Origin of the sequence: Micromonospora sp. NPDC005171 (genome assembly GCF_040608575.1) — a bacterium.
Taxonomy (GTDB): Bacteria; Actinomycetota; Actinomycetes; order Mycobacteriales; family Micromonosporaceae; genus Micromonospora.
In genome coordinates this window covers 276,491-327,626 of sequence record NZ_JBEXIM010000005.1, presented here as the reverse complement: position 1 = coordinate 327,626, position 51,136 = coordinate 276,491, and the positions used below count along the sequence as shown (strand labels likewise).

General features: G+C 71.3%; 50 protein-coding genes (1 of these 50 only partly in view). 23 read left to right on the top strand and 27 right to left on the bottom strand.

Annotation, left to right across the window (positions count from 1 at the left end; all coding sequences use genetic code 11):
- Both ABZU74_RS11505 and ABZU74_RS11500 read right to left on the bottom strand, forming a co-directional pair.
- Positions 1–245: endo-1,4-beta-xylanase (locus tag ABZU74_RS11505; RefSeq protein WP_355421374.1), on the bottom strand; the 245-nt coding region annotated here is incomplete at its 3' end.
- 342 nt (positions 246–587) lie between these two features.
- Entirely contained in the window at positions 588–2,363 is a 1,776-nt protein-coding gene (locus ABZU74_RS11500) for a family 43 glycosylhydrolase (protein ID WP_355421414.1), read from the bottom strand.
- Positions 2,364–3,056: 693 nt separating this feature from the next.
- Between ABZU74_RS11500 and ABZU74_RS11495 the strand changes: the two genes are divergently transcribed.
- The 3 genes from ABZU74_RS11495 to ABZU74_RS11485 all read left to right on the top strand — a co-directional run bounded on the left by ABZU74_RS11495 (position 3,057) and on the right by ABZU74_RS11485 (position 7,510).
- Complete coding sequence (locus ABZU74_RS11495; protein ID WP_355421371.1) at positions 3,057–5,390, top strand: beta-L-arabinofuranosidase domain-containing protein; 2,334 nt, start codon at positions 3,057–3,059, stop codon at positions 5,388–5,390.
- A gap of 161 nt (positions 5,391–5,551) precedes the next feature.
- The gene (locus ABZU74_RS11490) at positions 5,552–6,496 is read left to right on the top strand and encodes a superoxide dismutase (protein ID WP_355421368.1); all 945 of its coding nucleotides are present in this window, start codon (positions 5,552–5,554) and stop codon (positions 6,494–6,496) included.
- Positions 6,497–6,610: 114 nt separating this feature from the next.
- Entirely contained in the window at positions 6,611–7,510 is a 900-nt protein-coding gene (locus tag ABZU74_RS11485; RefSeq protein ID WP_355421365.1) for an endonuclease/exonuclease/phosphatase family protein, read from the top strand.
- A 44-nt stretch (positions 7,511–7,554) separates the two neighbouring features.
- On the opposite strand, the gene ABZU74_RS11480 is transcribed toward ABZU74_RS11485, so the two are convergent.
- Both ABZU74_RS11480 and ABZU74_RS11475 read right to left on the bottom strand, forming a co-directional pair.
- Positions 7,555–8,439: an MHYT domain-containing protein gene (locus tag ABZU74_RS11480; RefSeq protein ID WP_355421362.1), complete on the bottom strand. Its 885-nt coding sequence runs from the start codon at positions 8,437–8,439 to the stop codon at positions 7,555–7,557.
- Positions 8,440–8,604: 165 nt separating this feature from the next.
- On the bottom strand, positions 8,605–11,406 hold the full coding sequence (locus ABZU74_RS11475; RefSeq protein WP_355421359.1) for a DEAD/DEAH box helicase: 2,802 nt from the start codon (positions 11,404–11,406) through the stop codon (positions 8,605–8,607).
- Between the two features lie 86 nt (positions 11,407–11,492).
- On the opposite strand from ABZU74_RS11475, the gene ABZU74_RS11470 reads away from it, so the two are divergent.
- Together ABZU74_RS11470 and ABZU74_RS11465 are read left to right on the top strand one after the other, a co-directional pair.
- Complete coding sequence (locus tag ABZU74_RS11470) at positions 11,493–12,263, top strand: HAD-IA family hydrolase (protein ID WP_355421356.1); 771 nt, start codon at positions 11,493–11,495, stop codon at positions 12,261–12,263.
- Positions 12,264–12,357: 94 nt separating this feature from the next.
- Entirely contained in the window at positions 12,358–13,269 is a 912-nt protein-coding gene (locus ABZU74_RS11465) for an EamA family transporter (RefSeq protein WP_355421354.1), read from the top strand.
- On the opposite strand, the gene ABZU74_RS11460 is transcribed toward ABZU74_RS11465, so the two are convergent.
- The 6 genes from ABZU74_RS11460 to ABZU74_RS11435 form a co-directional block, all read right to left on the bottom strand.
- Positions 13,232–14,155: a diacylglycerol kinase gene (locus ABZU74_RS11460; protein ID WP_355421351.1), complete on the bottom strand. Its 924-nt coding sequence runs from the start codon at positions 14,153–14,155 to the stop codon at positions 13,232–13,234. The two genes, ABZU74_RS11465 and ABZU74_RS11460, sit on opposite strands and share 38 nt — an antisense overlap.
- Before the next feature lie 145 nt (positions 14,156–14,300).
- The gene (tatC, locus tag ABZU74_RS11455) at positions 14,301–15,251 is read right to left on the bottom strand and encodes a twin-arginine translocase subunit TatC (RefSeq protein ID WP_355421348.1); all 951 of its coding nucleotides are present in this window, start codon (positions 15,249–15,251) and stop codon (positions 14,301–14,303) included.
- Between the two features lie 19 nt (positions 15,252–15,270).
- Positions 15,271–15,585, bottom strand: coding sequence for a Sec-independent protein translocase subunit TatA (tatA, locus tag ABZU74_RS11450; protein WP_124855346.1), 315 nt, complete (start codon positions 15,583–15,585; stop codon positions 15,271–15,273).
- A 159-nt stretch (positions 15,586–15,744) separates the two neighbouring features.
- Positions 15,745–15,990: a hypothetical protein gene (locus tag ABZU74_RS11445; protein ID WP_355421345.1), complete on the bottom strand. Its 246-nt coding sequence runs from the start codon at positions 15,988–15,990 to the stop codon at positions 15,745–15,747.
- 10 nt (positions 15,991–16,000) lie between these two features.
- Entirely contained in the window at positions 16,001–17,056 is a 1,056-nt protein-coding gene (locus ABZU74_RS11440; RefSeq protein WP_355421342.1) for a YafY family protein, read from the bottom strand.
- Complete coding sequence (locus ABZU74_RS11435) at positions 17,053–18,051, bottom strand: WYL domain-containing protein (RefSeq protein ID WP_355421340.1); 999 nt, start codon at positions 18,049–18,051, stop codon at positions 17,053–17,055. Before ABZU74_RS11435 ends, ABZU74_RS11440 begins: the two co-directional genes overlap by 4 nt.
- A 117-nt stretch (positions 18,052–18,168) precedes the next feature.
- Between ABZU74_RS11435 and ABZU74_RS11430 the strand changes: the two genes are divergently transcribed.
- Positions 18,169–19,173, top strand: coding sequence for a cation diffusion facilitator family transporter (locus ABZU74_RS11430; RefSeq protein ID WP_355421337.1), 1,005 nt, complete (start codon positions 18,169–18,171; stop codon positions 19,171–19,173).
- 49 nt (positions 19,174–19,222) lie between these two features.
- A complete protein-coding gene (locus ABZU74_RS11425) occupies positions 19,223–20,308 on the top strand; it encodes a DUF3866 family protein (protein WP_355421334.1) in 1,086 nt (361 codons plus the stop codon).
- A gap of 129 nt (positions 20,309–20,437) precedes the next feature.
- Here the strand turns inward: ABZU74_RS11425 and ABZU74_RS11420 are convergent, their stop codons facing one another.
- From ABZU74_RS11420 to rfbA, 4 genes are all read right to left on the bottom strand, one after another.
- A complete protein-coding gene (locus tag ABZU74_RS11420) occupies positions 20,438–20,632 on the bottom strand; it encodes a hypothetical protein (RefSeq protein WP_355421331.1) in 195 nt (64 codons plus the stop codon).
- 79 nt (positions 20,633–20,711) lie between these two features.
- Positions 20,712–22,070: a Pup--protein ligase gene (gene pafA / locus ABZU74_RS11415; protein WP_210781723.1), complete on the bottom strand. Its 1,359-nt coding sequence runs from the start codon at positions 22,068–22,070 to the stop codon at positions 20,712–20,714.
- A 68-nt stretch (positions 22,071–22,138) separates the two neighbouring features.
- On the bottom strand, positions 22,139–22,762 hold the full coding sequence (rfbC, locus tag ABZU74_RS11410) for a dTDP-4-dehydrorhamnose 3,5-epimerase (RefSeq protein WP_196922922.1): 624 nt from the start codon (positions 22,760–22,762) through the stop codon (positions 22,139–22,141).
- On the bottom strand, positions 22,759–23,646 hold the full coding sequence (gene rfbA, locus ABZU74_RS11405; RefSeq protein WP_355421328.1) for a glucose-1-phosphate thymidylyltransferase RfbA: 888 nt from the start codon (positions 23,644–23,646) through the stop codon (positions 22,759–22,761). The genes rfbC and rfbA overlap by 4 nt, the downstream gene beginning before the upstream one ends.
- Positions 23,647–23,731: 85 nt before the next feature.
- On the opposite strand from rfbA, the gene rfbB reads away from it, so the two are divergent.
- From rfbB to ABZU74_RS11375, 6 genes are read left to right on the top strand one after another with little or no spacing between them, the layout of a single operon-like run.
- On the top strand, positions 23,732–24,733 hold the full coding sequence (rfbB, locus tag ABZU74_RS11400; protein ID WP_355421325.1) for a dTDP-glucose 4,6-dehydratase: 1,002 nt from the start codon (positions 23,732–23,734) through the stop codon (positions 24,731–24,733).
- Positions 24,730–25,617 (top strand): dTDP-4-dehydrorhamnose reductase, encoded by an 888-nt coding sequence (rfbD, locus tag ABZU74_RS11395; protein ID WP_355421322.1) that lies wholly within the window; start codon positions 24,730–24,732, stop codon positions 25,615–25,617. The genes rfbB and rfbD overlap by 4 nt, the downstream gene beginning before the upstream one ends.
- Positions 25,614–25,985 carry a DUF2304 domain-containing protein gene (locus ABZU74_RS11390; protein ID WP_355421319.1) on the top strand — a complete coding sequence of 124 codons (372 nt, stop codon included), beginning with the start codon at positions 25,614–25,616 and terminating at the stop codon, positions 25,983–25,985. Before rfbD ends, ABZU74_RS11390 begins: the two co-directional genes overlap by 4 nt.
- On the top strand, positions 25,978–26,679 hold the full coding sequence (locus ABZU74_RS11385) for a glycosyltransferase family 2 protein (RefSeq protein ID WP_355421316.1): 702 nt from the start codon (positions 25,978–25,980) through the stop codon (positions 26,677–26,679). The genes ABZU74_RS11390 and ABZU74_RS11385 overlap by 8 nt, the downstream gene beginning before the upstream one ends.
- Positions 26,676–27,989: a polysaccharide biosynthesis protein gene (locus ABZU74_RS11380; protein WP_355421313.1), complete on the top strand. Its 1,314-nt coding sequence runs from the start codon at positions 26,676–26,678 to the stop codon at positions 27,987–27,989. Before ABZU74_RS11385 ends, ABZU74_RS11380 begins: the two co-directional genes overlap by 4 nt.
- Positions 27,986–29,014 carry a glycosyltransferase family 2 protein gene (locus ABZU74_RS11375; protein ID WP_355421311.1) on the top strand — a complete coding sequence of 343 codons (1,029 nt, stop codon included), beginning with the start codon at positions 27,986–27,988 and terminating at the stop codon, positions 29,012–29,014. Before ABZU74_RS11380 ends, ABZU74_RS11375 begins: the two co-directional genes overlap by 4 nt.
- A gap of 104 nt (positions 29,015–29,118) precedes the next feature.
- Here ABZU74_RS11375 and prcA read toward each other — a convergent pair whose 3' ends face one another.
- The 6 genes from prcA to arc all read right to left on the bottom strand — a co-directional run bounded on the left by prcA (position 29,119) and on the right by arc (position 35,281).
- Positions 29,119–29,940, bottom strand: coding sequence for a proteasome subunit alpha (prcA, locus tag ABZU74_RS11370; protein ID WP_355421309.1), 822 nt, complete (start codon positions 29,938–29,940; stop codon positions 29,119–29,121).
- Positions 29,941–30,001: 61 nt separating this feature from the next.
- Positions 30,002–30,841: a proteasome subunit beta gene (gene prcB, locus ABZU74_RS11365; RefSeq protein WP_355421306.1), complete on the bottom strand. Its 840-nt coding sequence runs from the start codon at positions 30,839–30,841 to the stop codon at positions 30,002–30,004.
- A complete protein-coding gene (locus tag ABZU74_RS11360; protein ID WP_355421303.1) occupies positions 30,760–31,458 on the bottom strand; it encodes an endonuclease VII domain-containing protein in 699 nt (232 codons plus the stop codon). Before ABZU74_RS11360 ends, prcB begins: the two co-directional genes overlap by 82 nt.
- Positions 31,436–31,651 (bottom strand): ubiquitin-like protein Pup, encoded by a 216-nt coding sequence (locus tag ABZU74_RS11355; protein WP_030332902.1) that lies wholly within the window; start codon positions 31,649–31,651, stop codon positions 31,436–31,438. The genes ABZU74_RS11360 and ABZU74_RS11355 overlap by 23 nt, the downstream gene beginning before the upstream one ends.
- A 104-nt stretch (positions 31,652–31,755) precedes the next feature.
- Entirely contained in the window at positions 31,756–33,273 is a 1,518-nt protein-coding gene (dop, locus tag ABZU74_RS11350; protein WP_355421300.1) for a depupylase/deamidase Dop, read from the bottom strand.
- A 223-nt stretch (positions 33,274–33,496) separates the two neighbouring features.
- Positions 33,497–35,281 carry a proteasome ATPase gene (gene arc / locus ABZU74_RS11345; protein WP_030332887.1) on the bottom strand — a complete coding sequence of 595 codons (1,785 nt, stop codon included), beginning with the start codon at positions 35,279–35,281 and terminating at the stop codon, positions 33,497–33,499.
- A gap of 178 nt (positions 35,282–35,459) precedes the next feature.
- Here arc and ABZU74_RS11340 point away from each other — a divergent pair, with 178 nt between their 5' ends.
- Positions 35,460–35,750 (top strand): ferredoxin, encoded by a 291-nt coding sequence (locus ABZU74_RS11340; protein WP_355421412.1) that lies wholly within the window; start codon positions 35,460–35,462, stop codon positions 35,748–35,750.
- A 49-nt stretch (positions 35,751–35,799) separates the two neighbouring features.
- On the opposite strand, the gene ABZU74_RS11335 is transcribed toward ABZU74_RS11340, so the two are convergent.
- The 3 genes from ABZU74_RS11335 to ABZU74_RS11325 are packed head-to-tail and all read right to left on the bottom strand — an operon-like array spanning position 35,800 to position 38,571.
- Positions 35,800–36,372, bottom strand: a complete 573-nt coding sequence (locus ABZU74_RS11335) for a hypothetical protein (RefSeq protein WP_091408625.1) — start codon at positions 36,370–36,372, stop codon at positions 35,800–35,802.
- A gap of 46 nt (positions 36,373–36,418) precedes the next feature.
- Positions 36,419–37,372: a tRNA (adenine-N1)-methyltransferase gene (locus ABZU74_RS11330; RefSeq protein ID WP_355421409.1), complete on the bottom strand. Its 954-nt coding sequence runs from the start codon at positions 37,370–37,372 to the stop codon at positions 36,419–36,421.
- A gap of 44 nt (positions 37,373–37,416) precedes the next feature.
- Positions 37,417–38,571, bottom strand: coding sequence for a site-2 protease family protein (locus tag ABZU74_RS11325; protein WP_355421296.1), 1,155 nt, complete (start codon positions 38,569–38,571; stop codon positions 37,417–37,419).
- 77 nt (positions 38,572–38,648) lie between these two features.
- Between ABZU74_RS11325 and ABZU74_RS11320 the strand changes: the two genes are divergently transcribed.
- The 4 genes from ABZU74_RS11320 to ABZU74_RS11305 all read left to right on the top strand — a co-directional run bounded on the left by ABZU74_RS11320 (position 38,649) and on the right by ABZU74_RS11305 (position 44,128).
- Entirely contained in the window at positions 38,649–39,563 is a 915-nt protein-coding gene (locus tag ABZU74_RS11320; protein WP_355421293.1) for a PD-(D/E)XK nuclease family protein, read from the top strand.
- Positions 39,564–39,762: 199 nt separating this feature from the next.
- Positions 39,763–40,449: a response regulator transcription factor gene (locus tag ABZU74_RS11315; RefSeq protein WP_355421290.1), complete on the top strand. Its 687-nt coding sequence runs from the start codon at positions 39,763–39,765 to the stop codon at positions 40,447–40,449.
- A 356-nt stretch (positions 40,450–40,805) separates the two neighbouring features.
- On the top strand, positions 40,806–41,573 hold the full coding sequence (locus ABZU74_RS11310; protein WP_030332873.1) for an ABC transporter ATP-binding protein: 768 nt from the start codon (positions 40,806–40,808) through the stop codon (positions 41,571–41,573).
- Positions 41,573–44,128, top strand: coding sequence for an FtsX-like permease family protein (locus tag ABZU74_RS11305; protein WP_355421287.1), 2,556 nt, complete (start codon positions 41,573–41,575; stop codon positions 44,126–44,128). The genes ABZU74_RS11310 and ABZU74_RS11305 overlap by 1 nt, the downstream gene beginning before the upstream one ends.
- A gap of 93 nt (positions 44,129–44,221) precedes the next feature.
- Here the strand turns inward: ABZU74_RS11305 and ABZU74_RS11300 are convergent, their stop codons facing one another.
- Positions 44,222–44,878 (bottom strand): HAD family phosphatase, encoded by a 657-nt coding sequence (locus ABZU74_RS11300; protein WP_355421406.1) that lies wholly within the window; start codon positions 44,876–44,878, stop codon positions 44,222–44,224.
- A gap of 121 nt (positions 44,879–44,999) precedes the next feature.
- Positions 45,000–45,743, bottom strand: coding sequence for a neutral zinc metallopeptidase (locus ABZU74_RS11295; RefSeq protein ID WP_355421284.1), 744 nt, complete (start codon positions 45,741–45,743; stop codon positions 45,000–45,002).
- 581 nt (positions 45,744–46,324) lie between these two features.
- Here ABZU74_RS11295 and ABZU74_RS11290 point away from each other — a divergent pair.
- Together ABZU74_RS11290 and ABZU74_RS11285 are read left to right on the top strand one after the other, a co-directional pair.
- Positions 46,325–46,717 carry a YciI family protein gene (locus tag ABZU74_RS11290; RefSeq protein ID WP_355421403.1) on the top strand — a complete coding sequence of 131 codons (393 nt, stop codon included), beginning with the start codon at positions 46,325–46,327 and terminating at the stop codon, positions 46,715–46,717.
- Positions 46,695–48,032: a DUF6596 domain-containing protein gene (locus ABZU74_RS11285; protein WP_355421281.1), complete on the top strand. Its 1,338-nt coding sequence runs from the start codon at positions 46,695–46,697 to the stop codon at positions 48,030–48,032. Before ABZU74_RS11290 ends, ABZU74_RS11285 begins: the two co-directional genes overlap by 23 nt.
- Positions 48,033–48,105: 73 nt before the next feature.
- Here ABZU74_RS11285 and ABZU74_RS11280 read toward each other — a convergent pair whose 3' ends face one another.
- Positions 48,106–49,206: an ionic transporter y4hA gene (locus ABZU74_RS11280; RefSeq protein ID WP_355421278.1), complete on the bottom strand. Its 1,101-nt coding sequence runs from the start codon at positions 49,204–49,206 to the stop codon at positions 48,106–48,108.
- A 111-nt stretch (positions 49,207–49,317) separates the two neighbouring features.
- Here ABZU74_RS11280 and ABZU74_RS11275 point away from each other — a divergent pair, with 111 nt between their 5' ends.
- Entirely contained in the window at positions 49,318–49,680 is a 363-nt protein-coding gene (locus ABZU74_RS11275; protein WP_355421275.1) for a metalloregulator ArsR/SmtB family transcription factor, read from the top strand.
- Positions 49,677–50,180, top strand: coding sequence for an SRPBCC family protein (locus tag ABZU74_RS11270; protein ID WP_355421272.1), 504 nt, complete (start codon positions 49,677–49,679; stop codon positions 50,178–50,180). Before ABZU74_RS11275 ends, ABZU74_RS11270 begins: the two co-directional genes overlap by 4 nt.
- Here the strand turns inward: ABZU74_RS11270 and mug are convergent.
- Entirely contained in the window at positions 50,177–50,746 is a 570-nt protein-coding gene (mug, locus tag ABZU74_RS11265) for a G/U mismatch-specific DNA glycosylase (RefSeq protein ID WP_355421269.1), read from the bottom strand. The two genes, ABZU74_RS11270 and mug, sit on opposite strands and share 4 nt — an antisense overlap.
- A 62-nt stretch (positions 50,747–50,808) precedes the next feature.
- On the opposite strand from mug, the gene ABZU74_RS11260 reads away from it, so the two are divergent.
- Positions 50,809–51,136: the start of a methyltransferase domain-containing protein gene (locus ABZU74_RS11260; protein WP_355421266.1), read on the top strand. Its footprint extends 416 nt past the window's final position; only the first 328 of its 744 coding nucleotides appear in the window; the start codon lies at positions 50,809–50,811; its stop codon lies off the right edge, out of view.

Genomic DNA, 51,136 nt, shown 5'->3' with positions numbered 1-51,136 from the left:
TCCCACTTCATCTCGTTCTCAGCCACGACACTGTTGAACTCACGGTTCAGAATGGTCGTGTACGCGCTGGTGGAGAGCTTGCCCGTCGCGACGGCCGCACCGAAGTAACGGCCCTTCTCGGCCGCCGAGGCCCGGAGGGTCGTGCCGGCGCTGGCCGTGGAAGTCAGCGTCACCGTCATAGCGGCGGCGAGAGCGCCGGTGACTGCGATGGTCACCGCCGCTCGCAGGGCTCTTCTGTGATTCATGCGGATTCCTTCTCTGTGGTGGTGCAGCGATGGAGACGCACGCCCGAATCTGCTCCTGCGACATCGGAGACGTCAGCAATGGTCGCCGTCGCGGCAGCGGTGCGGGGAAGTCCTGATCCGACGTCCGGCATGCCCTGGGCGGACGTCGGCATCCGAGGGGCCACAGCAGGTTCGCCCGGTGAACCACAGGTGCGGCCACCCTCAACCATCGACTGTGAGCGATAACATGCCGTTCGTCAAGTCGTAACCAACGGCGCCGAGCACCTGTCGCTCCGTCGCAGTGGCGGGGCGGGTAGCCGTGCTGCCGGAGCCGCGCCGAGCGCGGGCTCCGGCAGCACACGTTCACTGGAACGAGGCGTCGTCGACGAGGAAGCTGTCGGTGCCCTCCGCGGTCTCGACATAGAACGTCGCGCTGGACAGCGTGCCGCTCCACGACACGGTCGTGGTGCCGGTGAGCAGGGTCCAGCCGTTGACGTTCACCCCCACCGCCGGGGTCAGCTGGAGGTAGTTCGTCGTGCCGTTGGCGGTCAACGACAGGGTCGCCTTCGCCGACGGCGTACCGCTCTGCGACCGCACCCAGACGTTCGTGGTGTAGCTCTTGCCGTTGGTGAGCTTCGAGGTCACGTCCTGGCCGGGGCCGTTCCACGCTCCGGTCCGGCCGGTGATCGACAGCGACCCGCTGCCGCCGTGTGCGACGGCGGTGTTCCTGGAGAGCGTTCCGCTGCCGTGCAGACCCCAGCCGGTCGTGCCGTTCTCGACGTCGCCGTTGGTGAGCACTGTGCCACCACCGCCGGTGTTGCCGCTGAACTGCCACCAGTTGAGGTTGAGGAGGTTGCCGCTGCCGCCGGCGAAGCGCAGGTAAAGGTCACGGGTGCCGGTGGCTCCGCTCACCCCGCACGTGGTGGTGGTCCAGGTCTGCCACCCGCCGGTGCCACCCACGGTGCAGGTGCCCACCACCGGGCCGCTGGCGCTGTCGAGGCGTACCTCGATCCGGCCGCCGCTGGTGGCCGACGCGACCCGGGCGTTGAACGAGGTCGCGCCCGCGCCGAACGCGACGCCCTTGACCTTGATGTAGTCGCCGTTCTCGATCCAGCCGACGTTCATCCCGCCCTCGCTGGACACCTCGGTCTCGATCCCGGAGCCCCAGGCGATCGTCTCGGCCTCCTGCCGCACGTACGGGTTCAAGGTGCCCACCTGCGGGGCGCCGGTGTTCGTCATGGTGATCGTCGGAATCGTGCCGTTGCTGTTGTAACTGAACTTCTCCACAGCGACCGACCGGGTGTATCCACTGCCGCCGGGCAGCGCCCCGTTGTGATAGAAGAAATACGAACCACCCTGGAAATCGATCACACCCGCGTGATTGGTGAAACTGGCGCCCTGCCGCGGCATGATCGTTCCCCGATACGTCCACGGTCCCGTCGGCCCGGTCGCGGTGGAATACGCGATGAACTCGGAGCAACACTCGGCCGCGAAGACGTTGTAATACAACCCGTTGCGCTTGAAAACCCACGGCCCCTCCTCGTAGAGGGTCGGCCGACTCGCATTACCGCTGCGGGTACCGAACCCCGCCGTCGTGAGCGGAATGCGCGTCGCGCTGCCGGAGAACGAAATCATGTCCGGGTTCAACTTCACGTACCACAGACCCGGGTTACCCCAGTACAGATACGCCTGCCCGTCGTCGTCGATGAAAACGGTCGGATCGATCTCGTTGTTGCCGACAAGTGGTCGACCGAGCGCGTCGCGGAACGGCCCGGTGGGGCTGTCCGCCACCCCGACGCCGATGACCATCTGCCCGTTCGAGCGCTGGCGTACCGGGACGTACCAGTAGAACTTCCCGTTACGCGCGATGACCTGCCCGGCCCACGCGTTGGCGTCCGCCCAGGCGAAGGTCGCCAGACTCATCGGGGAGCCGTGGTCGGTCCAGTTCACCATGTCCGCGGACGAGTACACCCGCCACTCGCGCATGGTGAAGTAGGTGGATCCGTCCTCGTCATGTCCGGTGTAGAGGTAGACCCGGCCGTTGTGCACCAACGGCGCCGGGTCGGCGGTGTAGATGTTCTGCACGATGGGGTTGTCGGCCCTGGCCGTGGCCGGGATCAGGGCGAGGACACAGGCCATGCTCGCCAGCCAGGCAATGGCGCGCCTGGCCCGGCGGGTGGCCCGGGTTGTGGTTCGATCTTTCACTTTCACGATTACTCCCACAGAGAGTGCGCGGTACGCGATGTCTGACTGGCGAGCCACCGCTGCGCTGGCGGCCGCTCGAACGGGCGTTGCCGTTCGCACGCCAGGCAGCACGACCGGCGGCCGTGTTAGCGCTAACAGCTATTTCCGAGTGTCCCCTCTCTCATCTGACCTGGGTTTTTGTGAGGCGTGGGATGACCGTCGTAACCACATCGCAGCATTGATGTATCGACGTTGACATCGAAGATTTACGATGCACCGTACTGAGCGACCGGGCGGGCGTCAACGGACGGGAAGCCGTCGGCCTCCCTCACACCCGGTCACGCTCCGGTGATCGGGAGTCGAGGGATGTCCGTTTCGGACCATTGCTGCCATCGGGCCGGGCACCCCTGCGGTCGGGCGTCACGGGAATGGGTCGGCGAGGCACCCCGAGGGTTGCGGGCGTGTTAACGACCAACTATGTTAGCGATCACATCGATGTGCCGCGATAAGCGCAGGGGTGGGCACCCGGCGCACACGGCGAACGCGTCCCACCCACCCACACCGCACCCCCCGGCGTCGGCAGTGTTCCGCCGACGACCCACCGCCGTCGATGGCGGCCCCGGAAACCCGGCCCCTTGGAGGTTCCCCATGCCACCCCCGCCCCTCAGCCGCCGCCACCTGCTCCAGGCCGCCGGAGCCACAGTGGTGGTCTCCGCGACCGGCGCCGCCGTCTCCCCCGGAAGCGCGTCCGCCGCCGTCGTGCCCCCGGTCCGTTCCGACATCGGCGTCTCGGCGTACGCCTTCGACCCCGGTCAGGTACGACTCACCGCCGGCCGTCTGATGGACAACCAGACCCGGACGCTCAACTATCTGCGGTTCGTCGACGTCGACCGGATGCTCTACAACTTCCGCGCCAACCACCGGCTGTCCACAAACGGCGCCGCCACCAACGGCGGCTGGGACGCGCCGAACTTCCCGTTCCGGACCCACATGCAGGGGCACTTCCTGACCGCCTGGGCGTACGCGTACGCGGTGCTGGGCGACACCACCTGCCGGGACAAGGCCACCTACATGGTGGCCGAGTTGGCCAAGTGTCAGGCCAACAACTCCGCCGCCGGGTTCGGCGCGGGTTACCTCTCCGGCTTCCCGGAGTCCGACTTCACGGCCCTCGAGGCACGCACGTTGTCCAACGGCAACGTGCCCTACTACTGCATCCACAAGACCCTCGCCGGGCTGCTCGACGTCTGGCGCTACACCGGAAACACCCAGGCCCGCACGGTCCTGCTGGCCCTCGCCGGCTGGGTCGACGCCCGGACGAGCCGGCTGAGCGCCAGCCAGATGCAGTCGATGCTGGGCACCGAGTTCGGTGGCATGAACGACGTGCTCACCGACATCTACCAGCAGACCGGCGACTCCCGCTGGCTCACCACCGCCCAGCGGTTCGACCACGCCGCGGTGTTCAACCCGCTGGCCGCCAACCAGGACCAGCTCAACGGCCTGCACGCCAACACCCAGGTGCCCAAGTGGATCGGCGCGGCCCGGGAGTTCAAGGCGACCGGGACCACCCGTTACCGGGACATCGCCAGCAACGCGTGGAACATCACCGTCGGCGCGCACTCCTACGTCATCGGCGGCAACAGCCAGGCGGAGCACTTCCGGGCGCCGAACGCGATCGCCGGCTACCTCAGCAACGACACCTGCGAGCAGTGCAACACGTACAACATGCTCAAACTGACCCGGGAGCTGTGGCTGCTCGACCCGAACCGGACCGACTACTTCGACTTCTACGAGCGCGCCCTGATCAACCACCTGATCGGCGGGCAGAACCCGGCCGACAGCCACGGCCACATCACCTACTTCACCCCGCTGCGGCCGGGTGGACGTCGTGGCGTGGGCCCGGCGTGGGGCGGCGGCACCTGGAGCACCGACTACAACTCCTTCTGGTGCTGCCAGGGCACCGGCCTGGAGATCAACACCAGGTTGATGGACTCCATCTACTTCTACAACGGCACGACGCTGAGCGTGAACCTGTTCACGCCGTCGGTGCTGAACTGGACGCAGCGCGGCATCACCGTCACCCAGAGCACCAGCTACCCGGTCAGCGACACCAGCACCCTGACCCTGTCCGGGTCGATGAGCGGCTCGTGGAGCATCCGGGTGCGGATCCCGTCCTGGACCACCGGCGCGACGATCGCCGTCAACGGCACGGCGCAGAATGTCGCCACCACACCGGGCAGCTACGCCACTGTCACCCGCACCTGGGCCGCCGGCGACACCATCACCGTGCGGCTGCCGATGCAGGTCGTCATGCGGGCCGCCAACGACAACGCCTCGGTCGCCGCCGTCACGTACGGCCCGACGGTGCTGGCCGGCAACTACGGCAACACCACGCTCAGCGCCCTGCCGTCAGTCACCGTTTCCTCGATCGCGCGAACCAGCACCAGCTCGCTCGCGTTCACCGCCAGCGCCAACGGGTCCACTGTGAACCTCGGCCCCTTCTACGACGCCCACGGCTTCAACTACACGGTCTACTGGAACACCAGCGGAGGCGGCAACCCCAGCGGCAGCTACCGCCTGGTCAACGTCGGCACCGGCCTGGTCCTCGGCGTGCAGAACATGTCCACCGCCGACGGTGGGCTGGCCGTGCAGTGGAGCGACAGCGGCACCGCCGACCACAACTGGGTGGTCGTGACCGACGGCAACGCGGTCCGGTTCCGCAACGTCAACAGCGGCAAGGTGCTGGGTGTGGAGAACATGTCCACCGCCGACAACGCTCGCGTCCTGCAGTGGGCCGACAACGGCACCGCCGATCACCGGTGGATCCTCGTCGACAACGGCGACGGCACCTACAAGATCCGCAACGTCAACAGCAACAAGCTGCTCGGGATCCTGAACGGGTCGACCGCCATGGGGGCGCAGGCCGTGCAGGACTCCGACAACGGCAGCGCCGACAACCGGTGGAGGCTGGTCCGCAACGCCTGACAGCCGCCCCGCTCGACGGGCTCACCGGCGCGGTCACCCGAGGGCCGCGCCGGTGACGCCGGGCGCACGACCGCCAGCGGTCGTACAGTGGGGAGGGTCCTGGCCCCAGTAGACGTGGCGGACGTGTCGGCTCGTGCCGCTTTCCGCCCGGAAGGAGCACAGTGAACCGCCCCCTCCGCACCACGCTCGGCGGCGCGTTGACCGCCGCCCTGCTGGCCACCGCCGTCGTCGCGCCGGCGCAGGCACAGGCGCACCCCGCGAACCGGCCGCCGGCCGTCCTCGCCCTTCCCGACGGCTTCCAGCCCGAGGGCATCGCCACCGCCGGCCGGTACGCGTACTTCGGCTCCCGCGCGACCGGTGCCATCCAGCGCGTCGACCTGGTCACCGGCCGGGGTACGACGATCGGCGCGGCCACCGGCACGCCGTCGCTCGGCCTCAAGGTCGACCCACGCGGCCGGCTGTTTGTCGCCGGTGGCACGGCTGGCGACGCTCGCGTGCTCGACACCCGCACCGGCGATGTTCTGGCCCGCTACCAGTTCGCCACCGCCCCGACGTTCGTCAACGACGTCGTGCTGACCCGCGACGCCGCGTACTTCACAGACTCGAACCGGCCGGTGCTCTACCGGCTGCCGCTCGGTCGCGGTGGGGCGCTGCCGCCCGCCGACGCCTTCACCACGATCACGCTCACCGGCGCGTACGAGCAGGTCGGCACCGGGGTGAACCTCAACGGCATCGCCACCACACCGGACGGCCGGGCGCTTGTCGTCGTCCAGTCGACCACCGGCACGCTGTACCGGGTCGACCCGGCGACCGGCGCGAGCACAGTCGTGGACGTACCGGGCCACACCTTCACCAACGGCGATGGACTGCTGCTGCTCGGCCGCACCCTCTACGTCGTGCAGAACCGCCTCAACCAGATCGCGGTGGTCCGGCTGAACCACGCCGGCACCGCCGGCACGCTCACCAGCACCATCACCGACCCGAACTTCGACGTGCCCACCACCGTCGCCAAGGCGCTGGGCCGGCTCTACCTGCCCAACGCCCGGTTCACCACACCGCCGACCCCCACCACGCCGTACACCGCCGTCGCGGTCCGCGCCCACTGACCGACCCGAGGGGGTACCCGCCGCGCGGGTGCCCCCTCAGCCCACTGCTCTGGATCCCGTTCGCCGGTCGGCCGCCAGTAGGATCACTGGCACCTCGGCGATGACCGTCGCCTCGTGCACCCCGGAGTCAGTGTGGCCGCCCGTTCGTACCGGTTCCTGCGCCGCACCCTGGCGGTGGGCTGCCTCCTCGCCGCTGCCGCACTGCCGGCCACGCGGCCGACAGTGCCACCGACCGTCATCGCCGACGCCGCGCACGCCCCGCAGCCCACGGTTCTGCGGATGCTCCAGCTGAACCTCTGCAACAGTGGCCGCGCCGGCTGCTACACCGGCCGAGCGATGGCCAGGGCCGCCGAGGTGATCACCGCTGAGGCACCCGACCTGGTCACCCTCAACGAGATCTGCGCGGGCGACCTGTCCGCCCTGCACGACGTGTTCCAGACCATCCACCCTGGCCGGACCGTGGTGGCCGCGTTCCAGGCCGCCGGCGACCGCCCGAGTGGCGACGACACCCGCTGTCGCAACGGCCAACGCTTCGGCATCGGGCTGCTGACCCACGTGCGGACGCCAGCCGCCCCGCACACCGTGTACGCCGGGACCCACCCCACCCAGGACCTCGCGGACCCCGAGGAACGAGCCTGGCTCTGCGTCGACGTCGACGGCGCCCTGCTCGCCTGCACCACACACCTGTCGGCCACCGGCTACCGCGTCGCGCTCACCCAGTGCGACCACCTGCTCGACACCATCCTGCCGTCGATCAGCCGCGACGCCGGGTACGAGCCCACAGTGCTGGGCGGCGACCTCAACCTGCGCGCCGGGCACGACCCCGACGTGCGGTCCTGCACGCCGCCGGGCCATCAGCGGATCGACGACGGCCGACTGCAGCACATCACGGCGACCACCGACGTCACGCTCTGCTGCCGCACCGTGGTGCCCATGCACGGCGCGACCGACCACCCCGGGCTGCTGGCCACCCTCACCATCGGCCGCAGCCGCCCCGACCGCCGGCCAGCCTGATCCGCTCCGCGCCGGCGGCGTGAGGCGGGGCCGACCGCACGTCGTCAGCGCGGCGGCGTGTCCCGGCGGGACGGGAACGGGGTTCCCGGCTGGCCGAGGGTGGAGCGGGCGCGCAACCCGACCGGGTCGGGAGCGGCGGTGGGCGTCGGGGGTGCCGGCTCCGAGAGCCGGCGACCATCCAGGTACGCGGCGGCGGCCCGATCGTCGTCGGTCGGGGCGGCGAGCAGCGCGTAGAGCAGTCCGACCACCCCGAAGACCACCGCCAGCACGATCGGCACCAGCAGGGTGCTCACCCCCGCACCGGTCACCTCACCCGTGCCTTCGTGGCGGTGCACCGACAGGGCGCTCATGCCGGTGAAGTGCATCCCGTTGACGGCGATCCCCATGACCAGCGCAGAGGCGAAGATCGCCACCCCACGCCGGACGGTCATCGCGAGCCACAGAGCGACTGTGGACGCCACCACGGCGATGACCACGGAGAGCACGACACGGTCGGTGTCGTAGCCGAGGCTGCCGTTGAGGCGCATGGCGGCCATTCCGGTGTAGTGCATGGAGGCCACCCCGGCACCGGTGAGGATGCCGCCAGCGATCAGTCGTACCGGATTCAGCCGCCCGGTGCCCACGATGGCCAGGCCGATACCGACCGCCACCACGGCGATGGCCGTGCTGGCCGCGGTCAACGGCACGTCGTAGCGGATCCGGGTGTTCTCGACGGCGAAGCCGAGCATGGCCATGAAGTGCATCGCCCAGATGGCGGTGCCGCCCAGCGCCCAAGCCGACAGCAGACCCCACCACGCCCGCTGACCGCTCGTCCGGGCCGCGCGGATGCGCCCGGCGCAGACCAGACCGAGGATCGAACCGAACACGGACAGCGCGTAGCTCAGCGCGGGCGTGATCCACCCGTACTCAAAGTGATTGATCTCCGCCACGGCGGCCTTCTCCCCATTCGTTACCGACGCGTCAACAAGACGCCTCGGCAATGATCAGGGGTGCTGTGACCAGGCGCAACAGCACCCCTCGGCCATTCGCGGGGTGCTGTTGCGGTGACCGTGCGCTGCGTCGATTCAGCCGCCGACAATCACCGAACGTAATGGTCAGGCGGACGTGTGGTACGCGAGAACGCCTCGATTGACGGCCGCTATGGCTTGTCGAGCGGTAGACCGCAGCTCCGCTGCGGCACCACCGGAGTCAGCAATCTGACCGAGCAGGTCGACGACCTGTCGGGCCCACCGGACGAAGTCACCAGCTGGCATCTCACCATCGATCTCGTGCCCGCTGCCGAGCACCTTGGCCAGCGCCTCGCCCCGGGCCCACCGGTAGACGGGCCAGGCGAAACCGAGATCCGGCTCCCGGGTCGCGGTCAGCCCCCGCGCCGCCTCGTCGGCCTCGATCTCCCCCCACAGCTTCAGCGTCTCGTCCACCGCGTCGGCGACCGGCCCGCGTGGCAGCGACGCCCGCTCGTCGACATCACGACGCGCCTCGAACACCACCACGGACACCGCGGCGGCCAGTTCCGCCGGGGACAGCCCGTTCCACACCCCCCGGCGCAGGCACTCGGCGACCAGCAGGTCCGCCTCGGTCCAGATCCGGCCCAGCATCCGACCGGCGTCGGTGACCGCGCCGTCGCGGGCGAGGTAACCACGCTCGGTCAGCAACGCCACGATCCGGTCGAACGTCCGAGCGAGGGAGCCGGTACGCCCGGACACCCGCTCGCGCAGCTCCTCGGTGTCGCGCTCCAGCCGCCGACGCCGCTCCGCCCAGCGGGCGTGTTCCTCCCGCTCGGGGCAGGCGTGGCAGGGGTGGTGGCGCAGCTCGGTGCGGAGCTGGGTGATCCGGTGGTCCTCGCCGCTCACCTGGCGGGAGCGGCCCCCGCGTCGGCCACCGTGCCGGTCCAGGCCGGTGCCGCTGACCTCGGCGGCCAGATCCCGTCGAGCGCCCGGCGACCGGTGGTTGAAGTGCTTGGGCACCCGGATCCGGGCCAGCACCTCGGCCGGGGTGGTGAAGTCGCCGGGGCTCACCCGCCCGGCCCACCGGTCCTGGGTGAGCACCAGTGGCCGGGGCTCACCGAACCCGCCGGTCGCCGGGTCCAGCACCACGGCCAACCCGGCCCGTCGGCCCGACGGCACCCGGATCACGTCGCCGACCCGCAGCCGCTCCAACGAGGCCACCGCGGCGGCCTTGCGCTGGGTCTGCCCCTGCCGGGCGATCGCCTTCTCCCGGTCGGCGATCGCCACCCGCAGCGCGAAGTACTCGTCGAAGTCGCCGTGGTGGCAGGCGGCCTCCGCGCCGTACGCCTCGATGGTCTCGGTGTTGCGCTGCACCTGCCGGGCCAGGCCGACCACCGACCGGTCCGCCTGGAACTGGGCGAACGACGACTCCAGCAGGGCCCGGGCCGGCTCCGCGCCGACCGTGCCGACCAGGTTAACGGCCATGTTGTACGACGGCCGGAAGCTGGAGCGCAGCGGGTAGGTGCGGGTGGACGCGAGCCCCGCCACGTGCCGTGGGTCCGTCTCCGGGGACCACACCACCACGGCGTGCCCCTCCACGTCGATGCCACGGCGGCCGGCGCGGCCGGTGAGCTGCGTGTACTCCCCCGGGGTCAGGTCGACGTGCGCCTCGCCGTTGTACTTGACCAGCCGTTCCAGGACCACGCAGCGGGCCGGCATGTTGATGCCCAACGCCAGGGTCTCGGTGGCGAAGACCGCCTTGACCAGGCCGCGAACGAACAACTCCTCGACGATCTCCTTGAACACCGGCAGCATGCCCGCGTGGTGGGCGGCCAGGCCGCGTTCCAGGCCGTCCAGCCACTCCCAGTAGCCCAGGACCGACAGGTCCTCGCCGGGAATGGCGGTGACCCGGGACTCGACGACCCGGCGGATCTCGGCCCGCTCCTCCGCCGAGGTGAGCCGCAGCCCGGCGGCGAGACACTGCTGCACGGCGGCGGCGCACCCGGCCCGGCTGAAGATGAACAGGATCGCCGGTAGCAGACCCTCCCGGTCCAGTCGGTCGACGATGTCCGGGCGCATCGGGCCACGCCAGCGCGGGCCACGCCGGCCGGCGCCGGGGCCCGCGCTGCGCCCCTCCCCCAACTCCAGGCGACGCACGGTGTCCCGGGTGTAGCGCAGCAACTCCGGGTGCACGTCGTGCTTGCGGGCGGCGTCGGCGTCGTGGAACAGGTCGAACATCCGCTTGCCGACCAGCATGTGCTGCCACAACGGCACCGGCCGGTGCTCGCTGACCACCACGGCGGTCTCGCCGCGCACGGTGACCAGCCAGTCGGCGAACTCCTCGGCGTTGGAGACGGTCGCCGACAACGAGACCAGGGTGACCGAGGCGGGCAGGTGGATGATCACTTCTTCCCACACCCCGCCGCGGAACCGGTCGGCCAGGTAGTGCACCTCGTCCATCACCACGTACGCGAGGCCCTGCAGAGTGCTGGAACCCGCGTAGAGCATGTTGCGCAGCACCTCGGTGGTCATCACCACCACCGGCGCGTCGCCGTTGATCGCGTTGTCGCCGGTCAGCAGGCCGACCTGCTCGGCGCCGTACCGGGCGACCAGGTCGTGGTACTTCTGGTTGGACAACGCCTTGATCGGCGTGGTGTAGAAGCACTTGCGCCGCGCCGGCGGGGTCGTCGCGTCGGCGGCGGGCACCCGGTCGTCGGGCCGACCGCGCAACGCCAGGTGGACGGCGAACTCCCCGACCACCGTCTTGCCCGCGCCGGTCGGAGCGCAGACCAGCACACCGCTGCCCCGCTCCAGCGACTGACACGCCTCCCGCTGGAAGTCGTCGAGGTCGAACCCCAACTCGAGGGCGAACTCGTCCAGCGCCGGAAACTGTGCGGCTTGTGCGGCCTTACGGCGCGCCGCTGCGTACCGCTCGGCGGGGCTCGACATGGCACCAAGATTAGTGCGTGCCGAGTCGCATCACCGCACAAGGCCGTCCGGAGGCACGGTCGGGGGCGGTCGGTAGGGTGCACGGCGTGCCGGACCATGCCGAACCGCCCCAGACCAGTCCGCCGGGCACCGCCGAGGCGCCCGCCGCCCAACGGGCGTCCCGACGCCCTGTCAAGGCGGTGCTCTTCGACTTCCACGGCACCCTGGCCCAGGTGGAGGACCCCCAGCGGTGGGTGCTGGAGGCCGCGGCGGCGTGCGGCGTCACCCTGGACCGGGTCCGCGCCACCTCACTGGCCGACCGGCTGCTGACCGCCGGCCGCGCCGGTGGGCCACTGCCGGCACGGGTGCCGCCCCGGCTGGCCGAACTGTGGGCCGACCGGGACCTCTACCAACACGCCCACCGGGGCGCGTACACCGGGCTGGCCGAAACCGTCGACGCCGGCATCGACGGTTTCGCCGACGCGCTCTACGAGCGGCTGCTGACCGCCGAGGGTTGGCTACCGTACGCCGACACCGCCCCCACCCTGACCGCGCTGCGCGACGCCGGGGTCCCGGTGGCGGTGGTCAGCAACATCGGCTTCGACCTGCGGCCACACTTCGACACCTGGGGGCTGACCGACCTGGTCGACGCGTTCGTGCTCTCGTACGAGGTGGGACGCTGCAAACCCGACCCGGCGATCTTCTGGCGTGCCTGCGGGATGCTGGGCGTCGACCCGGAGCAGACCCTGATGGTCGGTGACACCCCGGCGGACGCGGGCGCGGTCGCCGCCGGCTGCTCGGTGCTGGTGCTCCCGGCGGCCGAGCCCGGCCGGGAGAACGGGCTGGGCGCGGTGCTCGACCTCGCCCTGCCGGCCTGAGCGACACCCGCCCGACCCGTGCCGGGCCCGCCGTCGGTCACACAGGTGGACGCCCCCGGCGGACAGCCGGAGCTGAGCGCCTACCGTCGTGCCCGTGACCGAGATCCTGCTGCCCACGCCACCGCCGGCCGAGACACCAACAGCCCGGCGCGGCGGTGTCGCCGCCGTGGGGCTGGTGCTCGGCGGGGCCCTGTCGGTGCAGTTCGGCTCGGCCGTGGCCGCGTTGCTCTTCCCGCGTACCGGGGTGGCCGGGGCGGTGACCCTGCGGCTGGCCATCTCGGCGGTGCTGCTGCTCGTCGTGTGCCGGCCCCGCCTGCGCGGGCACGACCGGTCGGCCTGGCTCGCGGCCGGCGCGTTCGGGCTGGCGTTGGCCGGCATGAACTCGCTGTTCTACCAGGCCATCGAACGCATCCCGCTCGGCCCGGCGGTGACGCTCGAGGTGCTCGGCCCGCTGGCGCTGTCGGTGTTCTCCGCCCGACGCCTGGCCAGCTGGGGCTGGGCGGGGCTCGCCCTGGCCGGGGTGGCGCTGCTCGGGCAGGGTGGCTTCGACCGGCTGAACCCGGTCGGGGTGGCCTTCGCGTTCGGGGCGGGCGCCATGTGGGCCGCGTACATCGTGCTGAGCGCCCGCGTCGGCAGCCGCTTTCCCGGCGCGGACGGGCTGGCCCTGGCGCTCGCCCTCGCCGCGCTCGTCACCCTGCCACTGGGCATCGTCGACGGCGGCGCGGTGCTGCTCGACCCACAGGTGTTGGCGCTCGGCACCGCCCTCGCGGTGCTCGCCTCCGGGTTGCCCTACACCCTGGAACTGCTGGCGCTACGGCGGATGCCCACCGCCACCTTCGCGGTGCTGATGAGCCTCGGCCCGGCCGTCGCCACGCTCGCCGGGTGGCTGGTGCTGCGGCAGGCGCTGACAGTGCTGGAATGCGCCGCCATCGTGCTGGTCATCGCGGCGAGCATCGGCGCGGTACGGGTCAACGCAGCAGCCGCAGCGCGCCCGGGACCGCGCTGACCGTCACCGGCAGCTCCAGGGAGCGTTCCCCGTCGGCGTACGAGGTGATGCCCTCGGCGGCCAACTCCACGGTGCGGGCCCGGAAGCTGCGCACCAGCGGGTGGCTGACGTGGGTGCCCTGATAGATACGCGGCTTCACCCGGACCAGGGTCCGCCGGTTCACCCGACCCGCCACCACCACGTCGAGCAGCCCGTCGGTCGGGTCCGCGTCGGGGCAGATCCGCATCCCACCGCCGTACGTGGGGCAGTTGCCCACTGCCACGAGCACCGCGTCCAGGTCGTGCGGCACCCCGTCGAGGCGCAGCGTGTACCGGCGTGGGCGCAGCCGGGCCAGCTCGACCAGGATCGCCAGGTCGTACCGGCGCGGGCCGCGTGGCCAACGCATCCGGTTGGCCCGCTCGTTGACGATCGCGTCGAACCCGGCCGCCAGGACCGCCCCGTACCAGCGCTCGGCACCGTCGACGCCGGCCATCCGGGCCAGGTCGACAGGTTGGCTGCGGCCGTCGCGCACCGCCTCGGCGATCACCGCCGCTGCCGCGAGCGGGTCGGCCGGGAAGCCGGTGTCCAGGGCGAAGTCGTTGCCGGTGCCGGCCGGGATCGGACCGAACGGCACATCGGTCCCGGCGACGGCCTGCAACGCCCGGTGCACGGTGCCGTCCCCACCGACCGCGACCAACGCGCCGGCGCCGTCCGCGACGGCGGCCCGGCACGCCGCCTCCGCCTCGGCGGGGCTGGACGCCGGCAGCAGCCGGACCGGCCGCCCGGCGGCGGCCAACCCGTCCAGCAGCCGAGGCAGCAGCGCGCGGTGCCGTCCACGACCGGCGGTCGGGTTGACGAGCACGGCGACCGGGCCGGGCAGGTGATCGTCTGCGGTCACGGGCAGCACCGTACCGGTCGGACACCCGCCGTTCACCAGGGGCAGCCGCCGTCACCATCGGTTCCGCCGCCGGCGCGCCGAGTGAACTCGCCACACGACGACGCCGCCCCCGGGAACCGGGGACGGCGTCGGCAGAACGGGTGGTGCGCGACCGTCAGGTCATGTCGTCGTAACGACGTTCGATCGGCGCCGGTGGGGCGACCGGTTCGGGTACGCCGATCGGTGCTGTCGAGTCGACCCGCTGCCCGGCCACGACCGGGTCCGCGTCGAACTCCAACGGTGACACCTCGTCGTCGTCGATGCCGGCGTAGATCTCCTTGCCCCGCCCACGCCGCTTGTCGTTGATGAAGGCGATACCCACCGCACCGAAGTAGAGCGCGGAGAGGCAGATCGCCAGGGCCGTCATCCCGAACGGGTCCGGGGTGGGGGTGACCACGGCGGAGAACGCGAAGAACACGAAGATCGCCACCCGCCACCAGCTGAGCAGCCGCTTCGCGCTGGCGATGCCCACGAAGTTGAGCATCAGCACGATCAACGGGAACTCGAAGGCCACCCCGAACAACAGGATCAGGTTGGTGACGAAGGAGATGTACTTGGTGATCTCCAGCGTCGTGCTGATCTCGCTGTCCGAGATGCTGAGCAGGAACTCCAGGCCCTTGGCCGTCACGAAGTACGCCAGCACCGCGCCGGCCGCGAACAGCGGCGCGGCCAACGCGGTGAAGAAGTACGCGTAGCGCCGCTCGTGCCGGTGCAGGCCCGGCGCGATGAACGCCCAGAGCTGGTAGAGCCAGACCGGCGCGGCCACGATCAACCCGACCCAGAGCGCGACCTTCAGGTTGAGCAGGAACAGGTCGGCCGGGCCGAGCTGCACGAACTCACACTTGCCGTCGACATATCTCGCCTGTGGCAGCTCACAGTAGGGCTGCTGGAGCAGGTGCAGCACCGGCTCGGCCAACCACACACCGAGGCCGAACCCGATCAGGATCGCCACGGACGCGCGGAAGAGACGATTGCGCAGCTCGCGGACGTGCTCGATGAGCGTCATCGAGCCGTCGGCGGCCCGTTCGAAGCTGCTCGGGCCGCGTTTACGCAGGGCGAAGGCCACGGGAGTGGGGCCCCTTCGGTCAGTTGTCGCGGACGCGGTGCACCGGGTCGACGACCGGCTGCTGCGGCGGGGCCTGCTGGTACGGGGCCTGCTGCGGCTGGCCGGCGTACGGCGCCTGCTGCCCGGCGTGCGGCGGCAGCGGCTGGTAGCCGGCCTGCGCGTCAGCCTTCTCGGCGAGGTCGCGGTCGTCGTCCTGCAGGCTCTTGGTCTCGGCCTTGATGATCCGCAGCGACCGACCCAGCGAACGGGCCGCGTCGGGGAGCCGCTTCGCACCGAAGAGCAGGATCAGCACAACCACGAGAACAGCGATGTGCCACGGCTTGAGGGCACCCATGAGAAGCTCCAGTCGCTCTGTGTCCGGGGGGTGGTACGCAGCCCATCGTACGTGCGGATCGGCTGCCCGCCACCCGCTGGGTGGTGGTGGTTCGGCCGGGAGGGTGAAGTCTTGACCAACCCGCGATGATCCGTCAACCACCGCCGGGTGCGCGCTCGATCAGCCGCGCTTGGCCTTGATCACCGCAAGTCGCCGGGATGTGGTGTCGAGCCGACGTTGAACGTCCTCGGCACGCTGTTGCAGCGCCTCGGCGGTTTCCCGCAGCGCCTCGGCCTCGACGGCCCGCCGCTGCAACGCCACGGCGGCGCGGCGCAGTCGGGGCAGCCGGGCCAACACCGGGCGCACGGCCAACGCGAGCGCCACAAGGGGTAGCAGCACCACCGCGAGCACGATCCAGATCAGCACGGCGGTCAGCCTACTGGGTGCGGCCGGCCACCGCCGGGTCACCCGACGGCGCGTCCTCCGGGTCGGCCTCAGCTGGCCGGGGCACCGCCGTGGGCGTGGGCACGGCGTACGCGTCCAGCGCGGCGGCCGCCGTCGCCCGCACCTGCTCTGCCAACTCGACCGGGGCGACCACCGTCACCTCAGGGCCGAGGCCCAGCACGAACCGGCGGGCCCACCCCAGGTCGGTGACCCGCAGGGAGACCAGCCACTGGTCGCCGTCGCCGGCCTCCACCCGCTCACACGGGTAGTACTCGGTGATCCACCGCTCGCCCCGGCCGATGCGCAGGGTGATCAGCGGCAGGTCGGCCGACGGACGGAAGACGCCCTCGGTGAGGTCGTGCGGCACGGCCTGCGGCGGCACAGTGGCCGGCTCGTCCAACTCGGTGATCGCGTCGATCCGGTCGGCGCGGAACAGCCGGACGGCCTCCGCGCGCCGACACCACGCCTCCACGTACGCCCGGCCGCCGACCATGAGCATCCGCAGCGGGTCGATGACCCGCTCGGTGGTCTCGTCCCGAGCGGCCGTGTAGTAGGTGATCCGCAGGGCCTTACCGCCCTCCACGGCGGCGCGTAGCGCCTCGACCCGCCGGGTGTCCCCGGGCAACCGGACCGCCACCGGGGCGCCCACCAGGTCGCCTGCGGCCTCGATCTTGGCGAGGGCCCGTTCGACTGCCTCCCGGTTGGCCACCCCGGGCGTCTCGGCCAGCATCCGCAGCGCCACCACGAGCGCGAGGGCCTCGTCGGGGGTCAGCCGCAACGGCCGGTCGATGCCGGCGTCGTAGGTGATGGTCACCCGATCACCGTCGAACGCCATGTCGATCAGGTCACCGGGGCCGTACCCGGGGAGCCCGCACACCCAGAGCAGCTCCAGGTCCTCCCGGAGCTGGCGTTCGGTGACGCCCAGGTCACCGGCCGCCTCGGCGATCTCGATGCCGGGCCGGGCCAGCAGGTAGGGCACCAGGTTGAGCAGTCGGGCCAGCCGGTCGGCGGACGCGCGGGAACCGTTGCGGGCGGCCGGGCGAGTCACCGGGCACCCCCGCTGACGGCCAGCTCGTCGTGACGCACGGCGATCTCCTTGAGTCGTTGGATGACCGCCTCGCGGACCTCCGGTGGGTCGAGGACCCGCACGTCCGGGCCGTAGCCGACGAGATGACCGGCCAGCCCGTCCGGGTCCGCGTACGGCAGGACCAGCCGGTCGCCGTCCGGCCCGGCGGTCACCTCCACCGCCCAGCGGCGCAGCCCGGCGGCCCGCCCCGGTGCGGCCAGCACGGTGGCCCGGCCGGTGCGCTCCACCGGGCCCGACCAGCGGGCCACGTGGCTGATCAGGTCGACGTTGGCCGGCGGCTCGTACGCGCCGGGGGCGCCGGTCACCCGGACCGCGCCGACGACCCGGGACAGCCGGAAGCAGCGGGTCGCGTCCCGGTCCTGATCGTGGCCGACCACATACCACCGGCCGCGCCAGCAGACCACGCCCCACGGTTGCAGCCGCCGCCGGGTGGGCGCGTCGCGGTCGGGCACCCGGTAGTCGAACCCCACCTCGCGGCGGTCCCGGGCAGCGGCGGTCAGCGGCGCGAACGCCGGGTCGACGGTGACCATCGGCTCCAGGCCGAGAGTCGCCTGCGGGTCCACGTCCACCCCGGCGGCCCGCAGCTTGGCCAGCCCGGACGACGCGGCGGCGGCCAACCCGGCGTGCTGCCACAGCCGGGCCGCGATGCCGACCGCGGCGGCCTCGTCCGGTTCGAGCAGGATGTCGGGCAGCGCGTATTCGCGGTGGGCGATCCGGTAACCGGGCTCGGCGTCGAAGGCGCTCGCCGTGCCGGTCTCCAGTGGCACACCCAACTCGCGCAGCTCGGCCTTGTCCCGCTCGAACTTGCGCTGGAACGCCTCGTGGTCGCGCGCATCGTCCGGATCGTGCTCGTAACCGGGCACGGTCGCGGCGATCTGCGCGGCGGTCAGGAACCGTCGCGTGGACAGCAGGCAGATCACCAGGTTGACCAGGCGTTCGGTGCGGGTCCGCGACACGCGGTAGACGCTAGCAGCCGACCCGCCCACACCGTGCACCCACGCGGGCGTGCCGCACACTTGTTCGGATCGGGCCTCCCCCGGCGCGTCGCCGTCTCCGGTCATATGGTGATCCTCATGTCGGAAGCGGAGGCCAGGCGCGGAAGCGAGAGCACCGGCACCGTCGTCGTCGCCGGCGCCGCCAACCTCGCCATCGCGGTGGCCAAGCTGATCGCCGGGCTGATCTCCGGATCCGCCGCGATGCTCTCCGAGGCGGCGCACTCGGTCGCCGACACCACCACCGAGGTGCTGCTCTTCCAGGCGCTGCGCCGCGGCGCCCGTCCGGCCGACCAGCGACATCCCTTCGGGTACGGCAAGGAGAGCTACGTCTGGGCGTTCTTCGCGGCGATGTTCACGTTCGTCGCCGGCGCCGGTTTCGCCGTCACCCACGGCGTCACCACGATCCTGGTGCACGAGCACAGCGGCGACTACCTGATCTCGTACATCGTGCTCGCTGTGTCGTTCGTCATCGAGTCGATCTCACTGACCCGTGCCGTGCGGCAGGTCCGCCGCGAGTCGCGGCGCTGGCAGACCACACCCCGGCGGTTCCTGCGGCTGACCGCCGACACCACGGTCAAGGCGGTCTTCCTGGAGGACAGCGCGGCCCTGGTCGGTCTGGTGCTGGCCGGGCTCGGCGTCGGCCTGTCGCACGCCACCGGCGACGAGGTGTGGGACGGCGTCGCGTCGATCCTGATCGGCCTGCTGCTGCTGACGGTCGCCGGGGTCCTCGCCGGCAACAACCTGTCGCTGCTGGTCGGCCGGGCCGTGCCGGAGCGGCTGCGCCACGAGATCGAGCACGAGCTGGCCGGGCTGCCCGAGGTGGAGCGCATCGACACCCTGTTGACCATGCAACTCGGCCCGCAGGACATCCTGGTCGCCGCAAAGGTCGACTTCCGCGACGAGGCCACCGGCGCGCAGATCGAGGCCACCGCCGACGAGGCCGAACGGCGGCTCACCGGCCGGTACCCGGAGATCCGCTTCGTCTTCCTCGACCCCACCCGTTCGATGCCGGGCGCCACCGGCACCGCCCGACACACCCAGGCCCGGCCGAGCCCGGACGCCGGCGGCCCCGAACCGACCTGACCCACACCCGGGCGCGGGCCGCCGGGCCCGCGCGGCTAGCGTGCCCGTCATGGTGCGATGGCGTACGGGGACGGTGGCGACGCTGCGACGGCAGTGGACCGGGGCGGTGGAGCTCGACGTCGACCTTCCCGACGGCACGCGGATGCGGGCCCTCGCGTACCCGGAGCTGGTCGGCACGCCCGAGCCCGGCGACCGGGTGCTGCTCAACGCCGGCGCGCTGCTGATGGGGCTCGGCACCGGCGGGTACGCGCTTGTGGTGGCCCTGCCGGACCGGCTGCCGCCGGACCCGCCGGACGTCGCCGACACCCGCGACGCCGGGCACCTCGTCAAGGCCCGCTACACGCCGTTGCAGCCGATCCTCCTCGGCGTCGACGAGGAGGCGTCCCCGTACCGCGACGTGCTGGCCGACGCGGACGACCTGGGCGGCCTGCCGGTGGTCACCGCCGACCTGCACTCGGCGCTCCCGGCGATCCTGGCCGGCATCCGGGCCGACGCCCCCCAGGCGCGGGTGGCGTACCTGCTCACCGACGGTGGGGCGCTGCCCGCCTGGTTCTCCCGCACCCTCGCCGGGCTGCGGGCCGAACTGGCCGGCACGATCACCGTCGGGCAGGCGTTCGGTGGCGACCTGGAGGCCACCACCCTGCACGGCGGTCTGCTCGCCGCCCGGCACGTGCTCCACGCGGACGTGGCGATCGTGGCTCAGGGCCCCGGCAACCTGGGCACCGGCACCCGCTGGGGTTTCTCCGGCGTCGCCGTCGGTGAGGCGGTCAACGCGGTCGCCACGCTGGGCGGGCGGCCGGTCGGCTCGTTGCGCATCTCCGACGCCGACCCCCGCCCCCGGCACCGCGGCGTCTCACACCACAGCCTCACCGCGTACGGCCGGGTGGCGCTCGCCCCGGCGGACCTGGTGGTGCCCGAGGACCTGGCGCCGTCGCTCGCGGCCGAGGTGGACGCGGCGCTGGCGCCCCTGGCGGCCCGGCACCGGATCGTCCGGGTGCCCATCGACGGTCTCGACGCCGCGCTGCGGGCCAGCACCGTGCCGCTGTCCACCATGGGCCGTGGCCTCGACGCCGACCACGCGTACTTCCTGGCGGCGGCAGCCGCCGGCCGCCACGCCGCAACCCACCTCCCCTAACCCACCCCACCGACCCCCGCCCCACCCCGTTTGATCATGAAGTTATTACCCGCCGCCTCGGCGTGTCATGGCAGTAACTCCATGATCGACGCAGGCGCGGGCGGGGAGGACGCCCGGGGTGGGGATGGGTTAGGCCAGGAAGATCAGGGCTAGCCAGCCGCCGACGATGAGCACCAGGGCGAGGGCCAGCACCCAGGTCGGCACCGTGTATTCACCGCGCCGGTTACGGTCGATCTCGGCGCGGATCTTCTCCCGCCGACGTTCGACCCAGCTCTGCCGCTCGGTGCCGCCCTCGGAGCGGTCGGAAGGTCCAGAAGTCGTCATGGCGCGCTCAGCTTAACCGCTCAGTGCGCCGGGCCGACCGGCCCCGTCGGCGCAGCGCGCCGCCGGGGCCGGCAACCGGTCACATGCTGGCGATCAGCCGCTCCACCCGCTCGTCGTACGCCCGGAACGGGTCCTTGCAGAGCACTGTGCGCTGCGCCTGGTCGTTGAGCTTCAGGTGCACCCAGTCGACGGTGAAGTCCCGGCGCTTCTCCTGGGCGTGCCGGATGAACTCGCCCCGCAGTCGGGCCCTGGTGGTCTGCGGCGGGGTCTCCTTGGCCTCGAAGATCTCCGGGTCGGTGGCCACCCGGTCCACGTCGCCGCGGCGCTCCAGCAGCCCGTAGAGGCCCCGGCCACGGCGCACGTCGTGGTACGCCAGATCCATCTGCGCCACCCGGGGGTGCGACAGCGGCAGGTCGTGCTTGCGCTGGTAACGCTCGATCAGCCGCAGCTTGCTGACCCAGTCGATCTCCCGGGAGACCGGCTCCAGATCGCCGCTCTCCACCGCGTTGAGCACCCGGCCCCACAGCTCGACGACCCGCTTGGCGGCCTGGTCGCCACCGCGTCGCTCGACGAACTCGGTGGCCTTGGCGAGGTATTCCTGCTGGATGTCCAGGGCGCTGACCTCCTTGCCGTTGGCCAGCCGCACCTTGCGCCGGCCGGTGATGTCGTGCGACACCTCCCGGATGGCCCGGATCGGGTTCTCCAGGGACAGGTCGCGCATCACCACCCCGGCCTCGATCATCCGCAGCACGATGTCGGCGGTGCCGACCTTGAGCAGCGTGGTGACCTCGTTCATGTTGGAGTCGCCGACGATCACGTGCAGCCGCCGGTAGCGCTCGGCGTCGGCGTGCGGCTCGTCGCGGGTGTTGATGATCGGGCGGCTGCGGGTGGTCGCCGAGGAGACGCCCTCCCAGATGTGCTCGGCCCGCTGCGAGAGGCAGTAGACAGCGCCGCGTGGGGTTTGCAGGACCTTGCCGGCCCCGCAGATCAACTGCCGGGTGACCAGGAACGGGATGAGTACGTCGGCGAGCCGGCCGAACTCGCCGTGCCGGGAGACCAGGTAGTTCTCGTGGCACCCGTACGAGTTGCCGGCCGAGTCGGTGTTGTTCTTGAACAGGTAGATCTCACCCGCGATGCCCTCGTCGTGCAGCCGCTTCTCCGCGTCGACGAGCAGGCCCTCCAGGATCCGCTCGCCGGCCCGGTCGTGGGCGACGAGATCGGTCACCGAGTCGCACTCCGGTGTCGCGTACTCCGGATGCGACCCGACGTCCAGGTAGAGCCGGGCTCCATTGCGCAGGAAGACATTGCTCGACCGACCCCAGGACACCACGCGACGGAACAGATACCGCGCGACCTCGTCCGGGGACAGCCGCCGCTGCCCGCGATAGGTGCAGGTGACGCCGTACTCGGTCTCGAGGCCGAAGATTCGCCGCTCCATGGTGTGACATTAGCCGCCCGGAGGCCCGGTTCGTCACTGTCAGACCACAGGTCGTGCCCCGAGCGCGGTCACATACCGGTTGAGTGCGACATTCCGTCCGGGCCGAGGCTCGCCACGAACCGCCGGCAGCTGTCGTACTCCGGGAGCAGGCCCCGCTCGCGGGCCTGGGCGAGGGTCGGCGCCGCGTCGTCGCGCGCCGACAGCAGCGGCACCTCGGCGGGCCACTCGATGCCCAACTCCTCGTCGAGCGGGTGCACCGCGTGCTCGCCGGTCGGGTTGTAGGTGGCCGAGCAGAGATAGCTCAACGTCGCGTCGTCGGTCAACGCGCAGAACCCGTGCCCCAAACCCTCGCTGAGGTAGACCGCCCGACGGTCGGTGTCGTCGAGCCGGACGCCCTCCCAACGGCCGAAGGTCGGCGAACCCACCCGCAGGTCCACGATCACGTCGAGGACCGCGCCCCGCACGCAGGTGACGTACTTGGCCTGCCCGGGCGGGACGTCGGCGAAGTGGACGCCGCGCACCACGCCACGCGCGGAGACCGACAGGTTGGCCTGGGCCAGCCGCAGCGGATGGCCCACCGCCTCGGCGAGCTTGTCGAAGCGGTACCACTCCATGAACATGCCGCGCGGGTCACCGTGCTGCTGGGGGGTGATCTCCCAGGCGCCCTCGATGCTCAGCTCCCGGATCTTCACCAGGAACCCCCGTCGCCGGCCTGCTCGGTGAGCAGACGGAGCAGGTAGTCGCCGTAACCGCTCTTGGTCAGCGGCTCGGCGAGGGCGCGCAGCTGCGCGTCGTCGATCAGACCCGCCCGCCAGGCGACCTCCTCGACACAACCGATCTTGAGACCCTGTCGCTCCTCGACCACCCGGACGAACTCGGCGGCCTGCATCATCGAGGTGAACGTGCCAGTGTCCAGCCAGGCGGTGCCGCGATCCAGCACCGTCACCGACAGCTCCCCGGTCTCCCGGTACACCTCGTTGACCGCCGTGATCTCCAGCTCGCCCCGGGCGCTCGGGGTGAGCTTGCGGGCGATGTCCACGACCCGGTTGTCGTAGAAGTAGAGGCCGGGCACCGCGTAACGGGACTTCGGCCGGGCCGGCTTCTCCTCGATCGAGAGCACCCGGCCCTCGGCGTCGAAGTCGACCACGCCGTACTCCTGCGGGTTGGCCACCTGATAGGCGAAGACCCGCCCGCCGACCGGGTCACCGTGGGCGGCGAGCTGCCGACCCAGACCCACGCCGTGGAAGATGTTGTCGCCGAGCACCAGCGCCACCGACTCGGTGCCGATGAAGTCCGCGCCGAGGATGAACGCCTGCGCGATGCCCTCCGGGCGCTCCTGGCTGACGTACTCCAGCCGCAGCCCGAACTGGCTGCCGTCGCCGAGCAGCCGACGGAACTGGTCCTGGTCGTCCGGAGTCGTGATCACCAGGATCTCGCGAACCCCGGACATCACCAGGGTGGAGAGCGGGTAATAGATCATCGGCTTGTCGAAGACCGGCATCAGCTGCTTCGAGACCGCCCGGGTGATCGGCCAGAGCCGTGACCCGGTGCCGCCGGCAAGTAGGATTCCACGCACCGGGGAAGCCTAGCCGCACCCGGACAGGTTGTGCGGGGGTCGCATCCCGGGTGTCGCGCATCCCGTCGCGTATACTTCCGGACCCGTGAGGATCCTCGTCACCGGCGGAGCCGGATTCATCGGGTCGGAGTACGTTCGCCTGCTGCTGGGCAAGCCGCTCGGCAGTGCAGCCGGCGTGCCGCCGCTCGAGCCGGCAGTCGTGACCGTGCTGGACAAACTGACCTACTCAGGCAACCTGGCCAACCTCGAACCCGTCCGCGACGATCCGCGACTGCGGTTCGTGCAGGGCGACATCTGCGACCCGGTCGTTGTCGACGAGGTGGTGGCCGAGCACGACGTGATCGTGCACTTCGCCGCCGAGTCGCACGTCGACCGCTCGATCGCCGGTGCCGCGCCCTTCGTCACCACGAACGTGCTGGGCACCCAGACGCTGCTCGACGCGGCGCTGCGCCACGGCACCGGCCGGTTCGTGCACGTCTCCACCGACGAGGTCTACGGCTCGATCGACGAGGGCTCCTGGACCGAGACCTGGCCGCTGGCCCCCAACTCGCCGTACTCGGCGTCCAAGGCCGGCTCCGACCTGCTCGCGCTGTCGTACCACCGCACCCACGGCATGGACGTGGTCGTCACCCGCTGCTCCAACAACTACGGCCCGTACCAGTTCCCCGAGAAGGTCATCCCGCTGTTCGTCAGCAACCTGCTCGACGGTGACACGGTCCCGCTCTACGGCGACGGCGGCAACATCCGTGACTGGCTGCACGTGCACGACCACTGCCGCGGCATCGCCCTCGTCCAGCAGAAGGGCCGCGCCGGCGAGGTCTACAACATCGGCGGCGGCACCGAGTTGACCAACAAGGAACTCACCGGTCTGCTCCTGGAGGCCTGCGGCGTCGGGTGGGACCGGGTCGTTCCGGTCACCGACCGCAAGGGCCACGACCGCCGGTACTCCCTCGACATCACCAAGATCAGCGACGAGCTCGGCTACCAGCCCAGCATCACACTGGACCAGGGCCTCGCCGACACCGTCCGCTGGTACCGGGACAACCGCGGCTGGTGGGAACCCCTCAAGTCCGCGCCGACCGCATGACCCGAGTACTCGTCACCGGCGCGGGCGGAATGCTCGGCCGGGACCTGGTCACCGTGCTGGGGACACGGCCCGACCTCAAGGTGACCGCCGCCACCCGCGCCGACCTGGACGTCACCGACCGCGCGGCGGTGGACGGCGCCGTCGCCGGGCACGACCTGGTGATCAACGCGGCCGCGTGGACGAACGTCGACGCCGCCGAGGCCGACGAGACCGCGGCGACGGCCGTCAACGGCCACGCCGTGGCCAACCTGGCCGCGGCGTGCGCCACCGACGGAACCCGGCTCATCCAGGTCTCCACCGACTACGTCCTCGCCGGCAACGCGGACACCCCCTACCCGGAGGACGCGCCCACCGCGCCGGTCAACGCCTACGGCCGCGGCAAACTGGTCGGCGAACAGGCCGTCGCGCGGCTGCTACCCGACACCGGGTACGTCGTACGCACCGCCTGGCTCTACGGCGCGCACGGCCCGAACTTCGTGGCCACCATGCTCCGACTCGCCACCCAGCGCGACCACCTCGACGTGGTCGACGACCAACACGGCCAACCCACCTGGTCCCACGCGCTCGCCGAGCGGCTCGTCGCGCTCGCCGACGCCGCGCTGGCCGGTCACGCGGCGCCCGGCGTCTACCACGGCACCTGCGCCGGGCAGACGACCTGGTACGGGCTGGCCCGCGCCGCGTTCACGCTGGCCGGGCTCGACCCGGACCGGATCCGACCCACCACCAGCGACCGGTATCCCCGTCCGGCCCCCCGGCCTGCGTACAGTGTGCTAGGGCACGACCGCTGGGCAGCCGTGGGTCTGGCCCCGCTTCCGGACTGGCACAGCGCCCTGGTTGACGCGTTCCACTCCCCCGCTCCACCCGCCCCGTGGAAGGTCGCATGAAGCTCACCCTCGTCACCGGGCTGACCGGCCTGCTGCTCCTCGGCACCATCGTCGAGCTGCTGCGCCGCCGTCAGCTGCGCGAGAAGTACGGCATGCTCTGGCTCGCCGTGCTGGTCATCGTGATCCCGCTGTCGCTGTTCCCCCGGCTGCTCGACAACGTCGCCGAACTGCTCGGTGTCGCCTCCGGTGTCAGCCTGGTGCTCTTCCTCGGCATCGTCTTCCTGCTGCTGGTGTGCGTACACCTCAGCTGGGAGGTCAGCGCCCTGGAAGAGGAGACCCGCACCCTGGCCGAAGACCTCGCCCTGCTGCGCGCGGAGATCGACGCGGACCGGGCAGCCCGAGACGAACTGGTGTCGACCGATGGTTAACGGCAAACGCACACTGATCATCATCCCGGCTCTCAACGAATCGGGCTCGATCGCCGAGGTCGTCGGCGAGGTCCGCGGCGAACTGCCCAGCGTCGACGTGCTCGTGGTCGACGACGGCTCCACCGACCGCACAGCCGCCGTCGCCGCCGCCGCCGGCGCGAAGGTCGCCAAACTGCCGTACAACCTCGGTGTCGGCGGGGCCATGCGACTCGGCTACCGCTACGCCCGCGACAACAACTACGACGTCGCCATCCAGATCGACGCCGACGGCCAGCACGACCCCAGGTACGTGCCGAAGCTCGTCGACCTGCTCGACGACAACGACCTCGTCATCGGCGCCCGCTTCGCCGGTGAGGGCGACTACAACGTCCGCGGCCCCCGCCGCTGGGCGATGGTGATGCTCTCCGCCGTGCTGTCCCGGGTCGCCCACACCAAGCTCACCGACACCACCTCCGGCTTCCGGGCCGCCAACCGGCGGGTCATCGAGATGTTCGCCAGCTGGTACCCGGCCGAGTACCTCGGTGACACGGTGGAGACCCTGGTGCACACCGCCCGACGCGGATACCGCATCCGGCAGGTGCCGGTCGCCATGCGCAAGCGGATGGCGGGCACCCCCAGCCACTCGCCCGCCAAGGCGATGGTCTACCTCGGTCGCGCGTTCGCCGTCCTCACGCTGGCGCTCATTCGCCGGTGATCCGCCGCCTGCTACGCCTGATCCCGCCCGGCACCATCGCTGTAGGCGCCGGGCTGGGTCTTCTCGGCCTCGCCTCCTACGTCCACCTCGCCGTCGCCGGCCACAGCCTCAGCGGGGCCGACTACAACCGCCTGTCAGTGCTCTGGTCGATCGTCTTCACTCTCGGCATCGGCGTGTTCATACCGATCGAGCAGGAGGTCGCCAGGGTCGTCGCCGCCCGGCACAGCCAGGGGCTCCCCCCCGGGCCGGTGCTGGCGCGGGGCGTCACCGTCGCCGCCGCGATGCTCGCCGTGCTGGTGCTTGCCGTCACCGCCGGCCGCCAATTCCTCGCCGACCACCTCTTCCACGGCGACGGCACCATGGTCACAGTGCTCATCGGTGCGCTCGCCGCGATGGCCGTCGCCTACGCCACCCGCGGAGTCCTCTCCGGCCTGCAACTCTTCCCCTGGTACGGCAGCCAACTCGGCATCGACGGCGGGCTGCGCATCATCATGGTCGCCCTGCTCGGCCTGGCCGGCGTAACCAACCCCGTCTGGTACGGCGTCGTGCTCGTCGCCGCCCCGCTGGCCAGCGTCCTGCTCACCCTGCCGCCGGTGCTACGCGCCATCGGCGGCGGCCCGCCGGTCGCCTGGGCCACCCTGCTGCGCGGCCTCGGGCTGCTCACCGCCTCCAGCCTGCTCTCCCAGGTCGTGGTGAACGTCGGCGTGATCAACCTGCAGCTGCTCGCCCCCTCCGACACCGCAGCCGCCGGCGCGCTGCTCTCCGCCCTCGTGCTGGTCCGCATCCCCCTGTTCGTCTTCGGCTCCCTACAGGCGTCACTGCTGCCCGGCCTGGCCACCACCGCCACCACCGGCGACCAGGCCGGCTTCCACAGCCTGCTCCGCCGGGCGCTGGGCATCGTCACCGCGCTCGGCCTCACCGGGGCCGTCGGCGCCGTACTGCTCGGCCCGTGGCTGGTCGGCGTGCTCTTCGACGCCCCCGGCGTCCTCGGCCACGGCGACTTCGCCTGGCTGGCCGCCGCCACGCTCGCCTACCTCTGGGCGATGGTGCTCGGCCAGGCCCTCCTCGCCCTCGACCGGCACCGCGCCCAGGCCCTCGCCTGGACCGTCGGCGTCGCCGCCCTGATCATCGTGACGCTGCTCCCGGCCCCGGTGATCCTCCGAGTCGAGCTGGCCTACACCGTCGGCTCCGTCATCGTGGCCGCCACCATGGCGGTCCTGCTGCTGCGCGGCGGCGTCCGCCGACCCACCACCCCCACCCGGCCGCTCGCCGACGCCGTCACCCCCGCCGTATCCGGAGGCATCCGATGACCCGCCCACAGGTGACCGCGGTAATGCTCGCCTACGGCGCCGAGCCATACCTGGTCGACGCCGCCCGGGCCGTCCTGGCCAGCACCGACGTCGAGATCGACCTCGTCGTCGTCGACAACGGCTGCACCGGCGACGGCATCGACATCGTCAAGGGCCTGCCCGGGGTGCGGGTGATCCGACCGGAGGAGAACACCGGCTACTCCGGCGGTTGCCGCGTCGGCGCCGCCGAGGCCACCGGAGACTGGCTCGCCTTCGTCAACTCCGACGCCGTCGTCGCCCCCGACGCCCTCGCCAAGACGGTGGCGGTCGCCGCCGAACCCGGCGTCGGCGCCGCGATGGCATCCATCCGGCTGGCCGACAACCCCGAGCTGATCAACACCTCCGGCAACCCGCTGCACTTCACCGGGCTGTCCTGGGCCGGCGGCAACGGCGAACCCGCCACCGCGCACGCCACCCGCACCAGCGTGCCCTCGCTCAGCGGCTGCTGCTTCGTGATCAGCCGCCAGCGCTGGCAGGAGCTGGACGGCTTCGCCGCCGAATACTTCGCCTACCACGAGGACACCGAGCTGAGCCTGCGGCTCTGGCAACGTGGCCTGCGGCTGGAGTACGTCCCCGACGCCGTCGTGCGCCACCACTACGAGTTCTCCCGCAACGACCTGAAGCTCTACCTGGTGGAACGCAACCGACTCGTCACGCTGCTCACCGCGTACCAGACCCGGACGCTCGTGGTGCTCGCCCCGATGCTGCTGCTCACCGAGGCCGCCATGCTCGCCGCCGCAATGGCCGGCGGCTGGACCAAGCAGAAGACCCGCGGCTGGGGCTGGCTGTGGCGCAACCGGGCCTGGGTCGGCGCCCGCCGCCGTCAACTCCAGACCGAACGTACCGTGCCCGACGGGGTGATCGCCGAGCTGATGACCGCCCGGGTCGCCCCCTCGAACGTCGACTCGCCTCCCGGCATGGGTGTCTTCAACGCGGTCGCCGCCGGCTACTGGGCTCTCGCCCGCCCCCTGCTCCAGCGCCGCTGACCCGGCCCGTACCGACCTGCTCCAGCGCCGCTGACCCCGGCCCGTACCGAGACGAAAGCGCCGGGGCCCGCTCACGCGGGCCCCGGCGCTTTCTCGTCACACCGTCAGCTGTCGGCCTGCCCGGGCCGATCCTCCAGGTCCGCGGAGCCGGCCGAACTGGTCGGCTTACCGGCCTCCCCGGTCGGCACGCTCGGCGTGTCCGGCAGGTCGCTCGCCGGCGGCGCCGCCTTCCCGTCCAACAGCGCGGTCAGTGCGGCCCCGGTGATCCGTCGGAAGGTCCGGCCGACCCGCTGCCGGTCCAGTACCGCCACCTCGAGCTGGTTCGCGGCGATCGTCCGGGCTGCCCCGCCCTCCCCGCCGACACTGCTCAGGGCCTGCACGGCGACCTTCACAGCCTCGCCGAGCGACATCTCCGGCCGGTGGTTGGACTTCAGCACGCCGGTGATGGCCTCGGCCTGCCCGCCCATCGCCATCCGCCCCGGCTCGTCGTTCACCGAGCCGTCGTAGGTGAGCCGGTACAACTCGTCGTCGGCGGCGGTGGCCCCCACCTCCGCCACGCAGATCTCCACCTCGAACGGCTTCGACTGCTCGGTGAAGATCGCGCCCAGGGTCTGCGCGAACGCGTTGGCCAGGGCCCGCCCGGTGACGTCCCGCCGGTCGTAGCTGAGCCCGTTCAGGTCGGCCATCCGCACGCCGGCCCGACGGAGATTCTCGAACTCGTTGTAGCGGCCGACAGCGGCGAAGCCGATCCGGTCGTAGATCTCACTGACCTTGTGCAGGGCGCTGGAGAGGTTCTCCGCGACGAAGAGCACGCCGCCGGAGTAGCTCATGACCACCGCGCTGCGCCCCCGGGCGATGCCCTTGCGGGCCAACTCGGAACGGTCGCGCATGATCTGTTCGGGCGAGGCGTAGAACTGCATGGCCACGGCGGCGGTTCTCCTTACGGCGCTGTGCTGACGACTGCTGGCTGGTGGGGGGTGGACAGGACTAACCGCCCGGGTTCTCCATCCGGCCGGCGACCACGCCCTCGGCGATCGTCGCCGTCTCGGCGTCGGTGAGCCGGTGGGTGCCCTCGGCGGTAGCGGTCATCACCACCGGGTAGATCCGCCGGGTCAGATCGGGCCCGCCGGTCGCGGTGTCGTCGTCAGCCGCGTCGTAGAGCGCCTCGACCGCCAGCCGGGTCGCGTCGGCGACCGACAGCCCGGTTCGGAAACGCTTCTTCAACGCGGACTTGGCGAACAACGACCCCGACCCGATCGCGTCGTAGCCGGTCTCCTCGTACGGGCCACCGGTCACGTCGAAGCTGAAGATCCGACCGGCCCGTGCCGCGTCGGCGGCAGCCAGGTCGAAGCCGGCGAAGAGCGGCACCACGGCGAGCCCCTGCATGGCCGCGCCCAGGTTGCCCCGGATCATCGAGGCCAGCCGGTTGGCCTTGCCGTCCAACGAGAGCATCGCGCCCTCGATCTTCTCGTAGTGCTCCAGCTCCACCTGGAACAGTCGCATCAGCTCGATCCCGATGCCCGCGGTGCCCGCGATGCCGACCAGCGAGTACGCGTCGGCCGGGTGCACCTTCTCGATGTCGCGCTGGGCGATCAGGTTGCCCATGGTCGCCCGTCGGTCACCGGCCATCACCACACCGTCGGCGGCCGCGATGGCCACGATGGTGGTCGCGTGCGGCGCCAGGTCGGCGGCCATGCCCGGCGGCAGCGGTCGCCGACCGGGCAGCATCTCGGGGGCCACCCGACTCAGAAACGTCGTGAAGGAGGACGTCCCCGCGTTGGTGAACACATCTGGTAGACGCCCGGATGGATCAAAGCCCGCTGCCACGTGGTTCCTCTCAGGTACGTGATCGCCCTGGCCAGCCTCATGGGACTGTCACGGAACTGGCCAAGACCACCGTTGCAGTTGAAGCAGAGTATCCCGCGCACCCATCCGGTGCGATGATCGTGGTCCAGATGTTGCGGGTCGGCACCGCCACAGATCGCGCAGACACCGCCCTGCTCGGCCAGGAGCTCCTGAAACTCCTTCTCGCCCACGCCGTACCGCCGCCGCAGGTGATATTCGCGGTTGCCGCCGTAGAGCCGCTGCGCTGTCTCCTTACCGCGGGCATTATGGCAGGGTTTGCAGTAACTGTGCCGGCCGCTGGCCTTGGTGGTCGTGGTGGGAAAGTCGTCCAGAGGCTTGATCTGCTCGCAGTCCGGACACCACTTGAGACCTTCCCCGACGGGCGTGGGCGACCTTCGCTGCGCAGCGATGCCGCGCTTACGCCGGCTCGCCTCCGACCGGACAGCGGCACACGCTTTGCAGTAGAAGGCGAGACCGTCTGCCCGTCGGCGGTCACGATGGAAGTCCGTGCGGGCCAGTACGCGCTTACACTGCGGGCACGTCTTGTCCGAGTGGTCAGGCAATCGGACATATGCCCTATTGGCCGCCTTTCTGGACATATCCTCTCACGAACTCTTCTGCGTTTTCTTCGAGGACGGAGTCGATCTCGTCGAGCAGGTCGTCGACGTCCTCGGTGATCTCGGCGTGCCGCTCGGCCACCTCGGGGTTGGCCTCGGTGGTGACGTCCTCGATCTCCTCGCCCTGACGGGACTTGCCGGACTGCGACTGGCCGCCGCTGTCATGAGTGGCCATTGCTGCCTCCTCCACGATCGTCTGCGATGAACTTACCTCGCGCGGGCGACGAAAAGCCCGCCGCGCGCCGGCTTGCGGCACACGGCGGGCATTCGCGCCCGGGGTCAGCCCCCGGTCAACGTCTCCAGCAGGTCCTTGGCGCTGGCGCAGCGGTCGAACAGGGCACCGACGTGCGCGCGGGTGCCCCGCTCCGGTTCCATCATCGGCACCCGGACCAGCGACTCCCGGCCCACGTCGAAGATCACCGAGTCCCAGCTCGCGGCGACCACCTCGGAGGCGTACTGGGCGAGGCAGCGCCCCCGGAAGTAGGCCCGGGTGTCCTCCGGCGGCTCGGTCATCGCGCTGCGGGTCTCGTCGTCGGTGAGCAGCGTCTTCATCGCCCCCCGGCTGACCAGCCGGTGGTAGAGGCCCTTCTCCGGCCGGACGTCGGAGTACTGGAGATCGACCAGTTGCAGCTTGTGCGAGCCCCAGCCGAGCTTCTCCCGCTCCCGGTAGCCCTCCAGCAGTCGCAGCTTGGCCACCCAGTCCAACTCGTCGGCGCAGAGCATCGGATCCCGGCCCAGCCGGTCGAGGACGCTCTCCCAGCGGTCGAGCACGTCGATGGTCTGCTCGTCGGCGTCGGTGCCGTACCTGTCGTCGACAAAGGACCGGACCCGCTCCAGGTACGCCCACTGCAGGTCGAGGGCGGTGAGCCGGCGGCCGTCGCGCAGTCGCATGCGGTGCGTCAGGGTGGGGTCGTGGCTGACGGCGCGCAACTCGCTGACCGGGTCGGCGATGCCGAGGTCGGTGCCGAGCGCCTTCTCCTCGATCATGGTGAGGATCAGCGCGGTGGTGCCGACCTTGAGGTAGGTGGAGATCTCGGAGAGGTTGGCGTCGCCGATGATGACGTGCAGCCGGCGGTACTTGTCGGCGTCGGCGTGCGGCTCGTCGCGGGTGTTGATGATCGGCCGCTTGAGCGTGGTCTCCAGGCCCACCTCGACCTCGAAGAAGTCGGCACGCTGGGAGATCTGGAAGCCGCTCTGGCCGCCGTCCTGACCGATGCCGACCCGGCCGGCGCCGCAGACGATCTGCCGGGTGACGAAGAACGGCGTCAGGTACGCCACGATGTCGGCGAACGGCGTCTGCCGGCGCATCAGGTAGTTCTCGTGGGCGCCGTAGCTGGCGCCCTTGTTGTCGGTGTTGTTCTTGTAGAGGTGGATCGGCTGGGTGCCGGGGATGGTGGCGGCCCGGCGGGAAGCCTCGGCCATCACCCGCTCGCCGGCCTTGTCCCAGCGCACGATGTCCCTGGGGGTGGTGACCTCCGGGGTGGAGTATTCGGGGTGGGCGTGGTCGACGTAGAGCCGTGCGCCGTTGGTGAGTATCACGTTGGCCAGGCCGAGGTCTTCGTCCGCGAGAGCCTCGGCGGGGTCGTACGCGGCACCGGAGTAGGTGAAACCGCGGGCGTCGCGCAGTGGCGATTCTTCCTCGTAGTCCCACCGGGCCCGGCCACCCCGGTTGAGTTCCGGACGTGCCCCATAGGCGTTGACCACCTGCGATGAGGTGACCATCGGGTTGGCTCCGGCCTGCCCGGGTACGGAGATGCCGTACTCGACCTCGGTGCCCATGATCCGTCTTACGCTCATCGACCTACCCGCTTCGCTCGCCCGACCCGGTCCACCGTCAGGTCGAGCGTAGTCCGCCCTGGGCGCCTGCACTCTGTAGGTGAGTGCCGGCGGGCCGGAGCAGTTCGGTGGATTCGGTGTCGGAATGCTCAGTGGTCGGTGTTGAGTTTCGCTGCCTGGCCGACGCCCTGGCCTACCGCAACGAGGGTGTCCGCCGGGTTGGCGGACACCCTCGTTGTCGGGGTCAGAGGTACTGGCCGGTGTTGCTGGCGGTCTCGATGGACCGGCCGGCCTCGGCGCCCTTGCCGCCGGACACGAGCGTGCGGATGTAGACGATCCGCTCGCCCTTCTTGCCGGAGATGCGCGCCCAGTCGTCGGGGTTGGTGGTGTTGGGGAGGTCTTCGTTCTCGCGGAACTCGTCGACGCAGGCGTCGAGCAGATGCTGCAGGCGCAGCCCCTTGCGACCCGAGGTGAGGAACTCCTTGATGGCCATCTTCTTGCTCCGGTCGACGATGTTCTGGATCATCGCGCCGGAGTTGAAGTCCTTGAAGTAGAGGACTTCCTTGTCACCGTTGGCGTAGGTGACCTCGAGGAATCGGTTCTCCTCGGTTTCGGAGTACATCCGCAGCACCACTGCGTCGATCATCGCCGCGACGGTGGCCTGCGGGTCCGTACCGTGTTCGGCAAGGTCGTCCGGGTGCAGGGGCAGCCCGGAGAGGATGTACTTCGAGAAGATGTCCTTGGCCGCTTCGGCGTCCGGTCGCTCGATCTTGATCTTCACGTCGAGGCGACCGGGGCGCAGGATCGCCGGGTCGATCATGTCTTCCCGGTTGGAGGCGCCGATGACGATGACGTTCTCCAGCCCCTCCACGCCGTCGATCTCGCTGAGCAGCTGCGGGACGATCGTGTTCTCCACGTCGGAGGAGACACCGGAGCCGCGGGTCCGGAAGATCGAGTCCATCTCGTCGAAGAACACGATCACCGGCGTGCCCTCGCCGGCCTTCTCCCGGGCACGCTGGAAGATCAGCCGGATGTGCCGCTCGGTCTCACCGACGTACTTGTTGAGCAGCTCCGGGCCCTTGATGTTGAGGAAGAAGCTGGTGTGCTTCTCCTTGCCCTGCCGCTCGGCGATCTTCTTGGCCAGCGAGTTGGCCACCGCCTTGGCGATCAGCGTCTTGCCGCAGCCGGGCGGGCCGTAGAGCAGGATGCCCTTGGGCGGGCGGAGCTGGTGCTCGCGGAACAGGTCCGCGTGCAGGAAGGGCAACTCCACCGCGTCGCGGATCTGCTCGATCTGCGACTGGAGGCCACCGATGTCGCCGTAGTCGACGTCGGGCACCTCCTCCAGGACCAGCTCCTCGACCTCGCTCTTCGGGATCCGCTCGTACGCGTACGCCGAGCGGGGCTCGATCATCAGCGAGTCGCCGGCCCGGATCGCCGAGCCGATGAGCGTCTCGGCGAGGTGCACGATGCGCTCCTCGTCGGAGTGGGAGACCACCAGCGCCCGGTCGCCCGGACCGCCGTTCGGCCCCTCCAGGATCTCCTTGAGCATCACCACTTCGCCGACCCGCTCGTAACCGAACGCGTCGACGATGTTGAGCGCGTCGTTGAGCAGGACCTCCTGGCCGCGCCGCAGGTCACCCACGTCGAGCGAGGGCGAGACCGCGACCCGTAGTTTGCGGCCGCCGGTGAAGACGTCCACCGTGCCGTCCTCGTGCTTGGCCAGGAAGACGCCGTACCCGCTCGGCGGTTGCGCGAGCCGGTCGATCTCCTCCTTGAGCGTCACGATCTGCGTGCGAGCTTCCTTGAGGGTGCTCACCAGCCGGTCGTTGTTCTCGGTCAGCCGCGCCAACTGTGCCTGGGTGGCCGCCAGCCGCTCTTCGAGCTGCCGGACGTGTCGGGGGCTTTCGGTCAACTTGCGCCGCACCAGGGCGAGTTCCTCTTGCAGGAACGCGACCTGCGTGGAGAGATCGTGGGCTTCCTTCTCCCACCGTGCGGCGCGCGAGTCCGCGTCGTCGCTACGTGCTGCCACGTCCCACCTCCCCGGGGGGCTTGAACGTTCTGCCCTAACACTAGCCGCTATGAGGCCGATTCGGTCCCACGCAACACCCTCGTCACCGAACCTTGATCGCCAAGGGTGGCCTGACGGGCCGTTACCGGCGTTCGGGTACCGTCGGGGCGTGGGACGGGAGAACATGGGGGGTGCACAGGTGGCCGAGGTCGCGACCGACGAACTGCAGGTCTGGGTCGACCAGGACCTCTGCACGGGCGACGGGCTCTGTGTGCAGTACGCGCCGGAGGTGTTCGAGTTCGACATCGACGGCCTGGCCTACGTCAAGGGCGTCGACGGTGAGCTGCGGATGGCGCCGGGCAGCCGGGTCGACGTCCCCGCGCACCTGCGACTCGAGGTGATCGACTCCGCGAAGGAGTGCCCGGGCGACTGCATCCACGTGGTGCGCGGCGACGGCGTCGAGGTCGCCGGCCCGGACGCCGAAGACTGACCCGACGGCCGGGCCGCGCGGCCCGGCCGGGTCCAGAACGGGGTACGCCTCAGAGCATCGGACGGCCGACCACCGAGGCGACCAACCGCGCGAACTCCTCCAACCGGGCGATCTGCCCGGCCCCGCCGTCGTCGAGGGTCTTGCCGAAGCGCAGCGCGTCGTGCCGGGGCGTACCGGCCATCTCCTCGCTCGGTGGCGCCTCGTCCAACGAGGTGAGCAGCAGGTAGACGTCGATGCTGTCGACCCGGATCTCACCGCTCTCGGCACGGTTGAGCCGCCGCCGGCAGCCCACCTCGGTGACTGTGGAGACCGGCACCACCCGCAGCGACGAGGTCATCGAGCCCGGTGGGCCCTCCTCCGGCGGTACGTCCTCGCCGTGCCAGAGGATGAGCCGGCTGCCGTCGCACACGACGACCTCCTGCCACACCCCGTTGACCTCGTTGACGAAGCGTTCCAGTGTGAAACCGAGCACCGACGCGCCGCGCAGCACGCCGCCGAGCGCCTCCAGGGCGACGTCCGGGTCACGCAGGTATGCCCGCGCCGCCGATTCCAGGTCCTGGTAGGGCGACCAGTCGGGAAAGACCGCGGGGAGGTCTCCGCCCCCGTAGCCCGGTCGGCTCATGCCAGCGTCTCCCCCTGCTCGGCGGTGCCGACACTCAGCTCGATGGTCACGGCCTGTCCATCTCCCCCGCACCGTCGGGCTGAGCGCCTGCCGCCTGGGCGGCCGCGGCCTGGCGGGCCGCCTCCGCCTCGCGCAGGTCCTGGCGGCGCTGCGCGTACGCCTCGGTGCCCTTGCTGGGCTTGCGGCGGCGCGGCGGCGCGGTGACCCCCGGGGCCAGCTTGCGCGCGGACACCAGGAAGGCGGTGTGCGCGATCATCCGGTGGTCCGGGCGGACGGCGAGGCCCTCGGCGTGCCAGTCGCGTACCAGGGACTCCCAGGCTCGTGGCTCGGTCCAGCCGCCGCGCTCCCGCAGCGCCTCCACCAGTTCGGAGAGCTGCGGTGTGGTGGCGACGTAGCCGATGAACACCCCGCCGGGCACCAGCGCCCGCTCGACCATGTCGAGGGTCTCCCAGGGGGTCAGCATGTCCAGGATGATCCGGTCGAAGCCGGTCTCCTGGCACTGGGCGACGTCGCCGACGTGCAGGTTCCACGAGGGGTGCGGCCCGTTGAAGAACGCCTCGACGTTGCGCTTGGCGATCTGGGCGAAGTCGTCGCGCAGCTCGAACGAGTGCAGCTCGCCCTCGGTGCCGACGGCGCGCAGCAGGGAGCAGCTCAGCGCGCCGGAGCCGGCGCCGGCCTCGAGGACCTTTGCGCCGGGGAAGATGTCGCCCATCGCGACGATCTGCGCCGAGTCCTTCGGGTAGATCACCTGGGCGCCGCGCGGCATGGACAGCACGTAGTCCGACAGGAGCGGCCGCAGGGCAAGGAACGCGGTGCCGCCCCCGGAGGTGGTCACCACGCTGCCGTCGGGGAGCCCGATCAGCGCGTCGTGCGCCAGGATGCCGCGGTGGGTGTGGAACTCCTTGCCGGGCTCCAGCGTCACTGTGTGCATCCGCCCCTTGGGGTCGGTCAGCTGGACCCGGTCGCCGGGCCGGAACGGCCCCCGGTGCACGGGTGTCAGCGCCGGGTTGGCGGGGTCGGCGGCGACGGTGGAGGGAGTTGCGGTCACGGTGTCATCTTCCGGTTGGGTTCGAGGAGCTGTGCCAGGTCCGCGATGTGCAGAATGCCGACGACATCTTCGCCTGACGTCACCACGTACTGCGCGCCCGGGTGGGTCTGTACGGCCTCCATCACCCGCTCGCCGTCCCACCCGACCGGCAACGTGGGAAGTGTGCCCAGTGACCGGGCGACGGCGTCCACCGCCAGCCACGGTCGGCGCTCGACCGGCACCGCGTCGGCGGCGGCCGGGTCGACGAGCGCCACCGGTCGACCGGTGGAGTCGGTGACCAGCAGCGCGGAACCGGGCTGCCCGCTCTCGGCCTGTCGGCGCTGGGCCTCGGCCAGCGGCGTACCGGTGGCCACCGGCCAGGTCGGCCGGGCCAGCCGGGCGAGGTCGATCAGCGGGAACCGGCGGCTGACCCGGGCGGCCCGGATCGACTGCCCGGCGCCGCGCCAGAGGGTGACGGCGACCAGCAGCATCAGCGGCAGCGCCAACGGCGCCAGACGCCGCTCGACGGTGAGCAGCAGGACCAGGGCCGCGGTGCCGACGGCGACGATCCGGCCGGCCCACCCGGCGACCTCGGTGCCGAGGTGCCGGTCGCGGGTCAACCCCCAGACGGCGGCGCGCAGCGCCCGGCCGCCGTCGAGCGGCAGCCCGGGCAGGCTGTTGAACAGCGCCACGATGACGTTGCTGACAGCGAGCTGGAAGGCGAGCTGGTGTGCCACGGTCCCCTCGGGCAGGGCGAGCGTGGCGGCGACCGCCAGGACGCCGAGCACCGCGGAGACCGCCGGGCCGGCCAGCGAGACCAGCAGGTCGACGCGGGGCGACGGGGCGTCCCGGTCCATCTCGGTGTAGCCGCCGAGCAGCTCCAGGGTGATCCCGCGCACACCGATGCCGTACCGCCGGGCGGTGAGGGCGTGGCCGAGCTCGTGCAGCAGCACCGAGCCGAGTAGCGACACGACGAACCCGAACCCGATCAGGTAGCCGCTGAGCTGCGGTAGGTCCAGTTGTCGGCGGGCGAACTCGCCGTACAGCACCGCGATGAGCACCGCGAGCAGGACCATGGAGCCGTTGAGGTGCAGCGGCACCCCGAACACCCGGCCGACGTTCAGGCCGAGGCGTCGGTCTGGTCTGCGCGGTGGCCGGGTCGTCTGCTCCATCGCCACGATGCTACGGACCGTCGCTGTGTGGGGCGGGCGGCGGTCGGTGTCACACCGGTGCCCTAACCTTTGCCGACATGACGGCGGAATCGGTCACCACCTCCCAGCCCTCCCCTGCGGCGCCGGCGCCGCCGACGGTGCGGGCCTCGCTGTCCCCGTCGCGGGCGGCGGATTTCAAGACCTGCCCGCTGCTCTACCGGTTCCGCAGCATCGACCGGCTGCCCGAGCGCACCACCATCGAGCAGGCCCGGGGCACGTTGGTGCACGCGGTGCTCGAGCGCCTGTTCGACCTGCCCGCCACGGGCCGCACGCCGGAGGCGGCCGGCGACCTGGTGGCCCCCCAGTGGGACCGGCTGGTCACCGAGCAACCGGAGCTGGCGGGGATCTTCGACGGCGCGGAGCCGGCCGGCCCGGTGGAGTTCCTCCGCTCCGCCGCCGGGCTGTTGCAGGGTTACTTCGCGGTGGAGGACCCGACCCGGCTGGAGCCGGCCGAACGCGAGAGCCTGATCTCCGCGGTCGTCGACGAGGAGTTGCTGATCCGGGGTTACCTCGACCGGCTCGACGTCGCTCCGGACGGCGCGCTGCGGGTGGTCGACTACAAGACCGGCGGCGCTCCGCGGGAGGCGTTCGAGGCGCGGGCGCTGTTTCAGTTGAAGTTCTACGCCCTGGTGCTGTGGCGTACCCGGGGGGTGGTGCCCCGGGTGCTGCGGCTGCTCTACCTGCGCGACGCCGAGGTGTTGGATTACACACCCGACGCCGACGAGCTGGTCCGCTTCGAGCGCACGGTGGTGGCGCTGTGGCGGGCGATCGAGCAGGCCACCGCCCTGCAGGATTTCCGGCCCCGGCCGAGTCGGCTCTGTGACTGGTGCAGCCACCAGGCGATCTGTCCCAGCTTCGGCGGCACCCCGCCGCCGTTCCCGGTCGCCGCCGCGAGCGCCGACCCGCTGCGCGACTCCCGGTCCACCCCGGTGGCGCCGGGCGCCGACGAGTGACGGTCCGCTGACCGACGGGCACGCCCGGCGCGGCAGTTCGGGCCGCCGGGGTCACCTGCCCCGGGAGACCCGACCGCAGCGGTGCCGCAGCGGTCGGGACAGGGCGACCGGCCGGCCCCTACGGTGATCCGCGACGCACCGGCTCCGGTGCGCGAGGATGACCGGTGCGCGCCACGAGGTCGGCGGGAGGGGAGACGAGATGAGCGAGCGGACGCCCTCGGCACGGCCGGTGCGGATCCTGCTCGCCGACGACCAGCCGCTGCTGCGGACCGGGTTCCGGATGGTGCTGGGCGCCGAGACCGACCTGGACGTGGTGGCCGAGGCCGGTGACGGCGTGGAGGCGGTGGAGCTGTCCCGCCGGCTGCTGCCCGACGTGGTGCTGATGGACGTCCGGATGCCCCGGATGGACGGGGTGGCGGCGACCCGGGCCATCGTCGACGCCCGGCTGCCGGTACGGGTGCTGGTGCTCACCACCTTCGACCTGGACGAGTACGTGGTGGGGGCGTTGCGGGCCGGCGCCAGCGGGTTCCTGGCCAAGGACGTGCCGGCCGAGGACCTGATCGCGGCGATCCGCACTGTCGCCGGCGGGGACGCGGTGGTGACCCCGCGGATCCTGCGGCGACTGCTGGACCGCTTCGCCGAGTTGCTGCCCGACCCGGCGGCGACACCGTCGGCGGCGCTCAACGCGCTCACCGACCGGGAGCGCGAGGTGCTCGTGCAGGTGGCCCGGGGGCTGTCCAACGCCGAGATCGCGACGGTCCTGTCGGTGAGCGAGACCACCATCAAGACCCACGTCGGGCATGTGCTGACCAAGCTGCGGTTGCGCGACCGGGTGCAGGCGGTGGTGCTGGCGTACGAGTCGGGGTTGGTCCGCCCCCGGGCGTAGCCGAACCGGCCCGGGTACCTCACCCGGCGTACTCGAAGATCCCTCCGTGGGGGGACGGCCACCGTTGCCGCCGTCACCTACCGTGACCGGAGATGGCCTGGTTCGGTTGACCCTCCTGTGGCGTCAGGTGGAAGTGTCGGTGCTGCCGCCCCGCCGCCATGGGAAAAAACGGTCGAACGGTCGTCGACTCAGGGGCAACCCTGATCCGACATGGGGGTGCACCCGCAGCGGGAAATCCGCGCCGGGTCCCCCCAGGGTCGGACGGGGCGGGCGTATTCAGCACCGATGATTGAACAGTCGCGCCGGACCATCGGGGGGCGGCGTGCATTTTCGGACAGACGGAAGAGGTAGATGACGTGACCGCGACGGTAGGCCAGCAGGCGCAGGCCGCGGCCCGGGCGAACGACGTGTGGAAGGTGTACGGCAGCGGCGAGGCTCAGGTCATCGCGCTGCGGGGGGTCAGCGCGGAGTTCGAACGTGGTCGCTTCACCGCGATCATGGGCCCGTCGGGTTCCGGTAAGTCGACGCTGATGCACTGCCTGGCCGGATTGGACTCGGTGACCAGGGGGACGGTGTCGATCGGTGAGACGACGGTCACGGGGCTGGGCGACGCGGGGCTGACGAAGCTGCGGCGCGACAAGGTGGGCTTCATCTTCCAGCAGTTCAACCTGCTGCCGACGTTGACCGCCAAGGAGAACATCCTGCTGCCGCTGTCGATCGCCGGGCGCAAGCCGGACCCGGCCTGGTACGACACGGTGATCGAGACGGTGGGTCTGAAGGACCGGCTGGACCACCGGCCGGCGCAGCTCTCCGGTGGGCAGCAGCAGCGGGTGGCGTGCGCGCGGGCGCTGGTCTCCCGCCCCGAGGTGATCTTCGCGGACGAGCCGACCGGCAACCTGGACTCGCGCTCCGGCGCGGAGGTGCTCAACTTCCTGCGGAACTCGGTGCGGGAGCACGGCCAGACCATCGTGATGGTGACCCACGACCCGACGGCCGCCGCGTACGCCGACCGGGTGGTCTTCCTCGCCGACGGTGAGATCGTCTCGGAGTTGATCGAGCCGACCGCCGAGACGGTGCTGGACACCATGAAGAAGCTGGACACCCCGGCCGAGGTGGGCAACTGATGTTCCGCGCGACACTGAAGAGTCTGCTGGCCCGCAAGGTCCGGCTGATCCTGTCCGGCCTGGCGGTGGTGCTCGGGGTGATGTTCGTCTCCGGCGCGTTCGTGCTCACCGACACGCTGGGTCGCTCCTTCGACTCGGTCTTCGCCGACGGTTTCTCCGAGATCGACGTGAACGTCGCGGCGAAGCCGAAGGTGCAGGTCAACGAGATGGAGGGCGAGCAGACCGTCGCCCCGCTGCCGGCCGCGCTGGTGGACCGGGTGAAGCAGGTGCCGGGGGCGGCGTCGGCGACGGGCGTTGTCAACGCCGACGGTGCCCGGGTGATCGGCAGCAACGGCAAGGTGGTCACCTCGTTCGGCCCGCCGCAGTTGGGCGAGAACTGGACCGGCGAGAGTGAGCTGCTGCAGCTGCGTGAGGGGCGCGCGCCGCAGGCCGAGGACGAGATCGTCATCAACAAGGCGTTGGCCACGGCCGCGAAGGTGCAGGTCGGCCAGAAGGTCGGGGTGCTCACCGCGTTCGAGTCGAAGAAGCGGGACTTCACACTGGTCGGCGTCTTCGGTTACAGCGGTGACCGGGACTCGATCGGCGGGGTCAACGAGGTCTTCTTCACCACGCCGGTGGCGCAGCGGCTGATGCTGGGCGAGCCGGATGTGTTCAGCAGCATCACCGTGCAGGCCGCCGGCGGGGTCTCCGACGAGAAGCTGCGCGACGACGTGGCCCGCACCCTGGGCGCGGACTTCGAGGTGAAGACCGGCGAGCAGGTGGCCGCGGACGCCTCGGCCAGCCTGAAGGAGGGCCTGTCCTTCTTCAACAAGATCCTGCTCGGCTTCGCCGCGGTGGCGCTGCTGGTGGGCACCTTCCTGATCCTCAACACCTTCTCGATCATCGTGGCGCAGCGGACCCGGGAGTTGGCGCTGATGCGCGCCATCGGGGCCAGCGGCCGGCAGATCATCGGTTCAGTGGTGCTGGAGGCCATCGCGGTGGGGTTGATCGCGTCGGTGCTCGGCCTCGCCGCCGGCATCGGGGTGGGCGCGCTGCTGGCGTTCCTGTTCGGCAAGCTCGCCGGTGGGCTCACCCTGGCCGGCATCGGTGTCCCGGCCGCGGCGGTGATCGGTTCGTTCGCCGTCGGTCTGCTGATCACCGTGGTGGCGGCGTTGCTGCCGGCGCTGCGGGCGTCCCGGATCCCGCCGATCGCGGCCATGCAGGACGTGGCCACCCCGGACCGGCCGTTGACAAAGGTCACCGTGGCCGGGTCGCTGGTCACCGGCATCGGCGCGGTGCTGCTGTTCCTCGGGCTCAGCGGCAACGCCGGCGGTCAGACACTCTCGACCATCCTCGGTGGGGTGCTGTTCGCCTTCATCGGGGTGGCGCTGCTGACCCCGCTGATCAGTCGGCCGGTGGTGAGCCTGCTCGGCGCGATCTTCTCCTGGTCGGTGCCGGGCAAGCTGGGCCGGCTCAACTCCGGGCGCAACCCACGTCGTACCGCGATCACGGCCGCCGCGTTGATGGTCGGCATCGCGCTGGTCACCGGCGTCACGGTCATCCTCGACTCGGCCAAGGGCAGCATCAGCGCGCTCGCCCAGGACACCATCAAGGCCGAGCTGGTGATCGCCGGCCAGCAGGGCGGCCCGCGTCCGCCGACCTTCGACCCTGGGGTGCTGGACCAGGCCAAGGCCCTGCCCGGTGTGCGGTTGGTCGACGGCGAGTACGGCGACATGGCGCGGATCGACGGCGAGAGCACCTGGGTCGCGGCGAGCAGCGACCCGGCGTCGTTGCGGCAGATCTTCGGGGCGAAGCCCACCGCCGGTGACATCGACCGGATCGGGCCGACCCAGATGCTGGCCAGCTCGGACACTGCCACCTCGCGCGGCTGGTCGGTGGGCTCGACGGTGAACGTGCAGTTGACCCGGGGCGAGGCACGCACCTACACGGTCAGCGGCATCTACGAGTCGTCGCAGCTGACCAACCCGGTGACGCTTCCGCCGGCGGCGGCGAAGGACTTCGCCATCCCGCAGCCCATCCAGGGCTTCATCCAGCTGGCCCCGGGCACCCGGGTGTCGGATGTTCAGCCGCAGGTGGAGGCGTTGCTCGCGGACAGCCCCGAGGTGTCGGTGGCCGACCGGGACGCGTTCATCAAGCAGCAGACCAGTTCGCTCGACGGGCTGCTCACGATGATCCAGATCCTCCTCGCGCTGGCCATCGTGATCGCCGTGCTGGGCATCATCAACACCCTGGCCCTGTCGGTGCTGGAGCGGACTCGCGAGCTGGGTCTGCTGCGGGCGATCGGCCTGCGCCGGTCCCAGACCATGGGCATGATCACCGTGGAGGCGGTGGTGATCTCGGTGTTCGGCGCGCTGCTCGGCGTGGCGGTGGGCACCGGCCTCGGCGCAGCGGTGGTCGAGGCCCTCAAGGACGAGGGCATCACCGACCTGATCCTGCCCTGGGGGCAGATGGGTGTCTTCCTCGGTCTCGCCGCCATCATCGGCGTGGTGGCCGCGGTGCTCCCGGCCGTTCGGGCGGCCCGGATCAACGTCCTGGGCGCCATCGCCCACGACTGACCGGCACTGCCGAGGTCCCCGGTCGCCATCCGCGCGACCGGGGGCCTCGGCCGTCCGGTCTTCGCCGTGCGCGCCGGGCCGGCGGTGGGTCGGTCAGCCGGTCGCCGCGGCCCGATCGGTCAGCAGCGCCGCGAGCAGCTCCAGGTCCACTCCGGTCAGGCTCTCCACCTGGTGTACGCCGACAGTGCTCGGCAACGCCACCTCCGCCGGTACGGCCACCACCGCCGCGCCCGAGGCGAGCGCGCTGGCCACCCCGGTCGGCGAGTCCTCGATCGCCACGCACCGCTCGATCGGCACACCCAGCAGCCGAGCCGCGGTCAGGTACGGCTCGGGGTGCGGCTTGGCCGCCACCACCTCGTCGCCGGCGACCACCGTGTCGAAGTTGTCCCGACCCAGGGTGTCCAGGGCGATCTCGACAAGCGCCCGAGGGCTGGAGGTGACCAGCGCGGTGGGGATCCCCGCCGCGCGGACCGCGCGCAGCAGGTCGTACGCCCCCGGACGCCAGGGCAGACCGGTCCGGAACAGTTCCAGGATCCGGGCGTTGATCCACGCCGCGCTGATCTCCGGGTCCCGCTCGGGCTGGCCCAGGTCGTCGTGCAGGATGCGCATCGACTCGGCCATGGCGGTGCCGATGATGGCCTGGCGGGCGTCGACGGAGAGCTCCCCGCCGTACTCCTTCGCGAGTTCCTGCAACGCGACGTCCCACAGCTTTTCGCTGTCGACCAACGTGCCGTCCATGTCGAAGAGCACAGCGGCAGGGTGATGGCTGCTCAGCGGAACCTCCAGGGTCGTGACCGACACGGGCGATCCTGCCAGCACCCCACGTGGCCGGTGGCGGCAAAGGGTGCCAGGGTGATCCGGGCAACCCCGCTCAGCCCAGGTCGCACTCCTTCAGGGAGCCCTCGTAGCCCCGGAAGAACATGTCGGTGCGCTGCTCGGCGGTGCCGTGCGCCCCTTCCGCGAACCACGGCTGGTCCGGGTCGTCGCCGACCGCCGCCACCCCCTCGCGGAACTCGTCCAGGTCGCCCTCGGCGAGGGTCAGTGCGCCCGAGCGCACCGAGTCGCCGAGGTACGCCCCGGCCATGCAGTCGGCCTGCAACTCCTGCTGGATGGTGAAGCTGTAGTTGATGCCGAGCCGCACCTGGATGGCGTGCGCGTACTCGTGCCCGAGCAGGTAGAACACGAACGCGTCGCCGACCTGGCGGAACGCCGCCACCGACCAGGCAACGTCGTACGCGATGAAGTCCCCCTGCGAGCAGTAGACGGCGTTGTTGCGGGGCAACGGCTGGCCACCGCAGGACACCTCGCCGTCGCGCTGGTACGGGGTGATTCGGCGAATCGGTCGGAACCGCTGCCCGGACTCCTTGAACTGGGCCGCCCAGTACCGCTCGGCGACCGCCTGCGCGTCGGCGACGTCCTGCTCGAACTCGGCGACGCTCGTGGTGCTGTCGGCGCGGGTGGTGCTCGGTCCCGGCGAGGCGGCCGTTCGGTTCGCCCCGGGGCGCTCGGCCTCCGGCTCGGCCAGCCCACCGCCGGCGCAGGCGAGGGAGACCAGGGCGGCGATCAGCAGACCCGCCAACGGGCCCCGCGCGTCGCGTCCGAACCGTGCCCCCACTGTGCCTCCCCAGACATCGGTGCTCAGGCTGTTAGTACCCGGACGATAGGACCGAAACGCCCGTCAACGGTTTCACGCACGGTACGGCCGGACGGTTCACGCACGGTGGGCCCGATCGGGCTGCGGCGCAGCGGGCTCGGCTAGGCGCTGCTCACCCGCCCGACTCCCGACCGCGATGCCACGTGTCGCCCTGGTCACCGTGCCGCTCGGCCTCGTACCTGTGCTGTCGACCACGAGCCTCCCGCTCCGCCCCACGATCAAAACTGACGCCGCCGCCTCCCCGACCCCGCCACACGAGAACTCCCCAAGCCACACCCGCCACCAGCACAAAAACCCCGACCACCACCCACACCACAGTCATCCCGCCAACCTAGGCCCCACCCACCACCCCGAACCTCGGTGATCATGAAGTTGGCGTCATCCCACTCAGCGTGTCGTGACGCTAACTTCATGATCACCAGTTCGGGTGGGAGGAGGCAGACCCGGGGTGGGTGGGATGTCCGGGTGGGTCGGTGGGGTTCGACGTTTCCTGTGGGCGCCGGGGTGGTGTCCTTGCAGGAGGGGAGAGAATTGTGAAGTACATGATTTTGCTCTACGGGTCGCAGCAGGACTATGACGTGCTGTCCGGGCGGGCTTCCGACCGGCCGGCGATGTCGGCCGAGCAGATCGCGGCGATGCACCAGCACATGGAGACGTTCCACCAGGCGCTGGCCGAGTCCGGGGAACTGGTCGACGCCCGGGGGCTGAGCGAGCCGGTGCACGCCCGCCGGGTGCAGGTGCGCGAGGGTGCACCAGTGGTCACCGACGGCCCGTACCCGGAGACGCAGGAGGTCCTGGCCGGTTACACGATCGTGGAGTGCGCCAGCTTCGACCGGGCCACCGAGATCGCCGCCGGCCTGGTCGACCCGGACGCCTCCGGCGGGTACGTGGACGTGCGGCCGGTGCTCGACGGTGTCGAGGACCTGGCCGGCTGACCCGGTGCCGGAGACTCCCGCCGAGGACCTGCTGCGCGAGCTGGCGCCACAGGTCCTCGGCGCGCTGGTCCGCCGCTACGGGCACTTCGACACGGCCGAGGACGCGGTGCAGGAGGCGCTGATCGCCGCGGCCGACGGTTGGCCGCGCGACGGCGTACCGGAGAATCCGCGTGGCTGGTTGATCACGGTGGCGTCCCGGCGGCTGACCGACCTGCTGCGTCGCGAGCGGGCCCGGATGCGGCGGGAGGACACGGTGGCGCGGTGGGTGCTGCCGGAGCAGTGGCGCGCCCCCGCCGCCGACCGTCCGCCGGCGGACGCCGACGACACTCTCATCCTGTTGTTCCTGTGCTGCCACCCGGCGCTGTCGGCGGCGTCGCAGATCGCGCTCACCCTGCGCGCGGTGGGCGGGTTGAGCACCGCCGAGGTGGCGCGCGCGTTCCTGGTGCCGGAGGCGACGATGACCCGGCGGATCAGTCGGGGCAAGCAGCGGATCCGCGACAGTGGGCTGCGGTTCGCGCCGCCCACCGGCCCCGAGCGTGCCAACCGGCTCGCCGCCGTGCTGCACGTGCTCTACCTGATCTTCACGGAGGGGTACGCCCGCACGGCCGGGCCCGGGTTGCTGCGCGCCGACCTGACCGCCGAGGCGATCCGGCTGACCCGCCTGGTGCGCCGGCTGGTGCCCGAGGATCCCGAGGTGACCGGGCTGCTCGCGTTGATGCTGCTCACCGACGCCCGAGCGCCGGCCCGGATCGGCGTGCACGGCGAGCTGGTGCCGATGGCCGAGCAGGACCGCTCCCGGTGGCGAGCCGACCAGATCGCCGAGGGCATCGAGTTGATCAGCGGGGCGCTGCCGCGCGGGGTGGTCGGGGCGTACCAGCTCCAGGCGGCCATCGCTGCCGTGCACGACGAGGCACCCAGCGCGGCGGCCACCGACTGGGCACAGATCACCGCCCTGTACGAGGTGCTCCTCGCGATGTCCGACAACCCGGTGGTGGCGCTCAACCACGCGGTGGCGGTGGCGATGAGCCGGGGCGCGCCGGCCGGGTTGGCGTTGCTCGCCGGCCTGGCCGACGACCCTCGTCTCGCCGACGACCCGCGACTGCCGGCCGCCCGCGCCCACCTGTGGGAGCTGGAGGGTGAGCGGGTCGCGGCGCGGGAGGCGTACCGGATGGCGGCGGCGCGCTCGACGAACCTGGCGCAGCAGCGCTACCTGAACGCCCGCGCGGAACGTCTCGCCGGCGACCAGCCGCCCGCCGGCTCAGCCGACGACGCGCCGACCGGCAGCTCAGCCGGCGACCCGCCGATCGCCGGCTGAGCTGTCGGGCGTGCGGGTCACGGACCGAGCCGGCGGGCGGCTGGTCGCCGGCCGAGCCGGCGGACGGCACCGGTCAGGGACTGGCGGCCAGGAAGACGAAGGCGGCCAGCAGCACCAGGTGTACGCCGCCCTGCAACACGTTGGCCCGGCCGGGCACCACTGTGAGCACGGCGGTCACCGCGGTGAGCGCGAGCAGGGCGAGCTGGGTGCCGCCGAGGCCGAGCAGCAGCGGGCCGTCCAGCCAGATCGAGGCGATCGCGATGGCCGGGATGGTCAGGCCGATGCTGGCCATCGCCGAGCCGAGCGCGAGGTTCAGGCTGATCTGCACGCGGTCGCGGCGGGCGGCGCGGGCGGCGGCCAGGGTCTCCGGCAGCAGCACCAGCAGAGCGATGATCACGCCGACGAACGCGTGCGGCAGGTTCGCCGCGGCGACGCCGGCCTCGATGGTCGGGGAGACGGTCTTGGCGTCGCCGACCACAGCGACCAGCGCCACCAGCAGCAGCGCCAGGCTCGCGAGCGCCGCCCGGGTGGTCGGCGGCTTGGCGTGCTCCTCCGCGTCGATCACCTGGCCTCGGCTGTCCACCGGCAGGAAGTAGTCGCGGTGCCGGCCGGTCTGCACGAGCACGAACAGCCCGTAGAGCGCCAGCGAGGCGACGGCGGCGAAGGCGAGCTGCGCAGGGCTGAACTCCGGGCCGGGTCGGGCCGTGGTGAAGGTCGGAATGACCAGACTCAGGGTGGCCAGGGTGATCACGGTGGCCAGGGCCCCGCCGGTGCCCTCCGGGTTGAACACCGCGACGCGGCGGCGCAGCGCCCCGAGCAGCAGGGACAGGCCGAGTATCCCGTTACAGGTGATCATGACGGCGGCGAAGACGGTGTCCCGGGCGAGCGACTGGGTCTTCTCCGGCCCACTGATCATCAGCGTGACGATGAGGGCGACCTCGATCACGGTGACCGCGACAGCGAGCACCAGCGATCCGTAGGGCTCCCCCACCCGGTGGGCGACCACCTCCGCGTGGTGCACAGCCGCGAGCACGGCACCGCCCAGCAGCACCGCGACCAGCACGATGACCGGGCCAGGCAGGCTCCGCCCCCAGGTGAGGATCAACACCAGGACGGCGAGCACTGGTACGGCGAAAGTCCAGTCGGTCAGTCGGGAGCGAAGCAGGGCGGCCATGCCGTAAAGAGTGCCAGGTCAGGTGATCATGTGCCCACCACCGACGCACCGATCTGCGGTGTCGGCGGTCCACAACGGGCCAACCTGTAACCCATGGGTTACGCTTTCGGGGTGGATGAGGTGGCCGTCGCGATCGCGGACCCGGTGCGGCGGCACATCCTGACCATGTTGCGCGACGAGCCGCTCTCCGCCGGCGACATCGCCCAGCGGTTCACCATCAGCCGGCCCGCCGTCAGCCGCCACCTGCGGGTGCTGCGCGGCAGCGGCCTGGTCCGCGACGAGCTCGTCGGACGGCAGCGGATCTACCGGCTCGACCCCGGCCCGCTCGCCCCGCTGCTCGACTGGCTCACCGCGCTCACCACAGGCGACCGGTGGGGCCGGCACCTCGACGCGCTGGAGACCGAGGTCTATCGCACCCGCCGAGAACGCCGCAGCCGCGGCCCGGCGCAGCACCGAAGGGAGCACACGGCATGACCCGCACACCCGCCGGACGCCTGTTTCGCACCGACACCGGCCACGACCTCGTCCTCACCCGGACCTTCCGCGCCCCGGCGGCGGACGTCTGGGCCAGCCTGACCGAGCCGCAGCGTACGGCCCGCTGGTTCGGCCCGTGGGAGGGCGAGGCCGGGCCCGGACGCACCATCCGGGTCCAGATGGCGTACGAGGAGCAGCAGCCCTGGTGTGAGGTGCGCATCGGCGCCTGCGAACCGCGGCAACGCCTCGCCGTGTCGATGGTCGACGACTACGGCAGCTGGCTGCTGGAACTGTCGCTGACCGAGACCGACGGCACCACCGAGCTGCGGTTCGTGCAGCACCTGAGCAGCGTGCAGGGCATCGCCGAGGTGGGCGCCGGTTGGGAGTACTACCTGGACCTGCTGGTCGCCTCCCGGGACGGCTCGCCCCGCCCGGAGTTCGACGAGTACCACCCGGCGATGCAGCAGTACTACCAGGGGCTTGTCGCCGCGGCCGGCTAGGCGTCGAGCTCTTGGCGCAGCTTGGCGAACTCGGCGGTCAACGCCGGCAGCGGGAAGTGCGCGTTCAGGCCGCTGGGGTTCGGCAGCACCCAGACCCGGGTCGGGCCCAGCAGGTCCGGTCGCGGGCCCAGCCCGGCCTTCGGTCGGGCGAAGGCGATCCGGTACGCGGTCACCCCGAGGATCGCCACCCACAGCGGCCGGTAGCGCTCGGCCTTCACCGCCAACCCGGTGACACCGGCCACCAGTTCCTCCGACGTCAGCTCGGCGGCGCGGGCGGTGGCCCGGTCGCTCAGGCTGGTGATGCCCAGGCCCTGCCGCAGCAGCTCGTCGCGCTCCCACGAGTGCAGCTGGCGGTCGGTGAAACCGGCCCCGTGCAGGGCCGGCCAGAAGCGGCTGCCCCGGCGGGCGAACGGCTCCCACACGGCGGCCGAGTAGAGGCCCGGGTTGTAGCCGCAGAACAGCACGCGCAGCCCGGGGCCGATGATGTCCGGCAGACCCCGGCCGGCCGCCGCCGCCACCTCCTGCGCGGTCGGCCGCCGCGCCGGCCCCGCACGCTCCGCGTCCATCCCACCGATCCTGCCGTACGCCCCGGTGTCGGAGCCCGCACACGGCTTGACACCCTCATCGGATGCAGTCAACCGACCACCTCGCCGCCAGCCGTTACGCGCGGATGCGCTGGAACACTCCGCTCTCCCCGGAGCACGCAGCGTTGCTGCTGCAACGGCTCGACGTCCGCCCCGGCGCGCGCGTGCTCGACCTCGGGTGCGGCTGGGGTGAGCTGTTGCTGCGAGCGGTCACCGCCGGCGGCGTGTCCGGCCCGGTCGCCACGCGGGGCGTCGGCGTCGACACCGACGAGGCCGCGCTCGCCCGGGGGCGGCGGCTGGCCGCGGGTCGGTCGCTGAACCGGCACGTCGCCTTCGTGATGGGGGAAGCGGCGGCCTGGCAGGAGCCGGCCG

What these genes read in the sequence shown, in the direction of transcription:
- ABZU74_RS11500 (WP_355421414.1), bottom strand. Translation starts at nt 2,363, where the DNA reads ATGGCCTGTGTCCTCGCCCTGATCCCGGCCACGGCCAGGGCCGACAAC.
- ABZU74_RS11495 (WP_355421371.1), top strand. Translation starts at nt 3,057, where the DNA reads ATGCCACCCCCGCCCCTCAGCCGCCGCCACCTGCTCCAGGCCGCCGGA.
- ABZU74_RS11475 (WP_355421359.1), bottom strand. Translation starts at nt 11,406, where the DNA reads ATGTCGAGCCCCGCCGAGCGGTACGCAGCGGCGCGCCGTAAGGCCGCA.
- tatA (WP_124855346.1), bottom strand. Translation starts at nt 15,585, where the DNA reads ATGGGTGCCCTCAAGCCGTGGCACATCGCTGTTCTCGTGGTTGTGCTG.
- ABZU74_RS11430 (WP_355421337.1), top strand. Translation starts at nt 18,169, where the DNA reads ATGTCGGAAGCGGAGGCCAGGCGCGGAAGCGAGAGCACCGGCACCGTC.
- ABZU74_RS11425 (WP_355421334.1), top strand. Translation starts at nt 19,223, where the DNA reads ATGGTGCGATGGCGTACGGGGACGGTGGCGACGCTGCGACGGCAGTGG.
- ABZU74_RS11420 (WP_355421331.1), bottom strand. Translation starts at nt 20,632, where the DNA reads ATGACGACTTCTGGACCTTCCGACCGCTCCGAGGGCGGCACCGAGCGG.
- pafA (WP_210781723.1), bottom strand. Translation starts at nt 22,070, where the DNA reads ATGGAGCGGCGAATCTTCGGCCTCGAGACCGAGTACGGCGTCACCTGC.
- rfbD (WP_355421322.1), top strand. Translation starts at nt 24,730, where the DNA reads ATGACCCGAGTACTCGTCACCGGCGCGGGCGGAATGCTCGGCCGGGAC.
- ABZU74_RS11390 (WP_355421319.1), top strand. Translation starts at nt 25,614, where the DNA reads ATGAAGCTCACCCTCGTCACCGGGCTGACCGGCCTGCTGCTCCTCGGC.
- ABZU74_RS11385 (WP_355421316.1), top strand. Translation starts at nt 25,978, where the DNA reads ATGGTTAACGGCAAACGCACACTGATCATCATCCCGGCTCTCAACGAA.
- ABZU74_RS11375 (WP_355421311.1), top strand. Translation starts at nt 27,986, where the DNA reads ATGACCCGCCCACAGGTGACCGCGGTAATGCTCGCCTACGGCGCCGAG.
- ABZU74_RS11360 (WP_355421303.1), bottom strand. Translation starts at nt 31,458, where the DNA reads ATGTCCAGAAAGGCGGCCAATAGGGCATATGTCCGATTGCCTGACCAC.
- ABZU74_RS11355 (WP_030332902.1), bottom strand. Translation starts at nt 31,651, where the DNA reads ATGGCCACTCATGACAGCGGCGGCCAGTCGCAGTCCGGCAAGTCCCGT.
- dop (WP_355421300.1), bottom strand. Translation starts at nt 33,273, where the DNA reads ATGAGCGTAAGACGGATCATGGGCACCGAGGTCGAGTACGGCATCTCC.
- ABZU74_RS11335 (WP_091408625.1), bottom strand. Translation starts at nt 36,372, where the DNA reads ATGAGCCGACCGGGCTACGGGGGCGGAGACCTCCCCGCGGTCTTTCCC.
- ABZU74_RS11325 (WP_355421296.1), bottom strand. Translation starts at nt 38,571, where the DNA reads ATGGAGCAGACGACCCGGCCACCGCGCAGACCAGACCGACGCCTCGGC.
- ABZU74_RS11320 (WP_355421293.1), top strand. Translation starts at nt 38,649, where the DNA reads ATGACGGCGGAATCGGTCACCACCTCCCAGCCCTCCCCTGCGGCGCCG.
- ABZU74_RS11315 (WP_355421290.1), top strand. Translation starts at nt 39,763, where the DNA reads ATGAGCGAGCGGACGCCCTCGGCACGGCCGGTGCGGATCCTGCTCGCC.
- ABZU74_RS11305 (WP_355421287.1), top strand. Translation starts at nt 41,573, where the DNA reads ATGTTCCGCGCGACACTGAAGAGTCTGCTGGCCCGCAAGGTCCGGCTG.
- ABZU74_RS11290 (WP_355421403.1), top strand. Translation starts at nt 46,325, where the DNA reads ATGATTTTGCTCTACGGGTCGCAGCAGGACTATGACGTGCTGTCCGGG.
- ABZU74_RS11280 (WP_355421278.1), bottom strand. Translation starts at nt 49,206, where the DNA reads ATGGCCGCCCTGCTTCGCTCCCGACTGACCGACTGGACTTTCGCCGTA.
- ABZU74_RS11270 (WP_355421272.1), top strand. Translation starts at nt 49,677, where the DNA reads ATGACCCGCACACCCGCCGGACGCCTGTTTCGCACCGACACCGGCCAC.
- mug (WP_355421269.1), bottom strand. Translation starts at nt 50,746, where the DNA reads ATGGACGCGGAGCGTGCGGGGCCGGCGCGGCGGCCGACCGCGCAGGAG.